The sequence below is a fragment of the Aliirhizobium wenxiniae genome, from assembly GCF_014201355.1.
GTDB classification, from domain to species: domain Bacteria; phylum Pseudomonadota; class Alphaproteobacteria; order Rhizobiales; family Rhizobiaceae; genus Neorhizobium; species Neorhizobium wenxiniae.
In genome coordinates this window covers 285,471-343,141 of the sequence record NZ_JACHEG010000003.1, presented here as the reverse complement: position 1 = coordinate 343,141, position 57,671 = coordinate 285,471, and the positions used below count along the sequence as shown (strand labels likewise).

Below are 57,671 nucleotides of genomic sequence, written 5' to 3'. Positions count from 1 at the left end.
GCGTCCGATGGCTGCGACCTCGTATCCCATACTCCGTGCGTATTGCACGGCGAGATGTCCGAGGCCACCGATCCCAACGACGGCGACGAGATCCCCGGCTTTGACGCCGGAATTCCTGAGTGCGCTGAAAGTCGTCAGGCCTGCGCATAGGAGCGGAGCGGCTTCGACGTCGGTGAGGTCGTCGGGAATGGACATCAAGCCCGACGCCTTGGCGATCATCCACTCGGCGTACCCGCCGTCGTGGTGCACGCCCGTGAATTCCTGGTTGGTGCAGTTGACGAGATGGCCGGAACGGCATTCTGCGCAATGTCCGCAGCTGCCTGCGAGGAATCCCACGCCGACGCGCTGGCCTACGCTCCAGCCCTCTACGCCTTCTCCGATCCAGTCGATCTTTCCGACAACCTCGTGACCCGGAACCCTCGGCCAGGCGATCGGGAATGCACCCTCGACCGTGGCGGCGTCGGAGTGGCAAACTCCGCAGGCTTCGACCTTGATGCGGACATAACCGGGGCGAGGGGCCTGCATCTGCTTTCTGGCGAGCTCGAGCTTTCCGGGCGACACCGCTTGCACGGCGAGATAGCTTTCGGTGTTGTCGGTCATTTCGTGTTCCGTGGCCTGGTTTGCGATCTACTGTGGCACTTTTCGCAGTTGGCTAGTGTCGGTTCTTGTAAGATCGGGTATTCGCCAATCGCCGGGTAGAGAGTAAACTCCCCGGCAGCAGCTGTTCGCTGCCGGGGCGCACGTCCAACTACGAGAGCTTGATGTCGTGCAGATCAATCGAGACGACCAGAGGCTCGGCCATCGGCTGACCGTCAGGCTGTCTTGGGAAGATACGGCGGCGTGTCGGGATCTTGATACCCTGAACATCGATGTATCCATCGATATAGTGAGTACCCGGTGTGTTGCCCGCGATCTCGACGTCGTAATCATGGCGCTTGAGGAAGCCGTCGTCGCCGAAATAGATCGTCTGAACTGTGCTGTGGGTTGCGATGTCGGCGGGGAACGTGATCTTGAGCCTGTGCCAGGTTTCGCCTTTCTCGGACCAATCCGTAAGCTCCTCGACCACCACGCCCTCGTGGGCGAGCAAGAACGGCATGTTGAGGTATGTCCACATCGCGATACCCGCGAAATAGGCCAGCTGGAGTTCGCTCCAGGATGTTTCCAGCGTATGGCCCACGAACGAGGAACGTGGATCGCGCAGTTCCTCGATAACCTTGCCCTGGGCATCGCTCAAAGCCACCCTGTCGGGTTCGAAAGTGGATATCTTTGCTTCCGGGCCGAAGGGCGAATGAGACGCCCACTCCTTCAGCAGGTTCACGGTGATTGTGGTCTCTGCGAGTGTTGCCGGGTGACCCTTTAGCGTCCACAGTGCTCCACCCTGGACTAGGCGCGCCTTGAGGAGGGAGAACTGCCTCCACCTTTCGAGGCCACCATGGGCAACAATGATCTTGCTCACGAGCGAATTCATTTCATCACCCCTTTGGTTGATGGTTCAGACTTCAAGGAAGGTCTTGACGTGCGCCACGAATGCCTCGGGCTGCTGGAAAATCGCGCCGTGGCCGGAATCCGGATAGAGAATAAGCGTTGCATCCGGCATGTTCTTGAACATCACGTACGCGTTGCTAGCCGGAAACATAGTGTCATCGCTTCCATGCACGATAAGCGTGGTCGTCTCTATGGCTTTCAGTGATTGGTGATCGGGGTCCGATCGAGCGCACCAGTCGATGATCGCCGTTGCCTGAGGGGCGCTGACGAAATTACCGTTGTCGGGGTCTCGGTCGCTGGTGCGGCTAAAAGCCCTTTTGATGAAAGCCATGCCTGCAGCCTGGCTTTTGTCCGACGGCGTGAAGAACAATGGGAGGCGGACGTCCGAGGCATTTTTCTCAAATGCTGCGCCCACGACCTCGAGGAGGTGTTCTTCTCCGCCCATCGGCGCGCTTCCCGCGATTATCATCCGGCCGATCGTGACTCGCCGCCGCACGGCCATAACCTGGGCGAGAAAGCCCCCGAGAGAAAAGCCGAGGAGATCAACTTCACCGAGGCCGAGAGCTTCAATAAATGCCTCCGCGTGGGTTGCCATCTCATCAACGTTGTCAGGCGTAGTGCCGCTTGAAGCCCCGACGCCGGCGTTATCCAGCACATACACCTCGCTGACCTCCGCGAGAGCATTCACCACAGCAGGATCCCATGCGTCCATGGTTCCGGTGAAATGCTGGAGAAGTACGAGTTTCCTTGCGGACCGATGCCCGATCCGGCGGTAGGCGAGCCGCGCCCCGGGTACGTCGATGTATTCCGTTGTCGCTGTTTCGAGGGTGGCGGTCATTACGGTTCCTAACTGATCTGTAAATCGACGGCCTTACAGAGGTTTCATCCGGGAAAGGGCCAGCGATTGTCGGGGCTGCGCATGCCCGGCGCGGTCGCTTGGTGAATGGAATTGGGGTGAGCGGCGTCTCTACGGCGAGACGCGGGTACTATTTCCCGGGTGCGGGCTGGCCGTACATCCTGCCTGAAACAAGCAGCCATATTGTCATCAGCGTGAGCCCGAGCACAAAGACGTTCGCAAGCGCAAAGGTGATCGGGGCGACCACTGAGATGGCTGAGGTATCACCGTGTCCAAGGAGCCTCAAGGGAGCCGTAGCAATGGATGTTGCTCCGAAGCTGAAAGCCCAGAAGCCCATAACAGCTCCCGCTTCGCGCAGCCACGGCGAAAGACGCAGGAGGACGACAAGTTGGAGGATGCCATATCCGATCATGGCGTGGACAAAGATGTCGGGCGCGCCACCGCTGACGGAAATATAGGCTACTGCGCCAACCGGAGCGGGGGCGAGCTGGACGCCAAGTGTTGGCCTCAACGCCGGGGGCGTCATTGGTCCGGTCAACAGGCGGTGAAGTAAAACCGACTCGATCGCAAGCCAGGAGAAAATCCCCGCCCCAAAAGCAAGCTGACCCCAGTCCTGAAATCCGAGGGAGGACGCGATCGTGGCCGTAACGAAACTTCCGGCGACAGTCGGCAGATAAAGCACGGCTGTGGTGGTAGCAGGGTCGCGTTCACCGTGCCAAAGGCCCCCCGTCCGCCAAACCGCGAAGATCGCGGTGAAAGCGAACCCGACCACGAAAAGCAAGGCACCGGCCGCATAAGAATAGGGTTCGACTGCTCCGGCGATCAACATCGTCGCCACGCCGATCAATCCGATGAAACAACACTGGACCGGATGATTGATCTCAGCCTTCAGCTTGTCGGAAGCCAGAACCGCCTTGGCCACAAACAGCAATACCAATATCGCCCAGACCGCCGCGGCGAGCGCGAGGACATACTCCGACACCGCGATACCGATATGCCACGTTTGCTCGGCAGCACGCCATGCATTTCCAAGCCCTGCTAGGCCGAGGACCATCCCGAAATACGCGGCTGGGGTTCTGGCAGCGATACCCGCGATCCAGCTCGTGTGAACCTCCTGCGGCTTAGGTTGATACCCGGTTGAGTCAATTGTCATAATACACCTGTATCGGAGAGTTGGGTAAGGCGTCCGCCGCTTGGCCTATAGCGGGGGATTCGACCGGCGGCCGTCAGCGGACGCTTCGGTCCAGTTCCTGAAATTCGTCGTCAGACAGACGGATAAGCGCGGCGGCGACATTCTGCTCGAGGTGGTCTACCTTCGATGTACCGGGGATGGGCAGCATGACCGGGCTGCGCTTGAGCATCCACGCCAAAGCGATCTGCCCGGGCGTCGCGGCGTGGCGCTTCGCGAGCGAATCGAGGACGCCGCCGGGTCGTGCGAGATCACCTGCAGCAAGCGGGAACCACGGAATGAAGCCGATCCCGTTCCGTTCGCAATATTCGAGAACGTCCTCGCTCCCGCGATCGACCAGATTGTAACGGTTCTGCACTGTCGCGACTTTGAAGTACTGCGAGGCGACTTCGATCTCGGAAATCGAGACCTCGCTCAAGCCCGCGTTGGCAATCACGCCTTCATCGAGAAGTTGGCGGATCGCGCCGAACTGATCCTGCATAGGGACACGAGGATCGATGCGATGCAGCTGCCAGAGCCCAATCTGCTCGACGCCGAGCTTCTTGAGGCTGCCCTTGGCGCGCTCGACGAGGTACTCCGGTCGACCGTGTGGCATCCATTGATCGGGACCGGGACGCCTAAGTCCAGCCTTGGTGGCGATAAGTACGTCGTGGCGGCCAGTCAGAGCCTCACCGATGAGTTCCTCAGCGACATCCGGGCCGTACGAGTCCGCGGTGTCTATGAAATTGACACCCAGTTCGGGCGCGCGGCGAAGTGTCGCCAGCGCCTGCTCGCGGTCTGCCGGCGGACCCCAGACTCCGCGCCCGGTCAACCTCATCGAGCCAAAGCCGAGGCGATTGATGACGAAATCTCCGATTTTGAATGTGCCCGATGCCGACGCGATGGCTCTCAAGTTCTTTGTCATGTCTGGCTCCGGTTTTATGGCACCGTCGGTGGCAACCGCCATTCCGTAAGGCACTCTGCCCCGGTGAAGTTTGCGTTCTGGAGCACGCTATGACGTTAGAGGATTCCGTTATTGTATCATCGCGCACGACAACGGTTTTTTGTCCGGCTCTATACCTAGAGGTAGGTGGACGGGAGGTTGCCGTCTGATAAGGTCGCATGAGTTCGTGATCCTGCGACAGGATGGATGCTTGGGGCCAGACTACCGGAATATGGCTCCGAACGTGCTGAGGTTTCGGCGAAAGCCGCGCTGGGATCAGGAGGCTTGTTTCGCTTGAATGACATTGTGAGCAAATCAGTTCTGATGAAAAAATCCGAAATGCTTTGTGTCACACCTATACCGAAGAGCCGGCATGGCTTTTCCAAGATAGGCCATCGGAGCCATATGATTTGCTGACGATCGCCATAGTGGAGGATGACGACGGGGTACGGGTTGCCTACGCGGACCTGATGTCGTCTTATGGTTACGAGGTGCGGGCTTTTGGCTCCGCAGAAGATTTCGTCGCCTCAAATTGCCAGAATGAAGTCGAGTGTCTGATATTGGATCAGCGACTGCCGGGGCTGAGTGGGCTTGAGCTTCAGGCCCAGTTAAAGCGGCAGCATTGTGCGCTTCCCATCGTTTTCGTGACGTCCCAGGACGATGACGTCACAAGGGCCAAGGCGCTCGACAGCGGAGCAGTCCATTTCCTCAACAAGCCGATAGACGCCGACGAACTCGTGCGCTGCGTGATAGATGCGCAGACCCGTGGAGCCTCGGAGGCCCCTTAGGGCTCAACGGCGACGATGGTGGTGGCCGTTGCGTTTGAAGAGGATTGTCGCGCTCCACCGAGGTGGTGAGACGATGGGCTGGGGAGAGCTGACTGTCAAAATGCTTGCTTTGACACTGGCGATATCCGACATTTCCAGGAGCCTCGGTGGGAAATGATGCGATGATGGATAGGTCAGACAATGCTATCCTCTCCCACTCTGGAGAGAATGTCGGTGAAGATTTAGTAGCCCGCCTGTCGGGTTACGACGGCCGGCACTTCGTGGCCCTACACATAGGGGACGATTACTTCCTGGCACGCGGCCTGAAGAGCGGTATCGGCTTCCCGGATGGCATCCTTCTGGCAGGTCCGAGATCCAAAGCCTATTCGAGGGATTTTGATCAGAGGGCGGCCAACGAAATGCGGATGGCCCCGTACCTCGATAGCGACTGGGCTGTCGTGCCACGGTCGATCTTGGACGAGGAAAACCTTACGGGTCTCGTGCTCGACGATGCGGATGGAATACCCCTGTCACAGCTCATAGGTCGGCGGTTCAAAACCGATGAGCTTCTCCTGACGGCTATAGCGATAGTGCGGGCCATAGAGCGCATGCATGGTATCGGCATAGTTCACAAGGACATCAAACCTGCCAACATCCTGTTCGATGTCTCCACGGGAGTGGCCCGCCTGACGGGCTTCGGTATCGCAACCCGGCTTCCCAGGGAACGCCAGGCTCCAGCACCTCCGGATTTCATTGCAGGAACCTTTGCCTACATGGCACCCGAGCAGACCGGACGGATGAACCGGTCGATCGATACGCGCAGTGATCTGTATTCACTCGGCATAACCCTATACCAAATGGCGACCGGGGAGCTTCCTTTCGTCGCTGGGGACGCGATGGAGTGGATCCATTGTCACGTTGCAAGAACTCCGACACCAGCCCACATCAGGAACGGTGAGATACCTCTGCCGTTTTGCGACATCGTGATGAAGCTTCTCTCGAAGGAAGCTGAGGATCGGTACCGAAGCGCCACCGGCTTGCGGGCTGACCTGGAAAGATGTTTTCGCGAAAGCGCCGCCCGGGGCGAGGTGTCCCAGTTCGCACTCGGAGCGGACGACGCGCCGCAGAAGCTTCTCTTCCGGGAGAAACTGTATGGCCGGGAACGGGAGTTCGGGCAACTCGTCGCTGCGTTCGACCGAGTGGCAAATACGGGCAAGACGGAAGTCGTGCTGGTTTCCGGATATTCCGGCATCGGCAAGTCGTCTGTCATCAACGAACTGCACCGTTTCCTCGTTCCACCGCGCGGGATCTTTGCCGCCGGGAAGTTCGACCAGTATAAGCGCGGAATTCCCTATGCCACGCTTGCCCAGGCCTTCGGTAGCCTGGTGAGCCACCTTCTATCCCAGGACGAAGAAAGTCTTGCCGTTTGGAGGCGTGCCATCGGAGAGGCACTCGGGATTAATGGCCAAGTGATGGTGAACCTTGTGCCAGACCTCGAACTCGTTATCGGCCCACAACCGCCGCTCGCGGAACTAACAGGCGGAGAGGCACAAAACCGCTTCCGGCAAGCCTTCCGCCAGTTTGTCAGCGTCTTTGCAAGGCCGGAACATCCGCTCGTGCTTTTCCTCGACGACCTGCAGTGGCTAGATGGTTCTACTCTGGATGTATTCGAGGACCTTGCTCTCCATGGCAACGATCTGACCCTGTTACTTGTTGGTGCTTTCCGCGACAACGAAGTTGGCCCCGACCACCCGTTGAACCGGAGGATAACGTCACTAAGTGCTGCGGGTGTGACTATCGAAGACGTCTCTCTTGGCGGTGTCCGGCGCGAAGATATTGCACTCATGATCTCGGACGCCCTTGGCGACAGGTCGCGGCGGGTACTTCCACTCAGCGAACTCGTGTACGAAAAGGCTGGTGGAAACCCCTTCTTCACAACGCAATTCGTCGCGTCTTTGGTAGATCGTGGCCTGCTTCATTACGATCCGGCGGCGCAAGGATGGCAGTGGGAATTAGAGCGGACCAACAGTGTGAATGTCAGCGACAATGTCGTTGACCTGATGATGCAACGACTAAGGCACCTTCCGGCCGCATCCGGCGAACTCGTCAAGCAGCTTGCCTGCTTTGGCAACACAGTCAAACTCGACGTCTATTCCGATATTCTCGACATATCGACCGACGAGCTCGACGGACTTCTGAGGGATGTTCTGGACAGCGGTCTGCTCTTCCAAATGGGAGGCTCCCTCTTCTTCGCGCACGACAGAGTGCACGAGGCCGCCTACCTGCTTCTCGACGATAAGGAGAGGGCGGCCTCGCATCGGTTCCTCGGAAAGCGGATGTTGCTGTCCTCGAACGAAAGCGAGAGCGAGGCAAGCCTTTTCGAGATCGCGGATCAGCTCAACCGTGGCGGTACCGAAGATCTCACCGAGAACGAACTTGAAGACCTTGCTTCCTTGAACCTGCGTGCTGCTCGCAAGGCGCGCGGTTCGGCAGCCTATGGCGCAGCGTGCAGATACCTCGCCATCGCGATGGAACAGCTTGGAGAGGACGTGTGGTCGAAGAGACCCAGCCTCGCGTTTTCAGTTGCCTTGGAAGAGGCAGAATGCGTCTTCTTGAACGGTGACTTTGCCAAGACGGGGGCGTTGATAGAGGAGCTGCTCGGTCGCGGCGGTACGAAAGTCGAGCTCGCTGCTGCCCATCGCCTCAAGGTCGAATTGTTGATCGTCCACTCAGATAACGATGCAGCCGTCGACGCAGCACTCGTTGCGTTACGGCTTTTCGGCATAGACCTCACGGCACATCCTGCACAGAACAGCGTCGATACTGAATACGCTGCTATCTGGGAAAATCTCGGTGGTAGACCGCTGACGAGCTTTGCGGACCTTCCGCTTATGACAGACGCGGAGACTTTGGCGGTGATGCGCATTCTAACGGAGATGTGGCCGCCAGCTTATTTCACCGACTTCCATCTCTGCGCGATCGTTACCTGCAAGATGGTCAATCTTAGCCTCACGCATGGAAGAGCAAGCGCCTCTACACAGGGGTTGGCATGGTTTGGCTGGCTTCTCGGCCCCCTGTTCGGCCGCTTCGAGGAGGGGCTCGAGGTCGCAAGGTTCGCTCAAAAGATAGCTATCAGCGGCGACAATCGTCTCGATCTCGCGAGGACGGGCGTGGCATTGGGCTTGACGGCGACATGGACGAGGCCTCTCGCAGAAGCCCTGGAAATATTCGAGGCAGCCGATCAGGTCGGGCGGGAATCCGGCGATATTTATTACGCCTGTTACGCGCTCTCACAGTCTGTCCAGTACCGCTTCATCGGGGGCGAGCACCTCGATAAGGTCGGCTCCTTCAGCCGACAGGCGCTGTCCTTTACGCGGGACGTGGGCTTCCAGGACGCTGTCGACCAGATCGCGGTCTTCGAGCGGGCGATAGCAGCTCTCTCCGGTCTGACGAACGGGCTGGCGACCTTGAGCGACAATTCCTTCAACGAACAGGATTTCGAGGAGCGCCTTTGGCGGTCTCCAGGTAGCGTTGCTGTTTGCTTTTACTGGACGCGCAAGACGATGCTTCGGTATCTGGCTGAGGACTTCACGGGCGCGATCACCGCCGCCTCGAACGTCTACCCGACGCCGTGGATCGAAATTGTCCAGGTCCAGCATGTCGACTATCATTTCTACGGCGCTTTGGCACTTTGCGGACGTTCGCGACAGGGGGACGCTGTACCCGGCAAGGCCGACCGCGAACAACTTGACCATCATTATCGGCAGCTTGGCGAATGGGCTGCAGGCACGGGTTCCGAGACTTTCGCGGCAAAGCATCTGCTGATTTCCGCGGAGATCGCCGACCTCGACGGACGACATATGGAGGCTCAGCAACTCTACGCTGCAAGCGTGATGCGGGCGAGGGACAACGGATTCGTGCAGGATGAGGCCGTTGCAAGCGAAGCCGCCTCCCGTTTCTATGGTCGCCTTGGGCTGGAGCAAATCTCGCGGATGTACCTCACAGAGGCCCGAACGGCGTTCCAGAAATGGGGCGCAGCCGCAAAGGTCCGGCAACTCGAGAGGCTTTATCCGTTCCTGCCAAAGACCCAGCAGCCGGCGGCGTCCGCGTTGACGACAGCGACGGTCGCCGTCGAACATTTCGATCTCTCGACGGTCATCAAGGTCGCGCAGACGGTTTCAGGCGAAATCGTCCTCGAGAAGCTCATCGATGGCCTGATGCGCACGGTCCTCGAACATGCCGGAGCGAGTCGTGCCGTGCTCGCGCTCGGAACAGACGCAATTCATGTCATCGAAGCCGTCGCAACCACCTCTGACGGAGGCGTCGTAGTCGTTCTAGGCGAGGCCGAGACGAGGCGGTTCGAATATCCCAACGAGATACTGGTTGACGCAATGCGAACAGGCGAGACGGTGATTGAGGACAACGCGTCCACCGCATCGCGTTTCGCTCATGATGCGTATGTCCACTCGCGGCGGGTCCGCTCGCTCCTTGTACTGCCCTTGGTCAACCAGGGAAAAACGATCGGCGCGCTTCATCTCGAAAATAGCCTTGCGGCGGGGGTGTTCACGCGAGAGAGGCTCTCGATACTCAAATTGATTGCGTCACACGCGGCCATTGCGCTCGAGAACACCAGGCTTTACCGGGATCTTGAGCGACGCGAGGCCAAAATCAGACGCCTTGTTGATGCCGATATCATCGGTGTCTTTATGTGGAACTACGAAGGCGACATCACCGATGCCAACAACACCCTCCTCGCGATGCTGGGGTTCAGCCGGGATGATTTTTTGACGGGAGGCCTGCGCTGGACTGATCTCACTCCGAGAGAAGATTGGGCTTCGGATTCCTTGGTCGTAGAGGAGATCAAGGCGACGGGAAGGGCGCGACCGTGGGAGAAGGTGTTCATCCATAAAGACGGTCACAGCGTGCCCGTCCTCATCGGTGCTGCAGCTTTCGACGCTTCCGAAACCGAAGGGGGCGTTGCCTACGTCCTCGATCTCACAGAGAGGAAGCGCGCCGAGGAGAACATCCGGGCGAGCGACCTGAGATATCGCATGCTCCAGTCGGAGATGGCTCACGCGAACCGGGTCGCCACAGTCGGCCAGCTGTCGGCGGCGATCTCGCACGACGTCAAGCAACCGCTTCTCAGCATCGTGACGAGTGGTGCCGCCGGCCTTCGATGGCTGGATCGTGATCCGCCAAACTTAGGAGCCGCCAGAAGTGCTCTTGAGAGGATGGTGAGCGAGGGGCATCGCGCCGGGGAAGTCTTGAACAGGACCAGAGCTTTGGTGCGAAAGTCATCACCGCAGAGCCAAGTTTTTTCGCTGTGCGACCTTGTGTCCGAGACAATAAGCTATGTCGGCGTAGAGGTGCGAGCCAACGGAATTGCGATCCGCATGGACGCGCTTGAGACCGATGTCCAGATCGCGGCGGACCGGGTTCAGATTCAGCAAGTCATCCTCAATCTCGTCATCAATGGAATGGAGGCGATAACCGGGGCAGGTATTTCAGGTGGGAACCTTCTGATCACGGTCGGACGCGGAACCGCGGGAACCGCCTATGTCGATATCCGCGACAATGGCCCCGGGGTTGCCCCGGAAATGGTTGCCTCGGTATTCGAAGCGTTCAATTCGACCAAACCCGATGGGATGGGAATGGGATTGGCGATCAGCAGGACCATCATAGAAACGCATGGCGGAAGTCTCGCGTACAGGTCCAACCTTCCTAGCGGAGCGGTTTTCAGTTTCACGATACCTGAGGCCGGGACCGCTCCTCCGGCATCACCACCAACTTGATGCGGTAGCTGTCTCAGCTATTTTGTGGCCGCGGTCGCAGGAAGTGGATTTTGCAATAAGCATCGGGAAAGGCCTCCTAACATCCCTCGGATACTTCAACGAATTCGGCCCGGCCGGGCCTAAGAATGGTTGTCCCGATGTTGCTAGAAGCCGCACTTTCCCGTCTGATCAAGATTGGCACCCTCAGCGTAAGATTTCCCGACGGAACCTCTCACACCTTCGGCACGGGCAGCGAGCCCCGAGCCGCGATCACGATCAAAACTGAGCGGGCGAAACGCCGTCTGTTGCTCAATCCGGCCCTCGCGCTCGGGGAGCTTTATATGGACGGAGAAGTGGAACCAGGGCCTCGCGGCCTGTTCCAAACACTCGATTTCCTGGCGATGAATTCCATGGAGGGCGGCAGTCATCCCCTCGACAAGTTCATGGAGAAGGTACGTTGGTTCCGTCGCAACCTGGACCAGTTGAACTTTACCGGGCGATCCAAGAGAAACGTTGCCCACCACTATGATCTCGACGGACGCCTCTATTCACTGATGCTGGACGAGGATCGCCAGTATTCCTGCGCCTATTTTCCGGAGGGTGATGAGACGCTCGAGGAAGCCCAGCTCAAGAAGAAGCGGCACATCGCCTCGAAACTCAGGCTTGACCGTCCGGGGCTTGAGGTTCTCGATATCGGGTGCGGCTGGGGAGGGATGGCGCTCTATCTCGCGAGGGAGTTCGGTGCCCGGGTGACGGGATTGACGCTTTCCGAGGAACAGCTCAAGGAAGCCCGTATTCGCGCCAAGGAGGCGAAGCTCGACGACAAGGTTACGTTCGAGCTCATGGACTACCGGAACTGGACACGTAAGGTCGATCGGGTGGTATCTGTCGGGATGTTCGAGCACGTAGGAGTCAACCACTTCCGGACCTATTTCGACAGGATCAAGTCGATACTCACCGATGACGGCGTAGCCCTGATCCATGCCATCGGCCGCGCGGATGGTCCGGGCAGTACCAATCCTTGGATCGCAAAGTACATTTTTCCTGGCGGCTACTCTCCGGCGATTTCCGAGGTCATGTCGGTGGTAGAGAAGTCAGGACTGTGGGCCACGGATATCGAGGTCCTGCGTCTGCATTACGCGAAGACGTTGGAGCAATGGCATCACCGCTTCACTGACAACAGGAGCAAGCTTGCCGAACTATACGATGAGCGCTTCTGCCGGATGTTCGAATTCTACCTGATCGGTTCCGAACTGGCATTCCGTCGGATGGGCCACATGAACTGGCAGCTGCAGCTGACAAAGAACGTATCGACCCTTCCTCTTGCCCGCGACTATACGTTCGACGCGGAACGGAACTCGGAGGCCAAGAGCAACCCCGCCGCTAAGCTTACCGCGGTTGCCTGGGACCGTCAGCGGGAGTTGTCTTGAGCGCACCTGTCCCCCCTCGATGTCAATGATGCGTGCTCGAGTACCTGAACAGCAATTTGGCGTTCGGGCTATCGAGAGTATACTCGATCACTCATCCTGACCTGGCCAGTCGTCGGCGTTGCGCTGTTCGCAAAGCCTTGAAATCTGGTGATCGACAGTATTCCGCTCCCATGCGTCGGCCCGTGTTGCCGCTGGCGAGTTGAGAATGCTGTCTCGGTTGAGGCAAATACCCGGCGGGGACGATTGAGCTTCGATCGTTCGCTTTAAGTGCGCGTGAATACGAGGACGGATGATCACGGGCGCAGGTTGCCCTCTCGGCGAGATTAACTCCCGGTCAGCTGAAATTGTCCGAATGGCACGCTGATCCGCCGCAAAGTGACTGAATGTTACAATCACGGCGCTCCGGGTGGCCCCAATCTAGTCCCCGTATCCGTCGAGATCGAAGTCCGCACCCTATAAATCGGGTGGCGAGCCCAAATCGCAGGATACTGGTTCCAGAATTCAATCAACTGCCCCGCGATCGCGAGGACGAGCGATCGTCGCCCGGCAAAACCGCCCAAAGAGGAAACCTCCATGACGGACAGAGTAATTCCGCTTGCCTACCGTGACCCTCAGAACCCCGCTCTTCCCAAAACCGACGTCGAGATCGACATCCCGCGGACGGCGCTGGTAATTACCGATCCCCAGATCGACTTCCTGAGCCCCAAGGGTGCAGGCTGGGGAGCATTCGGTGAAAGCATCACCGAACACAATACCGTCGAGAACATCGGCAAGCTCTTCGAGGCATCGAAGAAGGCCGGGATCGAGGTCGTCATCTCGCCTCACTACTACTACCCCTTCGACCACCGCTGGGATTTCGCCGCAACGGGCGAGACGCTGATGCACAAGCTGCGGATGTTCGACCGCCGCGATCCGCTGTCGCTGGAAGGGTTTGAAAACTCTGGCGCGGACTGGATGCCCGAATACAAGCAGTACATCGAAGACGGGAAGACCATCGTGTGCTCGCCGCACAAGATCGCTGGCCCCCAGACCAACGACGTGGTCTTTCAGCTACGGAAGAAGCGCATCGACAAGGTGATCCTAGCGGGCATGGCCGCAAATTTCTGCGTCGAGTCCCACCTCCGTGACTTTGTCGAGAAAGGCTTCGAGGTGGCGGTGGTCCGCGACGCGACGGCCGGAAGCAAACTGCCGGAAGGTGACGCGTATCTTGCGGCTCTCGTGAACTTCCGTTGGTTCGCGAATGCATTGTGGACGACGGAGGAGGCGGCTGATCGGCTTGCCCAGGCAGCGGCTTCGCGCGTGGTACCGCTGGCCAGCTGAAAGCCTCACGGTTCAAAGCGAGAACGAAACTTTAAAAGAGACGGTGGCTGGTATCTACCAGCCGCCGTTTTTCTGCCTAAAGCAGGCGTCCAACAAAGGAGGGCGCGCAGAACCCGGAATAATGATTACGACGGTGAGCCCGGAGCAAAGCCGGAAGGCGGGCAACAAAGATCCGATCATCCAGGTGATCATTTTGATCCGGCTCGAACCGGATAGATCGTAAGCAGCGCTATGCTACCTTGGGTCGAACCGGGGTGATTCTAATGTCGTCTGCGCCGAAACCCAGCCTGCATATTCAAGCGACTTCGCTCGGTCCTGTTGGACAACTTGACGCCGACTTGAGCAAGTTCGCCCAGAACCTCGTCTATGCCCGGAACGGGACTGGCAAGTCCTTTCTGACCCGGGCGCTGCGGTATCTTGATCTTCACGGAGAAGGCCAAGACATTCAGGATGCGCCGACGAACCTCATTGCTGAAGAATCGACCACCGGACAAGGGATGTTCGAGCTCTCTCAGGGCGACGCGTGTATCGGCAAGCTTTCCCTCGACTTGACGATCCGCAAAGCTACTCCACAGATTGGTGACCGTATCTTTCACGTGTTTTCGGAAGATTTCGTTCACTCTGAACTCAGACAGAGCAATTTCGTTGTAAACGGCAACATCGAAAGCAAGATCACGCTCGATCATACCATGATCAGCACCAAAGACGCCGAAGACAAGGTGCAGCAGTCGGAGACCCGCCTGGGCGAGTCGATAGCGGCTCTGGAACGAGAACTCGGTAAAGCCACGGACGAGCAGCTCTCGACAAAAGCGGGCGTCAACAGGCGACTTAGGGAATATATGGCCATACAGCTTGCCGAGCTGATGTCCGACCACACCGCCTTACCCGTCCAGCCAGCACGGAGTTTCGGAAACGTGCTGAGCGATCTCGACGCGTTGAAAAGCGTGCCGGCAGAGCCGGACTATCCTGCCGATATAGAACGCATAGCGTTTAACGCGTCCGTGATTGATACAGCAAACGGAAACCTTTCCCGGATGACTTCGCCATCAACCATCGCCGAGGCGATCAAGGCAAAGATAACAGCCCACCACGCTTTCATCGAAACCGGGATCGACTTGATGAAGGATGCCAGCGAAGGCACTTGTCCTTTCTGCGAACAGTCAGTCGAACATCCACCCGCCAAGGACCTCATCGCGTCCTACATCGCCTTTTTTGCTGACGCTGAAGGCGCACACAAGAAAGCTCTGAGGGAGGACTGGATTCGGATCAAGAGCCTGCGGACAGCCGTGGCCGCTTGCGAAACGTCATATTCGCGAAGTCTAACGAAATTCGACAGCCTCAAGAAGCTCGTACCTTCGCAGAAGAAAGTCGTGCTGCCCGATCTACCGACGAAAGCTGCGGCCACCGATACCCTGCTCAGTGCGTATGCCGAAGCAATACAGCTCAAAGGAAATAATCCGGGTGAAGAAGTGGCGCTCCCGGAGGTCGATATCGCATCCTCGATGTCAGCTATGCGAGAGATGGTCGGCGAGATTAACCAGGCATTTGTCGCATTGCGAGCAGCCATCAGCGCCTCGGATACGGAACGGCGTAACCTCCACCGGGAGGCCTGCGATATCTTCGCTGTCGAATTCGTGAGGTCCAACTGGTCATCATTCGAGGCGGTCCGCAGTCGGCAGGAAGACGCGCGCGTCGCCAAGATCGAACTCGCTGAACTGAAGAAATCCCAGCTTTCAGACAACGCCAAGGACCGGGTGGCGACAACATTCGAAGCCTTGATCGTCAGTTTTTTCGGGCAGAAGTATAGCTTTGACAAAGCCTCCTTCACGCTCAGGCGCGACAATCGCGAAATGACCCGGGGACCGAGCCGCACGCTGAGCGATGGCGAGAAAACCGTGATCGCGTTCTGCTATTTCATCGCCTGCGTCCACAAGAAGGTGAAGTCGACAACGGACTACGGGAAGGTGTTCCTCGTTTTCGACGATCCCATAACATCGATGTCATACGACTACGTGTTCGCCATCGCCCAAACGCTCAAGCACCTGAGCATCTCGACGACCGGTACGGTCTCGATCAATCCCGCAGACATAAGTAAGGGATTTCTGAGGCCAGAATTACTGGTCTTCACGCATAGTAGCTACTTCTACAACATCTGCGTCACCAATAAGGTCGTGAAGGAGGAAGGTGCATTCTTTCTCCACAAGGCGGGTCAGACGCACCAACTGTCCAAGCTCAAGAAGTACATTGCACCGTTCGAGGAGCATCTTCGTGAAATCGTTGGTGTGCATAGTGGGGCTGAGCCGAGCCATACGACCGGGCATGCCATCCGGTGCGTTCTCGAGGCAGTTGGCCGTTTCTGCCATCCTGACAAATGCGACAGCCTTTCGAACTACATCAGTTATCTGGCTGGCGAAGAGGGCTTCGAGATCAAGAGCGTCCTGATCAACAATCTCTCTCATGGCACTTACTACGATGAGACGCCAAGCCCGGATGAACTCAAGGATGCGTGCGACGAGACAATTCGGATTGTTGAGAAATATGCCAAGGGGCAGCTTGAGGTAGCTCGGGCCCTGCAAGGCGCTGGCTGAGCGTCGAGCCTGAGGAGACTTCTCGCGAATGCGAAGCCTGCAATTCGGCAGCCCTGCCATCCGGGACCGTTCTCGCGACAAATACCGCGATCACGAGCAGCGCCAGTCTCCATGCAAACGCCCGCAAGAGTGCTTCGGAAGCGTCCATCCATCGTTCCTCCCTAAGAAAGTTTGCGACAGCATTCTCGAACAGGCGACTTTCAACAATGCGGGAGATACAACGGGACCCTTAGGTAAATCCGAAGGGTCCAAACAGCGGGGGGAAAGATGCGCTTCGATTTGACCGACCTGCGCCTCTTCCTCCATGTCGTTGAGGCGGAGAGCATCACCCAGGGCGCTGAAAGGGCGGGAATGGCCTTGCCTTCAGCAAGCGCCAGGGTTCGGGGGATGGAGGAGACCAGCGGGGTTCTGCTTCTCGACCGGGGAGCGCGCGGAGTTCGGCCGACCGCCGCCGGAGAAGCGCTCGCCCATCATGCTCGCATCGTTCTCGGACAGATGGAGCAGATGCGGGGAGATTTGCAACTCTACGCGCGCGGACTTCGAGGCAAAGTACGAGTGTTTTCCGGTCGCGCCGCCATGGCCCATCTCCCCGAAATCCTACGCGGATATCTGGCCGACCACCCCACCATCGACATAGACTTGGAGGAGAGACAGAGCGTCGATGTAGTCGCCGCGGTCGCGGGCGGCCACGCTGACCTCGGCATAGCCGCGGACACCACCGATACCGGGACGCTGGAGACCAGACCTTTCGAAACCGATCATCTCGTGGTCGTCGTCCCAGACGGTCATCTGTTTGAGCAACGTGAACATGTCAGGTTCAGCGAAGTCCTGGACGAGCCCTTCGTCGGTCTACCCGCTGACAGCGCGCTCCAGGGGCACCTCGCGATACATGCGGCACGCGAAGGAAAGCCGTTCAAATTGCGCATTCGACTCGACAGTTTCGAGGATATCTGCGCGATGACGAGTAGCGGTATCGGGCTTTCAATCGTGCCCGAGGTCTACGCACTCAGATACCAGACCGAAATGGCATTCAAGATGGTTGCGCTTTCAGACGAGTGGGCGCTACGCCATCTCCTCGTCTGTGCTCGTAGCTTTTCCGCGCTACCAGTTCATGCTCGCGATCTTGTGCAATACCTGACGTCAAAGAACCGGAACCCGTTCTTGTCTCTCGACGAGGCCCACGGTCGAAAGTCGGGTTAGACTGATTTTCGAGGTGCGCCTATGCCCATTCGGCTAATGGATGAAGGACCTCGATAGTCTACATCCCAATGGATTGAACACCAGGACCGGTGGGCAGATCGGTTGAGTGGGATGGAAGGCGTTTCAGGTCTATCGCGTCTATGCGTCGTGTCATGTCTCGCGAAACCGGGCTTCCCGAGCACGTCGTCAAAGCCGCTTCAGGCAAAACAAGCCATTGCCTGTCGATGCCCGGAAACACACTAGGCACCCCGACGCTGGGTCGCCGCTTTTCCGGCAGCACCTCGGACTTCTCAAAAGGGCAGGGGAAAACGGAGATACCGTCGATCCGGAATGGCTCGACTACGACCGTTTCAAGACGGAAGTCATGGCCACCCCCGGGAAGGACGGCTCACGAGGATCGACGATAGGCGCGATGGAGAGCTGACGGCAGTTCGTGCGCGTCAGCTCTCGAAGTTCGAAGGCGTCCTGCCAATCAAGCGCTCGCGTTCCTCGCCATGAAAGTCGCCGGAGTGCCGTCTTCCGGATTGACGAACACGATATCGGTCGGTTCGCGTCGCGGCGTATCCACGGAAAGGAACACGACGGGTTCCTCAAGGATGTCAGGCAGAGCGTGGACCGTTCCCTTCTTGAAATACAACAGCTGGCCTGGGCCGAACTCGGCCTGTGTAGACGCGTCTTCCATCCAGAACGTTCCGCGCCCGGACAGAACGAAAAGGTACTCGTCGCAACCGACGTGGTAGTGAGGCGGCGTTCCCTTGTAGACCCGGAAGACACGTGCGCTCGCGGCTTCCGTGCTCGTCAGATACTGGTCGACAAGCAGCGTTTGCGCAGTCTCTGGGAACTGCTTGACGATTTCCAGCACGTTGAAACGTGCCGAGCGCTGTTCGGTTTCGGTCGTCATTTCTATCTCCTTTCAAGAGTGTACGGAGTGGTTATTCAGCGGCATGGTCGACGGCGAAGCCAAGAGCCCGGGCGACACCAGCTCCATATTCGCAGTCGGCCTTGGTGCAGTTCTCGATGTGACGCTCCTGAACCTTCACGGAAGTGCCCGCCATTGCGCGCGCAGTGTTCTCGAACAGAGCGCGCTTCTGCCCGGCGGACATCGCCCGGAAGAGATTGCCGGGCTGCTCGTAATGGTCCTCGTCGGCCCGGTGATCCCAGTGGGCGGCTGAACCTTCCAGTGCCAGCGGCGGCTCGCGGAAGTCCGGCTGTTCAGCCCACTGGCCTGCTGAGTTGGGCACGTAGGACGTCGTTGCGCCGTAGTTGCCGTCAATCCGCATTGCGCCGTCACGATGGTAGGAATGAAACGGACATTTCGGAGCGTTCACCGGGATCTGGTGGTGGTTTACCCCGAGACGGTAACGCGCCGCGTCACCGTACGAAAAGAGACGCGCCTGAAGCATCTTGTCCGGTGAGAAGCCGATCCCAGGCACGATGTTGGCCGGGGTGAAGGAGGCCTGTTCGACCTCGGCAAAGAAGTTCTCGGGGTTGCGGTTGAGCTCGAAATAGCCGACTTCGTGCAAAGGATAGTCAGCGTGCGGCCAGACCTTTGTCAGGTCGAACGGATTGTGCCGATGCGTCGCGGCGGCTTTCTCGGTCATCACCTGGATGAACATCCTCCAGCGCGGAAACTCGCCGCGCTGGATGCTCTCGAATAGGTCGCGCTGATGGCTTTCGCGGTCGTTCCCGATGAGTGACGTCGCTTCATCGTCTGAGAGGTTCTGGATGGACTGCTGGGTTTTGAAGGTGAACTTCACCCAGGTCCGCTCGTTTTCGGCGTTGATGAAACTGTAGGTGTGCGAGCCGAAACCGTGCATGTGCCGGAAGCTTTTCGGGATACCGCGCTCCGACATGACGATCGTGACCTGGTGGAGGGCCTCAGGGAGGAGCGTCCAGAAGTCCCAGTTGTTCTCGGCGCTGCGCATCCCGGTGCGGGGATCTCGCTTGACGGCGTGGTTAAGGTCTGGAAAGCGGAGAGGATCACGGAAGAAGAAGACCGGGGTGTTGTTTCCGACGAGGTCCCAGTTGCCCTGCTCGGTGTAGAACTTCATCGCGAAACCGCGGATGTCGCGCTCGGCGTCGGCCGCGCCGCGTTCGCCAGCGACCGTCGAGAACCTGACGAACATCGGAGTCTGCTTTCCGATCTCGGAGAAAATAGCGGCCTTTGTGTATCGAGTGATGTCGTGGGTGACGGTGAAGGTGCCGTGAGCCCCGGCACCCTTGGCATGCATCCGGCGCTCCGGAATAACCTCGCGATCGAAGTGGGCGAGTTTCTCGATCAGCCAGACGTCCTGCAATAGGGCAGGGCCACGGCGTCCCGCCGTCTCGATATTGAAGTTGTCGACTACGGGAGCTCCGGCGGCGGTCGTGAGGCTTTTCTCGGTCATGGTGTTCTCCGGTGGAGCGGTTGTGGGGCGACAACCGGATGCGGCCGTCGATTGTCGGCAAGTCCGGTGCTTCCGCTGGTGTAGGCCCCATGGAGTACTGGCTTATTGTACATCTCGACACTCGCCGTTTTGCAGCCGGGAACAAGGAGGTTCCTTGACGTATGAGGGAAAGGTCATCGGCAAGGAATATGAGGCCAAGAGCGGTAGCCAAGTCGACTAGCCCGCTATCAAAGCCAGCCGCTTCTCCGGAAGCGGACGTAGAGCAGCGTGCATAGAACGGCTACGACACCGAGTACGACATAGTAGCCGTTTTCGGTTTTCAGCTCCGGCATGTTACGGAAGTTCATCCCGTAGATACCTGCGATTGCTGTCGGCACAGCGAGTATCGCCGCCCAGGATGCCAGTTGCCGGGTTATCGCACCCTGACGCTGCTGCTCCAGCAGGCTGGATGCCTCGAAAACCGAAGTCATGATTTCTCGCAATCCGCCAACCAGCGCCTCCACACGGCGGACGTGATCATGCACGTCACCGAAGAACGGACGTGCGTTAACGTTGACGCATGGCAGATCAAGGTGGGTGAGTTTGCCGACGACTTCGCCCATAGGTCCGAGCACCCTTTGGAACTTGAGGATCTGACGCCGCATCCGGAAGATCCGCCTGATCTGTTCGGGATCGAGGAAGGACGAGAGGATGTGTTTCTCGAATTCCAGAACCCGGTCCTCGATCGTCTCCACTATTGGAAGGTAGCCATCGACCACAAAGTCTATGATGCCGTGCAGTACATAGTCTGGGCCCAGCGACAGAAGCTGTGGCGACCGTTCGAGGTGTTCCCTTAGCGATCGATGGGGTCGCGCCGGTCCGTGGCGGACAGAAATCAGGTGGCCTTTTCCCACGAAAATACACGTCTCGCCATAGGCGATCTTGTCTCCTTCAAGGTGCGCAGTTCTGACCACGACGAAAAGCTGGTCGTCGTACACGTCGATTTTGGGGACCTGTCGTCCGGTAAGGGCGTCCTCCACGGCAAGGGGATGCAGCCCGAACATCTCCTTGAGGGAAGCAAGCTCACCCTGAGTCGGGGCCGACAAACCGATCCATGCGAACTCGCCAGGACGGGCTTCATACCGGATCTGAGATAATGGAACCTGCTCAACGCGGTTGCCGTCACGGTAGAGATGCGATGCTACAACGCCCATGTCCGCCCTTATAGAGATTGGAAAGCCAGATCCAGAGCGGGACGTCATCGGTCCCCTCATCATCGGTAAGGCCCACATTTTGGAGTCTTGACCCTATCCCGGCGTCGGACCATGGTCTTTGACGATCCTGCGGCCAGTCGCGTGCGTCGCGCGGGCCTCGTCACCTCTTTACCGGTCCGGTCTCTCGATGCCGCTGATGGGAATCGCTGGTGGGGGCAGGCGAAGGTCCTGTCGCCCGGAATTGCATCAACCGACTGTAGCCATTGAAACCTTGCGGCTATTTTCGACGAGATGCTCACGTGCTGTTTTCAATTGGCCCCGGAGATGCGAAAAGACTAACATTGGAAGAATGCCTATAGGGCGAGATCACAGAGTTAATGGATGTCATCCGAACAGGGAATTAGTCAGCAGCTGAACAATCCTGCGGCATCCAACGCCAATACTACGGGCGGTAAAAGCTTCACCAAAGCCCTCCACGCTGCGAAGGCGAGCATGTCCTCCGCCAACCTCTCCTTGACAGAGGGGCACATCACCAATCTCTGGAAACTGGCGGAGAACCGGATCGACAGAGCGGCCGCCTGCTGCCTGCAGATCGAGCTGCACCTTCGTCGATCGGAGGTACCCGAAAGCATTGCCGTCGCGCTTACCTGCCTAAGGGAATTCGGGATCGTCATACCAGAGCGCCCGGACCAACTTGAACTCGAGGCCCAGGCGATCGCAGTCTGGGCAAAGCTTGACGGACGTCCGGTTGAAAACCTCATTGACCTTCCGATGATGGAGGACGTTGAGACGAGAGCGATCATGAGCGTCCTCGGGGCGATGAGCAATTCGGCGTTTCTAACGGACGAAAAGCTTCTCGGCGTAACCCTGTGTCACATGACGAACCTGACGCTCCAATACGGGGTAACGGAACAGGCCGTTCTTACGTTCGCGCTCTTCGGCTTCTTCATCAGCCATCATTTCGGCCGCTACAAGGACGGCTTGAAGTTCTGCGAACTCGCACGCGGCCTTGTGAGCCGTTATGGATTTTGGGAGCACGAGGCCAAGGCGATCACCTCGCTGGAAATGGTGGCTATTTGGACCCGCCCGATTGGTGAGGTCATCGAGCTGACCAGGCAATGTATCGCTGCACGCAACCGCAGCCATGATATTCCATATCTCTGCTACGCATATGTCAGGATCGTCACGCATCGACTGGCGCGTGGTGACCGTATTGAGGAAATCTCCGCCGAGATCGATCAATCCACCGAATTTGTCGTCAAGGCCGATTTCGTAGCTAATCTGCTACCGCTCACCGGACAAAGAAGGTTTGTGGAGACATTGCGGTGCGGCCGCGGCGTCGATGATATCTTGGACGGCGATGGTTTCGTCGCCAAGGACTTCGAAGGCAAGTTCGTTCCGGCGCAAACTCCAACCTACATTTGCTACTACTGGATACTCAAGGCGCAAGCCTATTTCATCTATGGCGACTTCGAGAACGCCGTGCTCGCGATGGAGCAGGCCTCGGGATTAACCTGGGCCTGTATAGGCCACATCCAAGTCGCGGACTTCCATTTCATCTCAGCACTGGCGTCCGCGGCCATCTGCGAAAGCCGCACCGACAAGGGCTACGTGACAATCGTCGGCAATGTGGACTGGCTCGCTCGATGGGCCGCCACATGCCCCGAGACGTTTCAAGGCAAATATTTGCTGGGGTTGGCCGAAGTAGCTCGCATCGACGGTCAGTTCAAGAAGGCCGAGCGGCTTTACGAGCAGGCCATTGAACTCTCCGCGAGATACGGTCTCCTCGCTGACGGGGCCCTGGCTTGCGAGATCGCCGGCCGTTTCTATCACAGGCGCGGCGCGTTTCAGTCCGCAAAAGACCATCTAACGAGCGCGCGCGATTGTTATCTCCGGTGGGGTGCGACAGGCAAAGTCACCCAGTTGGAGGGAGCATATCCAGAATATTTCAATCCGACGGCTACCACTGGGTCGGAAGCATCTCTGCCACAAGCGAGCGGATCATGGATGGCCGCCGTTCTTGAAATATCGCAGTCTCTCTCAGCCACGATCGACATAGGACATCTCGCGGAAACGCTCCTCAAGAACGCGTTGGATATTTCGGGAGCACATGAGGCTCTTCTTCTCGAACTTCTGGACGGAGAGGTTTGGATAGGGGCGAGGGCGAGTCGGATCGCAAAAGTTACGACAGTCGATCTGACACGAACCAGAGCGCAGGAAAGTTACCTGTCGAACACCACCGTGGTCGAAGTAGCGCGAACTCTCAAAGCCATATGGACCGACGGGGCGGGGAAACAACAAGTCGGACCTGAGGGCGGCGTGTCGACGTCGGTGGCCACAGCGCTCTATCTTCCGCTGGTCAAGAGATCGCGGCTCACTGGAGTGCTATTCCTTCATCGGCCCGCTGATAGTCCGTCGTTCGACGCCGAGGCTATCGCGATTCTGCAGGCCGTCGCGCCACAGGCAGCGATCGCGCTCGAAAATGCCCGGTCATTCGCCGAATTGAACGATGCAAAGGCGCTCCTCGCCGAAAGCGAGCAAGAGTTCAGGATGGCGAACGATACTATGCCGTCAATGAACTGGAGCGCTGACGCCAATGGCGGCGACGAGTGGTTTAACAAGGAATGGTACGAATACACGGGCCTCACGCCACAAGAAGCCTGCAATGGCGGCTGGAAGTACGTTTTCCACCCGGATGACCGGGCTGAGTCCGCGGCGACCTGGTACCGTATCGTCACGACGAGGGAGATGAGCGGCCTCGAGGCCCGCCTTAGGCGACACGACGGTGAGTACCGCTGGTTCATGGTTCGCGCCAAGCCGCTGTGCGATTCCACCGGGCGCATCGTTCGCTGCTACGGCTCTGAGAGCGACATCGACGACCTCAAGCGGGCGGAAATCCTTCTCGCCGGGGAAAAGAGGTCTTTCGAGATGATCGCATCCGGTGAGCCGCTCGGCACGATCCTTGACTCTCTTTGCCAGACGCTCACCGTTCTCAGCGACGGTGCCTTCGTCTCCATCATGCTCATGGACGAAGACGGCGGGACGCTGCGGCCCGCGGGAGGGCACAGGTTGCCCGAAGGATTCAATGAGGCGGTAGGCGGAATTCCGCTTGGTCCGCAAGCGGGTTCTTGCGGCACCGCGGCCTATCGCCAGCAGCCCGTGCTGGTGGATGATGTCGAGACCGACCCGCTCTGGGTGGATGTCCGGCACATCGCCGCGAGGTTCAAGATCAAGACCTGCTGGTCTACGCCGATCATGTCGGCGCGGGGAACCGTCTTTGGCACCATCGCGGTCTATTCCGACAGGCGCAGGACGATGGGCGAACGAGAGCGACAGGCTATAGACCGCTTCACACAGCTCGCCAGCTTTGTCATGGAACGGAAGAACTCCGAGGAAGCGCTCATGAAGAGCGAGGCGCTCTTGGCGGAGGGGCAGCGGATCAGCCACACCGGCAGTTGGGTGTGGCATATTCAGAGCGACCGCCTGGAGTGGTCTGCGGAGCATGACAATATCTTCGGCTATCGCGTTGCGGATGTCGGCGGAAGGCTCCGTGACATGTTCGATCGGATGCAGCCGGACGAACGGGCCTTTGTTGAGGACGCAATGAAAATTGCGCTCGAAGAAAAAAAGGATTTGCAGTTCGAATACCAGGCCACCCTGCCAGACGGTTCAGTCAAGCAGCTGCTTTCCACCGCTCGTCCGGTATTGGGCGATAGTGGCGAGTTGCTGCAGTATGTCGGCATCACAATGGATGTGACGGAGCGCAAACGGGTGGAGGGCGAGCTGCTGCGCAGTGCTGCCCACCTTAGGGAGGTTCAGGCTGAACTGGAGCATGTAGCCCGGGCGACCAGCATGGGCGAGCTCGCCGCCTCGATTGCACATGAAGTGAACCAGCCGCTTACGGGGATCGTCGCAAGCGGTGGGGCGGCACTCCGATGGCTTTCTAGGCCTATTCCCGACGTCAGTCGGGCTATGGTCAGCCTTAAAAACGTAATCGACGACGGGCGGCGCGCCAGCGATATCGTCACCAGAATTCGGAAGATGTTCCGAAAGGATATGACGACGGTAGAGCCGATTGCCATGAGAGAGCTCATTTCGGACGTCACCATCCTTACCCGCGGAGAACTCCAAAAAACCAAGGTCGCGTTCAAGCTCGACATACCTGACGGCCTTCCTCCTGTCCCTGTTGACCGCGTTCAGCTCCAACAGGTGTTCGTCAATCTCATATTGAATGCCATCGAAGCGCTGAGGGAAACTACCGACCGCGACAGAACGCTTGCGATCGATATCGATCATGACGAGGAGTTCATCACGGTCGGGGTCACCGACAACGGCCCCGGTATCGCCGAGGAGCGTGTCGAGAACATCTTCCGCCCGTTCGAGACCTCCAAGGAGAATGGAATGGGAATGGGCCTTTCGATCTGCCGCACGATCGTCGAAAACCACGGAGGGCAGATGCGGCTCGTTATGGGTGTATCGCCGGGATGCCGCTTCGAGTTCACTCTGCCACTTGAAGCTCCCGAGTTTTGACGCGTGGAGGCTTCCGGATCCGCGCCAATGCCACGACCCGAGATCACCGAGAGCAGCCGTCTGGTCTCTACACGGCTCTTGGGGCGGCGCGTTTAAGTCGTGCAGCCAGGAAGTCGACGCAGAGCCTAACTTTGGCGGCGGCCAATCTATTGTGCGGGAATACAGCGTGTATTGGGGCGGCGGGCAGCCTTTGATCTGGCAGGACAATCTCCAGCTTTCCTGAAGCGACATCGTCCTCGACGTCCCATATGGATTTCAGGATAAGACCACGTCCCTGTAACGCCCAGCGATGGGCGAGCTCGCCATTGTTCGAGCCAAGACGGCTCCGGACATTGACCGAGCGGCCGTCTTCGAAAGTCCAGTGCGTGTTCGCAGGGTCGCCGAAGGACACCACGTCGTAATTGACGAGGTCTTCGATCGACGACGGGCGGCCACTTCGATCAAGATAAGCGGGGGCGGCACATATAACCCGCCTGTTGGGCGCGAGCTGTCGTGCGATGAGGCTAGAATCGGCAAGGTCACCAAACCTGATCGCGAGATCATAGCCATCTTCCACGATGTTGATCAGGCCGTCCGTCGTATCCAGGCGGACATTCAGCATTGGATGGGATTGCTGGAATTCGGCGAGTAGTGGCGCTAGCCATCGTACCCCAAAGGCGAAAGTTGCGGTCACCTTCAACGTTCCAATAGCGGAGTCCTTTCCGCTCGCTGCTTCCGTTTCTGCATCCTCTATTTCCGCGAGTATTCGTACGCTTCTGTCATAGAACCGGGAGCCTTCTTCCGTCAGGGTGAGTGACCGCGTCGTTCGGTTGATGAGACGGACTCCCAACCGTTCCTCGAGGCGGGACAGCTTGCGGCTGACAACGGTAAGCGAAAAGCCGAGTTCGCGGGCGGCGCGAGAAAGGCTCCCGGCTTCCGTGACCCGAACGAAGACAAGCATGTCGAGGAAACCATCACTCATATTCTTGCGAATATCGCATGAGACAGTCGACGACAATGTCCATTCTTGCGACTGTCGCAAGCAGCTATCTACTCGTTGTGCCGATCACTGCGGCACACGGTTAGTACAAGGAGAACAGCAATGCCATCTCTCAGCAATCAACGTGTACTCGTCGTAGGCGGCAGTTCGGGGATCGGATTTGCCGTCGCGCAGTCCGCCGTACTGGCGGGGGCGGAGGTAACGATCGCTTCGCGTTCGGCTGAAAAACTTGCCGCGGCCTCCCAGTCCCTCGGGACGGTCAAATCGGCGATCATCGACACCGCCGACGAGATCGGTATCGAGGCCTTTTTCCAGGAAAATGACCCGTGGGACCACATCGTCATCTCGGCCGCGCAGACACCGAGCGGCCCTGTCCGCAAGCTATCGCTTGATGACGCGAAAAAAGCGATGGAGAGCAAGTTCTGGGGAGCCTACCGGGTCGCACGCGCCGCCCGTCTCAGTGAGCGTGGATCGCTCACCTTCATTTCGGGCTTCCTCAGCGAACGTCCATCTGCGTCGTCGGTCCTTCAGGGCGCGATCAACGCCGCCCTCGAGTCCCTTGGCCGTGGCCTAGCCCTCGAATTGTCGCCTGTAAGGGTCAACTCGGTTTCGCCGGGTCTTATAGACACTCCGTTGTGGTCGAAGATGGAGGACGAAAGCCGCAAATCGATGTTCGAACGTGTGGCTGCGAGCCTTCCGGCCAAGACTATCGGACAACCAGGCGATATTGCGAACGCAGTGCTCTTTCTAATGACGACGCCTTTTGCGACGGGGTCGAACGTTCGGGTCGATGGCGGCGGCGTGATAGGTTGAACTGATGCAGCTCGATCACGTAACCCTAAGGACATCCGACCTTGAAGGGACGAGGGAATTTCTGGAAGGCATTCTAGGCCTCAAGATTGGATATCGCCCCTCATTCGGGTTTCCAGGATATTGGCTTTACAACGGCGATCAGCCAATCGTACATCTCATTCCGGGCGACGGCAGTACTGCCGTCCGGAACGCAGAAGGCATCGACCATGTCGCGTTTCGTCTTGATGGGTACCTCAAGTTCCGTGAGGGGCTGGAGTTGAAAGGCATACCATATTCGACGATGGATCTGCCAGAATTAGGTGAACGTCGCCTATTCGTCCGAACTCCGAGTGGGATTCTTATGGAGCTTGTATTCCGCGAAGTCGCTGGGCTGCTGCCATCGTAGAGATGTAGCAGGCTCCGCAGTTTGGACGGTCGCCGCAGACAGAGCGATTGTGCCGTTCACCTTAACCCTTCATGTTCGAGCGGAGCGGACGGCCCAGCATGCCAAGTCTGCCTAAGCGGCACTGTCAATGGCAGGTCGTCGGCGACCGCCAGCTGCGAACAGTACAATTCCGGTCTACGGTAACTTGTCCACGAGGTCGGAAGGCCTAAAGAAAATGGAGTTTGGTCCGACCCTTATCCATCGACGCCTATCTGTGATCTGGCCTGATCCTCATAACGCTTGAGCATTCGCTGCAGAGAACGTCGGTCGAGATGGAGTTTACGGGCGGCAGCCGAGATGTTCGAACTGGTGATCCTCATGATCTGTTCGATATGCTGCTGCCGTACCCAGCCGGCCGACCGTATTTTGCACTCGGCGGGAACCCGATCGGTATCGGACAGCAAGATGTTGAGCAGGAATTCCTCGTCTGTAGGTTTCGGCACCAAATCGTACGCCCCAGCCTTGGCGGCGGCTACCGCGGTCGGGATATCGGCAAACCAGGTATGAACGACGGTTCTCGTTGAAGGGAGGTGAGCCGTTATCAAACGGACCAGATCCATACCGCAGCCATCTGAGAATGGCAGCTCGGTGAGCACGTGAGATGGTCGTGCCTCGAGACACGCCGACATCGAGGCGTTAAGCGTGGAACATCTGACAATTTCGTAGCCGAGCGCTGCCAGATTCGAGGCGAGTGATGCCGATCGCTCAACAAATGGATCTGCGATCAACACGGCCATGGCGGACGGTTCTCGTGTAACCTTGAGGTTCTGGCAATAGTCCATCGGCGTGCCTCGTCCTGTTGTGGGCGAGGAAAGGATATCGGCCGCGTGGGATATCTCTTGTAGAATCTGGCATCGACGAGCGAGCTCAGGATTTGAAGCAGAAGCGGTTTCCTGTGTCGCCGTCCCTGCTGATGATCGTCTTGCTTCCGGTGCGTATGGTCTCCTCTGAGGACCTTGCCCCCTTGGACTCAGCTGTGCCGATCTTCCGCAGCCGCGAAAACTTTATCGCCAGGGGCAATGTCGTGAAACAAGTCCAACTAACGAAGTCGGTTCTGCGCCTGGACATAGCTCAGGCTACGTGACGGTGAGCGCAAGGCCGGGTCGAATGGATTGATCCGGCGCCCGAGCTCGCGAGCCTCGGCCGAGAGAATATCCACCATCGCCTGCAATCTCTCGCCTTCGGCACGTTCGGCAAGCGTGCCGACGCTCAAGGCCGCGACCGCCGTACCGTTCGCATCGCAGACGGCAACGGCGACGCCGGCCATGCCCGGAATGAGACCCGCATTAAAGCTGACGAAACCCTGCTCGCGAGCGTTGGCGAGAAGAAGTCGGAAGCTTGCCTCGTCGAGATGGCTGCGATCGAGCAGGCGTGGCATGTTGAACCGGATAACGGCTTCCCTCTCCGCTTCCGGCAGGTTGGCGAGGATGGCGGTGCTGCCTTGGCCGATACCGAGCGGAACCTTGCCGCCGATGTCGCCGGTGAAGGAACGGATCGGGAAGGGGCCTTCGACACGGTCGAGGCAGACCGCATCATAACCGCTTCGCACAAGCAGGAAGATCGTGTCCGTCAGGGTTGACGATAGGCGAAGAAGTGCCGGCCTGGCCAGCTCGCGCAAACCGTCGGAGCGTCCGGCACGGGCTGCCATCACGAAAAATTCGAGACTGAGGCGGTAGCGTTTCCCGCCGGAAACCTGTTCGACAAACCCCTCGGCGACCAGATCCTGCATGGCGCGATGGGCTGTCGGCTGGTTGCAGCCCACTTCCTTTGCCACATCGATCAGCCGCATGCCGGCAGCATCTGCCGCGCCAAGCGTCTTGAGGATGATCAGCGTGCGCCTTGCACTTGATATCTGGCGAGTATCTTCATCCATTAAATGTAATCCGGATCGAGTTATTCTCACATAAATTTCATATAATGAAATATTTCAATCATAATTTTTCTAATTGGAATTTTTCATTGACCATAGGCAGTTTTCTACTGTCTCTTTCTCCTCGGGAACGAAATTAGAAAAAAGCGCGAAAATTGGCGCAACTGGAGTGGACATGAGCTTTCTGACGCTCAATTCGCTATCGAAAATCTATGGCAATTTCACCGCAGTCGATGCGGTCGATCTGGAGGTCAGCAAGGGCGAATTCGTTTCGCTTCTGGGGCCTTCAGGCTGCGGCAAGACCACGACACTGCAGATGATTGCGGGCCTCGCCGAACCATCGGCCGGCACGGTCACGCTCGACGGCCGCGAAATCACCCGTGAGAAACCGAACCGCCGCGGGCTCGGCATCGTATTCCAGACCTATGCGCTCTTCCCGCATATGACGGTGGCACAGAATGTCAGCTTTGGTCTGGAAATGCGCAAGGTCGGCAGGGCCGAGCGCGATCGGCGGGTGGCCGAAGCGCTGGCGCTGGTCAAGCTCGACCGCTTTGCCGATCGTTATCCGCGCCAGCTTTCCGGCGGCCAACGGCAGCGCGTCGCAATCGCCCGTGCCCTCGTCATCGAACCGCCGGTGCTGCTGCTCGATGAGCCGCTCTCCAATCTGGATGCCAAGCTGCGTGAGGAAATGCAGTTCGAGCTTCGACGCATCCAGCAGACGGTCGGCACGACGACAATCATGGTTACTCACGACCAGGGTGAGGCGCTGTCGATCAGCGACCGGGTGGTCGTCATGGAACACGGAAGGATGACGCAGGCCGATGTGCCGGCGGCGGTCTACGATCATCCGGCGACGGAGTTCATCTCTTCCTTCATCGGCAAAATGAACAACATTCCCGGTATCGCGCTCAAGCTCGGCATCCGGGCGCACGGTGTGATCCTGCCGGCAACCGACTGTCCCGCCACAGAGGGCGAGTCGGCCGTCCTGTCGCTTCGCCCCGAGCGAATTACCATCGTGCCGGCGGGCCAGGGGCATCTGCACGGAGTGGTCAGTGCAAGGTTCTTTTTCGGCAGCCACTGGCTGTTCAACGTGGATACGGCGGTCGGCCAGATCATCGTCTCCTGGCCGAATACGGACGGGTCATTGCCTGCATCCCAGGGGCAGCCCGTCGGACTCTCTTGGTTGCCGGAAAGCGCACGTGTCTCGGCCAGGACGCAGGAGACTTCGAGGATTGACGCATGACGGCGCGGACATCTTCGACGCCGTGGTTTCTGTCTCTCCCCGGCCTGATTTTCTTCCTCGGCATGGTGGTTCTGCCGCTGACGCTGACCGCAGTGCTTTCCTTTCATGCTTATGACTTCAATATAGGTGTGCTCGACAGTTACACGCTGTCGAACTACACGACGGTTCTCTCCGACCCCTATTTTCTTTCGATCTTCTGGCGAACGTTGAGGATCGCCTTTATCACCACGGTTCTGTGCGTCGTTATCGGCGTGCCGGAAGCCTATATTCTGTCTCGGATGTGGAACCCGTGGCGGTCGATCTTCCTTCTCGTCATCATCGGTCCGCTGCTCGTTTCGGTCGTCGTACGTTCCTTCGGCTGGAGCATGCTGCTCGGCTCGACTGGACTGATCTCCAAGGCCAGCATCATGCTCGGTCTCGGCCCGGTCCGCATCCTCTACAGCGAGGCGGCGATCGTGATCGCGCTGGTGCATGTGATGCTGCCGTTCATGATCATACCGGTCTGGACGGCAATCCAGAAGCTCGACCCGGGGCTTGAGCCGGCCGCATGGTCGCTCGGCGCCTCACGCTTCACCGCAGTGCGGCGAATCATCCTGCCGCAGATCTCGCTCGGCGTTCTTTCCGGCAGCCTGATCGTTTTCGGCCTTTCGGCAAGCTCTTTCGCCATTCCCGGCCTTCTCGGCGGGCGGCGGCTGAAGATGGCCGCGACTGTCGTCTATGACGAATACATGCACGAGTTGAACTGGCCGCTCGGCGCTGCCATCGCTTTTATCGTTCTTGTCGCCAACCTCCTGATCATGCTGGCCTATAACCGGATGATCGAGGCCAAGGCGCGCAAGGTTCTGGGCTGAAGGGGGTAGGACATGGATCGCAACGGACCAATCGCCCTCGTCTTTCACACGCTCGTCGTCTGCTTCATGCTGGCGCCCCTGGTGATCATCTGTCTGGTGGCGTTCACGCCAGATAGCACGCTCACCATCCCGACGACCGAGTTCTCGCTGCGCTGGTTCAAGGCCGTGTTCGTCCATCCGGACTTCATGGCATCCTTCTACAACAGCCTGTGGCTGGCGACGCTTGCGGCAACGATTGCCGTGCTGATCTCGCTTCCGGCCGGCATTGCGATCTCGCGCTACGAGTTTCCGGGTCGCGGTTTTCTCAATGGCTTGTTCCTGTCGCCGCTGATCATCCCGCATCTGGTTCTCGGCGTCGCTCTTCTGAGGCTGTTCACGCTGATCGGCGCAACAGGCAGCTTCGGATGGCTGGTGGCAAGCCACGTCGTTGTCGTCACGCCCTATGTGCTGCGGCTCGTGATGGCGGCCTTGACCGGCATCGATCGCAATGCCGAACAGGCGGCACTAACGCTCGGTGCGGGGCCGCTTACCGTATTTCGGCGGATTACCGTGCCGATGATCCTGCCCGGCATTACCGGCGGCTGGCTGCTCGCCTTCATCAACAGTTTCGACGAATTGACCATGTCGATCTTCGTTACCTCACCCCAGACCGTCACGCTGCCGGTCAGGATGTACATGTACGCGACGGAATCCATCGATCCGATGATGGCGGCCGTTTCCGCGTTGATGATCGCCCTGACCGGTATCGCCATGCTCGTGCTCGACCGGGCGTTCGGACTGGACCGTATTCTTGTCGGGCAGAAGTGAACGAAAATGCCACTCCTGCATCGCGTTGCGCGACAGAATGAAGTTCCGATCGGTTTCTCGCTGAACGGCAAACCCTGCGAGGGACGCCGCGGCGACACGCTGCTCAGCGCCATCCTCACCATCGACGAACGGCTCAGGCCCAGCGATTTCTCCCATGAACCACGGGCCGGCTTCTGCCAGATGTCGGCCTGTCAGGATTGCTGGGTGACACTCATAAGCGGCGAGCGGGTCCGTGCCTGTTCGACCCCCCTTGCCGAGGGCATGCAGGTGATTACTCGGGCGGCCAACAGTGCGGGAGAGCCTGCATGAGTGACGCCGCAAAAGATCGGGCTCAGCCTCTCATCGTCGGAGCCGGCCCGGCCGGAATCCGTGCCGCCGCCACGCTTGTTGCAGCCGGGCTTCGGCCGATCGTCGTCGACGAGGCGCCGGCATGCGGCGGGCAGATCTATCGTCAGCCTCTCGTGCCGGATGGCCGCGATGCCAGGGTGCGCTATGGTTCGGAAGCGCCCAAGGCCGAACGGCTTCATAGAGAGTTTGCAGGGCTGCAAGGCAAGCTCGACTATCTGCCCAATACGCTGGTCTGGAACTTGTCGGATGGCGTTGCCGACGTGGCGACGAATGGCGGGCATCGAAGGCTTGCCCATGATGGACTGATCCTCGCCACCGGAGCGATGGACCGCATTCTACCCGTTCCGGGCTGGACCTTGCCCGGCGTATTTTCACTTGGCGGTTCGCAAATAGTCCTGAAGGCACAGGGCTGTGTCATCGGTTCGCGCATCGTCTTTGCCGGCACAGGGCCTCTGCTTTATCTCGTCGCCTGGCAATATATGAAGGCCGGTGTGAAGGTGGCAGCTGTTTTGGATGCTGCACCACTCACCGCCCAAATGGCGATGATGAAGGCCTTGCCGGGCTTTCCCGCCATTGTCCTGCGCGGTACACGTTTCATTGCCGAGATGATGATGAAGGGCGTCGCCTTCCATTACGGGATCAACAAGCTTCGCTTCGAGGGAACGAGCCGGATCGAGGGCGTGTCCTTCGAAGTGCGCGGCAAACGCCGGCATCTGGCCTGTGACGGCGCGGGCTTCGGGCTCGGGCTGAAGCCGGAAACACAGCTTGCCGATCTCGCCGGCTGCCAGTTCGCCTTCAATGAGCGGGATCGCGTTTTCCTGCCGCAGACGGATACCGCTCGCCGGTCCAGTGTCCCCGGTGTCTACCTTGCCGGAGACGGATCCGGCATTGCCGGCGCCGATGCGGCGGAAATGTCCGGTGAAAGAGCTGCCCTGTCGCTGATCGAGGATCGCGGCCTTGCCGTCGATCCGGGTCGGGCAGGCAAGCTTGAAAAAGAACTTCGCAAGATTTTCGCCTTCCGCAATGTCCTCGAACAGTCCTTTCCTTTCCCGTCACAATGGATCGCCGACCTGCCGGGCGACACGATGGTCTGTCGTTGCGAGGAGATCGATGTCTCGGGCATTCGTGACGCCGCCGATCATTTCGGCATTGTAGAGATGAACCGGCTGAAGGCGGTGAGCCGGATTGGCATGGGCCGTTGCCAGGGGCGTGTCTGCGGCTCGGCCGCAGCCGAACTGCTCGCCGCCTCGACCGGCCGGCCGATTTCGGCCGTCGGTCGCCTGCGCGGACAGGCGCCAGTAAAGCCGCTGCCCATGTCTTACGCCGCGATCGCGCCCGCCGTCACCGGGGAGGCTGCGGAATGAAGGTCGATGTCGCGATCATCGGTGGCGGTCTGGTCGGGTGTTCTGCAGCGCTGGCCTTGAGGCAGAGGGGCCTGTCGGTAGCATTGCTGGAACGCGGCTTCTGCGGCGCGCAAGCGAGCGGCGTCAACTACGGCGGCGTGCGCCGCCAGGGCCGGCCGATCGAGCAGTTGCCGCTGGCGCAGCGCGCCCATGCTATATGGCCGAAGCTCAGGCAGTTGATCGGCATCGATGGCGAGTTTCGCCGCACCGGGCAGCTGAAACTTGCCCGCAACGAGACGGAGATGGCCTCGCTCGAAGCCTATGCCAGGGGCGCTGCATCGACCGACCTGAAGCTTGAACTGCTTGGCGCCAATGCGCTTGCCGAGCGCTTCCCGTGGATTGATCGCGAAATCGCGGTCGGTGCCTCCTTCTCTGCCGATGACGGGCAGGCCAATCCGCGTCTCGTGTCTGCTGGTTTTGCCGCCGCCGCGAGGCGGGCGGGTGTCGAGATTTACGAGCAGACGCCGGTGCTTGGCGTCTCGAAGGAAGCCGAAGGGTTTCTCGTTGACGCGCAGGGTGTGCCGGCGATCCGCGCCGCACATCTGGTCAATGCCGCCGGCGCTTGGGCTGGGCCGTTTGCAGATGCTTTTCGCGAGGGCGTGCCCCTCGGCCGCATCTATCCGTCGATGATCGTCACCGAGCCGATGAAAGTGTTCATGACGGTCAATACCGGCGTCGAAGGCGGCGAGGTCTATGCCCGGCAGGTGGAGCGCGGCAATTGCATCATCGGCGGCCAGCGCGGTGCTGCGCGCGCAGACGATGCCGATTTCTCGCGGCCGACGGATGTCGGCGTCACGACAGTGATGCAACGCGCAGTGCGGCTTTTTCCGTCGCTGAAAAATGCCCACGCAATCCGTTTCTGGTCGGGAACGGAGGGGGCGATGCCGGACAAGAACCCGGTGATCGGTCAAAGCAGCACCACATCCGGCCTGATCCATGCATTCGGCTTTTCAGGCGCTGGTTTCCAGATCGCGCCGGGAGTTGGAGAGGTCATCGCCGAGCTGATCACCACGGGTGAGACCACTACACCGATCGATGCCTTCTCGATCGCTCGCTTCTTCGTCGACGCCGCCAAGGGCTCGGGCGCCGGCGCTCCACCGCAGAGCCCTCAATCAAGGGGAACGTGAATGATGAAATCCATCCATGCGGCACTCGCCGCCAGCATCGCATGCCTGACCGTTGCCGGTTCGGCCCATGCCGAAACCAAAACCCTTTATGTCGGGATGAACGGCGGCAATCTGGAACGCACCTTCACCCAAGCAGTCTTCCCGGCCTTCGAAAAGGCAAACGACGTGAAGATCGTCGTCGTGCCGGGCACATCCAGCGATATTCTCGCCAAGGCGACCGCTGCAAAGGATGCGCCGCAGATGAACCTGATGTTCCTCGACGATGGCATCATGTATCGCGCCATCGGCCTCGGCCTTTGCGAAAAACTCAAGGACAGCCCCGAACTTGCCGAAGTCGATAAGGCAGCCCGGATGAAGGACGACATGGCCGTCGGCGTTAACATGGGCATGACGGGTATCGCCTATAACACCAAGCTGTTTGCTGATAACGGCTGGGCCGCCCCGACCTCCTGGATGGATTTCGCCGATCCTAAATTTGCCGACAAGGTGGTCTTTCAGTCAGCCTCCGCCTCGTCCTTCGGCCTGCATGCCTTCCTGATGTTCAACCGCATCCAGGGCGGTGACGAAACCAATGTCGAGCCGGGCTTCACGAAGTTCGGCTCGACGATCGGCAAGAACGTGCTCGAATATATTCCGAGCTCGGCAAAGATCTCCGAGATGACCCAGGCAGGCGAAGCAGCAATTTTCCCGCTGACCCCGACTGCTGTCAGCACGCTCAAGGCGCAGAACATCCCGGTTGAATACGCACAGCCAAAGGAAGGCTCCGTGGTGCTGATGTACACGGCCTGCACGATCGCCAAGAACAGCGAGCCGGAACTGACGCAGAAGCTCGCAGCCTATCTGCTGTCGGCCGATGCGCAGTCCGCGGCGCTGGATGCGGGCGATGTCTACCCGTCCAACCCGAAGGCGGTTGCTTCTACGCCGGAAGGCAAGGTGAAACTTGACGCATTCCAGACCTACATGAAGACCGCCGTTGTTCTCGACTGGGATGCGATCAATGCCAAGCGCGCCGAATGGAACAGCCGCTGGAACAAGATGATCGAACAATAAGCCGTTCGCCCTGACCTTCATGTCGCCGGAAAGCTTTACGGGAGCTTTACATCCCGATGGCGCTTTCCGGCGTCTTCCTTGAATGCGCTTGTGGAGTGCCGCGTGAGCCTCGTCATCATCAGAAAAAACGCCCCGACGGCTCCCTGGCAGCAGGCATTTGCCAGTCAGGCACCCGATCTTGCCGTCCATGCCTGGCCAGAAACGGGGCCGCTGGAAGAGGTTGACTATGTGCTCTGCTGGGCACCGGGCGCCGGGGAGATTGCGCGTTACCCCAATCTAAAGGCGGTGTTCTCGCTGGGGGCAGGCGTCGATCATCTCCTGAGCGACGACACGATCCCGCTACATCTGCCGATCGTACGCATGGTCGACAAGTCGATCACAGATGGCATGGTGCAATACGTCGTCATGTCGGTGCTTAACCATCATCGCCGCATGAATGAGATGCGCGCGAACCAGGCTGAAAAGATCTGGCAGAAACTCGATCTCTCAAATCCGCAGATCGGCATCATGGGCATGGGCGGCCTCGGCAAGGCTAGCGCTCGGGCGCTGGCGGCGATGGGATACAGGGTTCGCGGCTGGAACCGAAGCGGGCGGCCGGTCGAAGGCCTAGAAGTTTTTGGCGGGGCGGGGTGTCTAAAGCCCTTCCTGGCTGAGACCGATATCCTGATCAGTCTTCTTCCACATACCGAAGAAACGATTGGCATTCTCAATCGGGAAACATTCGCAGCGTTGAGGCAAGGTGCCTACATCATAAATGCCGGGCGTGGCGAACAATTGGTCGAGGAGGACCTGCTGAGAGCGTTGCGCAGCGGCCAGATCTGTGGCGCCATGCTCGACGTCTTCTGCAAGGAGCCATTGGCTGCAGACCACCCTTTTTGGGGCGAAGAGAGGGTTACTGTGACGCCGCACATTGCCAGTTGGGTCGATCCCGTCGCCGGTACGGCGCATGTTCTGCGCGCGATCGAAGCTATCAAGCACTGCGAGATTCCGGAAGGTCAAGTTGATCGGACCGCTGGTTACTAATCCCTCTCAACGAATACGGATAAGGGTATCATAGAAGCAGAACGGAACCCACGTGGCCCGTATCGACAGATAATTTTACAGAATCCGACCTTCTATGTGAGGTACCGAAAGTGGTACCTGATGATTGATACTTTTTTACCATAAACAGCTCACGAGAGAGTAAGGCACTCACGCCATCTGTTCATGAATATCATGCCGTCAACGCTTGAATAATCGATGAAGTATAGACGCCTCGCGCTTTCCCGAACTAACCTTTTTCGACGCATGGAAATTAAAGTGTAGATTATTTTTTTATTTCCTTTATTAGTGTCTTTGGGGAGAAGAAATATGCGCGTTTCAGTATTTCTTGTGAGTGACAGTACGATCGTTGCTTGTGCCATGGCGCAAGCCATAAGAACTGAATTTACGCAGGTCTCACACTCTCCTTCCTTCTCAAGCGTGGCAGAGCTGGTAATCGACTGGGACGATACTGTCGTCATCATCGATGCAGTCAATCCCAAAGAGCTAGTTGCGCAACTCAATCGTAACAACGATGCCGTAGACACATCGCACATTATCGTCTTGATGCGGGCAAACCAAAGTGTCGACGAGTATCGATCAATTATCGGAAAAGTGGGCGCGTTGCTGCCTGATGGTGCCTCGTTGCAGGAAATAGCGCTTGCTGCGCGCATCGTTCGCCATGGGATCACGCTATTGCCGACGGTTGCCGTTGCGGGCCTGGGACATTCCGGCGTTAACGACGACATGAATGCTCGGGCTCTTGAGGGATGCTCTTTTACAGATCGCGAACATGCTGTGCTCGGACTGATTTCGAAGGGGGCAAGCAACAAAGTTATCGGCCGAAAACTGGATATTACAGAGAGCACCGTTCGTGTCCATGTTCGGGCCATCCTGAAAAAGCTCGGAATGCAGAACCGCACCCAGGCGGCGCTTTATGCCGTGGGTCACAAGGGCATGCAGGTCGGCTCGGATTTCTTCCGGCCGGCAACAACCGTGATGTCGGCTATTTGCGGCTTTGTTGCAGTCAATCTACGAACATTCATGCCCGAATTCACCGAAACGTTCCTGCTCCAGGCTTCGATTATCGCCTGAGCATGCTTTTCCTGCGCCACTCGGCTTGATTACGGGACAACCATCCCGTCTGTCTTATCCCTTTTGGATTATCGCCGTTCGAATTTAAGACGTGAACAGGATCTTGCTCTTGCAGTCCGCTTCCGTTCCGCGCCTGCGGCATCTCAAGAGTCGACCCTCGATAGCTCCAGCCTCGGCGAGCCTGCCGCCTCCACTCCATAAAGCTCTCTTCCGCCCCGCTGCGACTGCCAGTGGCGCTTTGCCGGGTTTCATTCAGAAACTGGCGTTTCGTGTAGAGCGATGTGCGTTTTGTTTAGTCGTTAACTATTCGTTTACCTCAATTGACCAAGCGCTTCGGCCTTTTGGGAGGTTTGTGATCGCAATCGCTTCAAGCACACTGCGGGGTGGGGACAAGCCCGGAAAATCACGGGCTGTCGGAGCACTTCGAGCGCGAGATCAGCGCTCTTCCTTTTGGGAGCGATCATGGATAACGAAAGCAAATCCGGCAAAATCATCGTGACTTCTGTCGCCGAATTGACATCCCCCTTGGGTGGTGTGGTCGGTAAGGTGGCTGGCGCCAAAGGCTTCCTTCTCGAAGTGTCTGTCGGTGGGTTACAGGAAATCCTGATTGCCTTTTCCAACGGTCGCAACGAGCCTCTTCGATCGACTTTGTCCATTGGTAGTCAGGTGCCGGAAGTCGTCGAGTTTGAGCCGACCGGCTCTTGGACGACCTTCTCCAACAGGGTCCTTCATATCGATCTTGCGGAGGGGATGCATGTCCTGACCTTCTCGTCACTCAACGATGCCGGTGCGGAAATTGCCAGCGTTAGCAATCTCGGTCCTGCCAGTGGCGGCAAGTCCGGCCGTTCGCTCCTGACGTCGGCTGCCCTTGCCGGGTTGAACATTGCCGCCGTCGGCGCGGTTGCGCTGGCGCTGAGCCCCAGTGTCCAGCACGCGACGGAAGAAAAGCCGAGGGCTGCTGCGACCCCTGACGATACGCCGCCTGCTCCGCGGGCCGAAGAGGTTGCAAGTCTTGCAGCGACACCTTTGTCTACCACCGCCAACTCATCGAACGAAGCTCAGGAAGAGGCGTTTGCGATACCGGATGGCAAGGCGGACCTGACGACCGGCACCGTACCGCAAGATGCACCGGTTGATATGGCTTCCGCTGCAATACCGGAAACGAGCGGACGCGATTTCCGCTTTATCGGCGCCGGTGATATCTCGCCTTCCGGCCGCGAAGGCGGTCCCGTTTCTTATTCTACGCCGACCGAGATCGGAGGACAGGCTGCAACCCGCTCCATAGCTGTGCTGGCCACTGTCGAGTCTTCGGTAGACAGCCCGGTTTTGGTTGCAGAAGAACCTTCGGTGGATGAGGCTGAGGAAGCGATGGAGCCGCCAGTCGAACCGGTGGCCGAGCCGCCAGCCGTCACCGCCATGCCCTTGCGCATTCAGGCCGAAGTCGCCACGCTCGGCAATTCCGGTGGCAACGTGACGACTAATCCGAATGTCGTTCATAAGGACACCGCCGGCACAGGCGACATCCCCAATGCGGATGCGGCCGATGGCGACGCCTATGTGGATTTTGCCGGCGTCGGGACCAATAACAATATCGGCAACGGCCAGTATATCGAATGGACATTCTCGGTAGGTCAGGCGGGTTTCTACGACATTGGTTTCGGTTATGCGTTTTCCTCGACCGTTACCACTCGTCCGATGCGTCTCGACGTGAACGGCCAGCTCTGGGATCGCGTCTTCGACTTCAACGGCACTGCCAATAACGCCACCTATTCGGAAAGCGGCACCCGTGTTCTGCTGCAGGCCGGAGAAAACACGATCCGCCTGACGGCAAACGGCTTTTCGGGGCCGAATATCGACTATCTGGAAATCCGCAATGCCGATCCGAACATGATCGTCATCCAGGCGGAAAGCCTTGTCGCCCAGGTCGGCAACAATTCCAACGGCGCTATAAATCGGCCGATCAATCTGTCGAACACGCCTGCGAGCGAAATTTTCCGATTTGGTGCCGAAGGCGAATCTTATCTCGACTGGGCGCAGAGTGCCGCGGCACAGGTTTCGATGACATTCGACGTTCCGGTTTCCGGCACCTATTCTTTCATGGTCACCTATGCCAATGGCGGCACTACAAACCGGCCGTTGAAACTTTATAGTGACGCGGTCGCAGGCGATCCGCTGCACACGCTCAACTTCGCCTCCACACAGGCCAATGCGGTAAGGGCGCGCCCGACCGATCTTCCCACCAATGTCCAGACAGCCCCGGTCGGCGCTACCGGTATCGGTCAGGGCTGGGAAGGCTGGTCAGTCGAAACCGTGACTGTGCATCTTGAGGCCGGCTCCAATACACTGATCCTCAGCGGCGCCGGTGTCACGACCGGTCCCAACATCGACAAGTTCGTCATCAAGCTCCTGGAAGCGGATCCGACGCCTGTCGAAAATACGGCTCCTATCGCGCTCGACCTGACGGTCGAGGGGGTAGAGGACAATCAGATCACGATCGACGTCGCCGAATTGATTTCCGACGCCGAAGACGATGCACTCACCATCACCGCAACTGTGCCGGCAGGGCAGGGCACAGTCTCCGTTCTCGGCACCGTCATCACCTTCACCCCTGCCGCGGATTTCCACGGTATCGCATCGATCAGCTACACGGTGACCGATCAGGACGGCCTGAGCGATACATCAACCATCACCGTCACTGTCGAATCGGTCAATGACGCGCCGTTGCTGTTTGGCAGCGTCGGTCCACAGAATGTCGTTGCAGGCAGCGCACATGCCATCGACTTGCCACTGACCACCGATGATGTGGACGGTGACGATGTCCTGCTCATCATCGCCAATGCCGAAGACCTGCCGGACGGCTTTTCAATCGTTGCGGGCAAACTCGCGATTGCGGCAAATGTCGATCCGGGCTCTTACTCGGTGGAGATTGCCGGTTCTGACGGGACGCTCAGTTCTGCCCCGATTACGGTCACCATCACCGTCACTGCCGAGCCGGTCGACCCGATCGACCCTGTCGATCCCACCAATGCGGCGCCTGAAATCTCCAGCGAACCGGGCTTTGTCATCAACGAGAACAGTTTGGCTGTGGGCCAGATCATCGCCTCTGACGACGATGGAGACCTGCTGCAATATGCTCTCTCCGGAGCTGATGCGAACAGGTTCACCATCGATACCAATGGCAACCTGTCGCTGATCGCAGCGCCCGATTTCGAAAGCCCGAACGATGCGGATGGCGATGGAGTCTATTCCGCGACCGTGACCGTCAGCGACGGACAGACCAGTACGGCGCAGGCCATCGCCGTCACGATCGCCGATATCAACGAAGCGCCGACAAGCATTTCGTTTACGGGCGCAAACACATTTGCGGAAAACGTGGCTCAGGGCACCGTGCTGGGCGCGGTCGTCGGCTCCGACCCGGATGGCGACGTGCTGTCCTATGTGGTCAGCGACGCCCGTTTCTCGATCAATGCCGGCCAGCTGGTCGTCGCACCGGGCGCCAGCTTCGACTTTGTCGCAGAACCGTCTGTCCAGATCGTCGTCAGCGCCACGGATGGTGTGCTCACGACCACACAGGCCTTTACCTTCGGCGTGACCGAGGTGCCGGATACGCCGGTCGAACCGGTCGATCCGCAGTTGATCGTCTTCAGCCAAGCCGGCCTGACGCCTTACAGCACTCAAGACAGCGGTCCCGGCGGAGTCATTGCCGATGGCGGCAACACGCTCACCCTTAACGGCAATTTCTGGAAACGCGCTTCGCTTGGGGAAAGCTATACGATCACCGAAAACACCCAGTTGACCTTGAAGGTCACAATCGGGAGTTCCCTGTCGGAAATCATAGCCATCGGCTTCGACGACGACGAACTGCCTTTCGAAGCAAGCGACAAGTCGATCTATCAGATCGCCGGCAACCACAGCCAGTCTTCCTTTATTGACCTGCGCAACGGCTCGGCCGGAACACCTGGCCAGGTGATGACCGTCACCATCGATCTTTCGGCCCATGCCGGCAAAACGATCAGTTCGCTAGTCTTCATCGCCGACGATGATCAGGCCAGCAACGGCCTCGGCTCGGTCAGCTTCTCCAACGTGCAGCTTGCCGAGATCGAGCCGGAAAACACGGCACCCGGCGTGGTCGGCGGCGGCTTCACCGACATGAGTGTCAACGAACGCGGCATGCTCGAAGTCGATCTGCCCTTCGTCGATGCCGATGGCGATACGCTGACCTATACGCTGGATGTGAAGACTGCGCAGGGCAATCCCGCCCAGGGTTTTGCCGGCCTTGTCTTCGAAGATGGAGTTCTCTCGGGTCCTATCTCTGCATTGCCGGGAAGCTATACGGTTACCGTCGTCGCGACCGACGGCCGCGGCGGTTCCACCAGCAGTGACTTCGTCCTGACGGTTGCCGACATCAACGATGCTCCGGTCGCCGACACATCCATCCAGTTCGAGCCGATGGAGGCAATGACAGGAGATGAGGTCTCAATCGACATCTCGTCCTTCAGCGATGCATTTTCCGATATCGACGGCGATCAACTGACCTTCTCGGTCGAAGACCTGCCGGCTGGCCTCAGCCTCAATGCGGAAGGTGTTATCGTCGGTACGCCGACGCAACCGGGCGAGGGCTTCTTTACCGTTGTCGCGACTGATCCTTCCGGACTTCGGGCGGAAATTCAGGTTCCGTTCCTTATCGGCGGTGAGCCTACGGGCGAGGCGAGCTTCGTTGTCGAAGCGGAGGCATTTACCGGTCTCGGCTCGGCAACCGGCTTCTATCTTTCGGCGGCACCTGCCGCTTCCGGCGGCCAGTTGATCCGCACCAATGCCAACCAGTCGGCCAATGTCACGACTGTTCTATCACAGAACGGCGTAACCGAAGGCTGGTATACGGTGACCATCAGCGTCTTCGACGAGACCGACGGCAGCGCCACATTCTCCCTGAAGATCGGTGACACGGTTCTGGCCACCAATCTGAGCTTCGACAACAACGGCACTTTCGACAATCCGTCGGCGACGCGTGGAAACGCTGCGCAGGCCGGCAACCTGAAGACGATCACTTTCACCAGCCCGGTCTTCATCAATGGCGCAACCATTGCGCAGCTTTCCGGCCAGTCGGATAGCGGCGAGCACCTGCGCATCGACAAACTGACCTTCACCCCGACGACAGGACCGCTGCAGCAGGCGCCGGGCGCTGTGACCCTGACGGGCGGCTCGATCAACGAAAATGTCGTGGCAGGCATCATCGGTACGCTTTCGGCTACCGATCCGGACGGTAGTAGCGCCGCGATCGTCTACACAACGACGGACGCGCGGTTCACCATCGAAGGCAACACGATCCGCCTGGCCGACGGCGTGAGCCTCGATCACGAGACGCAGGAGACCATTACCGTCTCCGTCAAGGCAACCGACACGCAGGGTCTTTCGACCACGACGAACCTGACGATCAATGTCGGTGACGTTAACGAAGCCCCGAAGCTCCAACCGGGCGCCGATATTGCCGATGTCGTGCTGGATGCCGGCGAGGGGACAACGATCAATCTCGCCACGGCGCTCGGTGCTACCGATCCGGATGCGGGCGACAGCGTCAGTTATGTCGCGACACTTGCCAACGGTTCGGCGCTGCCGACCGGTATCAGCATTGCCGGTGGCGTGCTGACCGTCGCGGCGAACGTGGCCGCCGGTACCTATGCCATTTCGGTTGCCGCTACCGATGGTGAACTGTCGAGTACACCGGTGACCTTCTCGGTCACTGTCGGCGAGCCGGTGATCCTCGTGCCGTTCTCGACCACGATCCAGGCGGAAACCGGCACGATCACCTCATTCGACAACGGTGCGAACACGACGATCACGACCATCCGCGACCCTAGCAACCAGGAATCCTCCGGTACCGTGGGCCTCGTCAATGGCTTGCGTCCAGGCTTTTCCGGCACCGGCTATGTCGATTACGGCGACACGGCGGGCGATCGCCTCAACTACAGTGTCGATGTGCCGGCAGCCGGCACCTACACGTTCAGCATCCGCTACGCCAGCAACAGCGCCCGCCCGCTTAATCTCATCGTGAATGGCGGCACGGCGCAATCACTGCCCTTCGTCGCCACAGGCACCAACACGTCCGGCCCGGCGGAAGGCTTCAACAACTGGTCTTTCCAGACGGTGACCGTGAGCCTGCAGGCAGGCGCGAACACGTTCTCGCTTGCCATCCCGCCGGGTGCGACGACCGGCCCGAACATCGACTCCATCCAGATATCGGGCAATGTACCCTCGACCGGTGACACGTCTGCCGATGCCGACGAGGTCCCGTTGTTCCTCTCCGGCCCGCAGGGACCTCTGAGTGGTGCGGGTGCCGACTCCATCAACTTCAATCTTGCCGGTATCGACGACGACATCGTCAAGGTGGAGATGAGCTTCAATGGCGGCGCAACCCGTGTCCTAGTCAATCCGGACGCCGACGGTGACTATGCGGTCGATGGTTCGGCGCTTGCGGCGGGCAATTATGCGGCGATCGCCTATGTCACCGACGCCGCCGGAAACGTGGCGCAGTCGCAGATGAACATCACGATTGCCGGTCCGGTTGTCGTTGCCCCGTTCACCATCCAAGCGGAAGACGAAACGAAGGTAACAGTCAACGATACCGGAACAGGCGATAGCGATACGTCTCTCACCCGTGAGGTCAATGCCACCCGTCCTGATGCAACGGGCAACTACCGTGCCGGCGCGAATGGCGATGCCTATATCGACTTCGGCTCAAATCCGGGCGATGCGATCACTTTCAACGTGAATGCGCCGGCGGCAGGCACCTACCTCGTCACCTTCCGCTATGCCAACGGAGCCACGACGGATCGTCCGCTTGTTATGGCTGTCAACGGTGCAAGCGAAGGGTCTGTTTCCTTCGTTCCAGGCCCGATCACCGGCACCGGCGCGAGCGCAACGGGCTGGACGTCCTGGATCGAGAAGAGCGTCGAGGTGACGCTGACGGCAGGGGCGAATACTATTCGCCTTGAAATTCCGGCCGGTGCGGTCGGCGGCCCCAATATCGACCAGGCAACTTTTGAATATCTGGATGGCGAAGGCCCGCAGAACCCGACCGAGCCGTTCTCGGTCACTATCGAGGGCGAAACGTTCACGATCACGGATATCGAGGCGAATGCCTCGACGCCGGCCGACACCGTTTATCGCACGCCCACCAACAAGGAAGGTGGGGCCAATGTCGGCAATAGCGGGCCCGGCCTGACCTATGACAGCAACGGCCTGCGCCCCGGTTACGAGGGCACCGGTTATCTCGATATGGGTGGTGAAGTTGGCGACAAGGCCGGCTTCAACGTCACCGTCGATCAGGCGGGCACCTACCAGCTGACGATCCGCTACGCCAATGGCGGCACGACGGATCGACCGATGTCGCTTTCCGTCAATGGCGAGAACCAGACGATCTCGATGAACTCGACCATCCCGACGGGCGGCACCGCCGACCAAGGCTGGGCGAATTGGGTAGAAGTGACGTTCGATGTCGAACTGACCGCCGGCTCCAACGCCATTTCGCTGGCCAATACGACCACTAACGGTCCGAACATCGACAATGTCACGATCAGCCGCGAGGGGGACGAGGGGCCAGGCGAAACCCGCGATCTCATCCGTTTCGAGCCGGTGGTGAAGATCAACTTTGAACCTGCGCCGGGTCAGACAACGCAGGGCTTGCCGACAGGCTACCAGACCCCGACGGGTTATCTTGCCGATACCGGTGCCGCATACGGTAACCGAGGCAATGGCTTCTCTTATGGTTGGGTGACGGAAGCGAGTGTTGCCGACGGAACCGCCAATGGCACGATCGCTTCCGCCCAGCCGGCAAATGCGCATTGGTACAAGGATACCGTTTCCGGTGCATCCAACCTGCAGAAGACCTACGCGCATTTCGAATATCCGGGTGCGGGAGCTGCCGGTGCGCGGGCCTGGGAAATGGCGCTCGAAAACGGCACCTATCAGGTGACGATGTCGGTTGGCGACACGGCGGGAGCCTTCGATTCCAACTACATCATCAACCTCGAGGGCGTGAACGTCATGCCCGAGTGGACACCGGCAAACCCGATCAACGGCAGCCAGAACGGCGGCGGTTTCCGCTCGACGCTGGTCACGGCGGTTGTGACGGTGACGGACGGAAAGTTGACGATGGACTCCATCGGCGGCGTCAACACCGAAATCCAGTATCTCGAAGTGGAGCGCATTCCCGACCTGACGCCCGGCGACGGCCGCAGCGCCGACCAGGACTTCTCCTTCTTCGTCGCACCCGTGGCTGCCTCGCTGGAGGACGGCCAGGTGTCTATCGCGATCGGCCCGGATGGCGAATTGCCTACCGGCATCGACCCGACCTCGACCTTCGTCGTCGGCATCAACCTTCAGGCCGAAGGTAACCGTGGCCCGAATATCGCCTATACCGACAATATCAAGCTGATCGAGACGCTGACCGGCATCGAAGTACCGGTTGCGATCCAGATCAGTGGTGGCGCCGATACGCTCAACATCCGCCCGCTTCAGGACCTGAAGGAGAATACCAGCTATACGCTGAAGGTTCAGGACGTGATGGACCTCGGTTCGATCACCGATCCGAACGGTGCGCTACGCCAGTTCCAGGACCTGACGACGACTTTCGTCACTGGCACGGCGCCCGAAGATGTTCCGCGCGAGGTCGCTTTCTCGACCGATGTCATTCTCAACGGCTTTGCCGATGGCGCCTTTGGTTATACCACAATCGAATTCGGCCCGGACGGCAAGCTCTATGTCGCCACTATCACCGGTGAAATCCATCGCTGGGATGTTAACGCCAACGGCACGATCGACAAGGCCTCGCAGGAAACGCTGTCACTCAGCTATCTGGAAGCACCGGGCGGCGAACGCCGCGGCATTGTCGGCTTCGTCTTCGATCCGGAAGATTCGAACACGATCTGGATTTCCGATAACGCACCGATCCCCCGTGAATCCAAGGCTTTCGACACACCGGAATTTTCCGGTCGGGTCAGCAAGGTCACGCTCAGCGAAGTCTTCGAGAATTCGACGGCGGAGACATATATCACCGGCCTGCCGCGGTCCGGCGGCGACCATCTGACCAACAGCCTCGAATTCCGTCGCAACCCCGATTACACCGCGGCGAACGGTGAGCCGGAATATCTCCTTTATCTCAGCCAGGGATCCAACTCCGCTGCCGGTGCTGCCGACGGCGCATGGGGGAACCGTCCAGAACGCCTGCTCAATGCGGCAATTCTCGAGATAGATCCAACGCGCGATGCGCCGACGGGCGGGTTCAACGTACAGACCGAGCCCAGTGTCGCCGGGAACCCGAGCTATCAGTCACCGGCTGCGAGCTTCAATGCGAACGGCACTCATTCGACATTCTACAATCCGTTCGCCCCTGATGCAGTTCTGAGCATCTATGCTACCGGCGTGCGCAATGCCTACGACCTTGTCTGGCATTCGAACGGCAATCTCTACGTGCCGACCAACGGCACGGCCTCTGGCGGCAAGACGCCGACCGATCCGACCCAGCCGGGTCTCGATACGACGATCGCCAACTCACCGAAACAGTACGACTATTTCTTCACTATCGATGAGGGCGGTTATTACGGCCATCCCAACGTGCTGCGCGATCAATATATCCTCAATGGTGGCAACCCGACGGGTGGCCGGGACCCAAACGAGGTTGTCGGCGGCAATGACGGCAACAGCAATACGGATGGATACCAGACCGGCGTTCAGCCGGATCCGGACTACGATCTCGATGGTGTCTACAATCTCGGCTACAACCAATCGCCGAACGGTGCGATTGAATATACCGGCGGGGCCTTCGGCTCCAACCTCAAGGGTGCCGTCCTCTTCGCCCAGTTCTCGACCGGCGACAACGTTCGCTACATTCGTGTCGACGCACAGGGCAACATCATCGATGATGATGTTCTGCGCCGCCCAGATGGTTCCGTCATCGATGACTATATCGATCCGCTCGACATCATAGAAAACCCCGTTACCGGCCAGCTTTACCTGATGACGCTGAACCGCAGCACGGGTGCGAGCCAGCTGATCCTGCTTACCCCGGCGCCCGGTGGCGTTACGCAGGATCTGACGGCCGACGAGGGCAACAATCTCGCCCTCGTCGCCGTCGACGTCAGCGATCCTGAAACTGCGGTTTTCCGCATCGACGGTCTCGATGATGACATTACGGCGATCCGCATTTCCTTCAATGGCGGGCCGAAGCAGACGATCACCGTCAATGCGCAGAAACAGTTCACCATCGATCTCGGAACAACCTCCGGGCCGGTGACCGCCAGCCTGGAAGTTACGGACGATGCACTGAACAGCAAGACTGTGAGCCTGAATTTCGTGCCTGGTGAGGAACCTTCCGGTGAGGACTTCGTGCTTCTCACCACCATCCAGGCGGAAGACAAGACGCCGAATGATGGCACCTCCGTTGTCGTGCCGACCGGGACAGCGCCGCAGATTCAGATCCGCGATGCTTCCAATATCGAGCCCGGCAATGTTGCCGGCACGGTGAACGGGCTGCGCCCGGGTGCTTACGGCACGGACGGGAATACAAACAGCAATGATGGAATTCCGGGTGGTTATGCAGATTTCGGCTCCACAAATGCCGATTTCATCAGCTTCAACTTCTCTGTTCCGTCGGATCAGGCCGGCAATGCCATCCTGCGCTTCCGCTACGCCAATGGCGGCACGACGGACAGGCCGTTGCAGCTCGAAATCAACGGCACGATCATCAAGGTCCAGTCCTTTACGCCAACCTCGGTTACCGATGGTTCCGACCCCTGGAACAACTGGCAGACGATCGAGATCCCGGTCGTGCTGACGGCAGGCGCCAATACGGTGACCCTGCGTTCAGTCTCCAACACCGGCCCAAATATCGACCAGCTGGAAGTGCTGGTGGCGAGCGAAGGCAATTCCGTTCCCAACGATGGCGAAATAGTCGTCGATGGCACGACCTACGTCAAATACGAGGCGGAAAAGGCCGATCTCGGCGGGGCGGCGATCATCACCGAAAATCGCAATCAGTCCGGCGGCGCCTTCGTCGACTATGTCGGCACGGCCGACCAGTCGGTAAGCTGGACGATCTCAACAGGCGCCAGCGGAAGTTACGGCCTCGATATCCTCTATGCGCTCGGTTCCGGCAAGGCAGCGCGCCCGATGACCATCTCGGTCAATGGCGTGGCCGTGCAGGTCCTGCCATTCGCTTCGAACTCGAATGCCGGGGAAACTGTCTGGGGTCCGCAGTCAGTTACACTCGACCTGTCAGCCGGCACTAACGTCATCACCCTGACGGCACCCGGCGGCAATGGTCCCAATATCGACTATATCCGCGTTACCAAGAATGCGATCGCGGTCTTTGAGCCGGATTACGCCGAGATCGACGGGGCAGGACGCATCGAGCTTGAAGCAACCGATGGCTCTGCTCATACGGTTAATGGCAGCACCGTCGACTTCTACTTCACTGTCGATGCGGATGGCACATACAAGCTGGACGTTGCGGCCAATGCCAACGCCGCCAATGGTCAGTCGCTGAAGTGGTTCCTCAACGGCGTCGAGGTTGATATCAGCGCCTTTCCGGGTGCCGGAACGGCAGGGGAGGAGTCCGTCTATCTGACGCTCGAAGCCGGTGAGAACTATCAGTTGCGCATCGTCTCGAACGCTCCGGGTGCCAATGGTCTCGACTATCTCGATATCCAGCCGGCACCGGGTAATCCCAATGCCGATATCGCAGTGCAGAGCCTTGATGCCGCCTATTTCGACGACCGGCTGCATTTCTCCTATATCGAGAACCCGGATGCAGTCGAACCTGGTGCGCCGCGCGACTTCAAAGACACTGGTACGGTGCGCCTCACCAATACCGGCACCGAGCCACTGACGATCAGCACCTACCAACTCACCGGCCCGTTCGTGTTGCAGAACCCGAATGCGCTGAATGGCGCTACGATCGCGCCCGGTTCCTTCCTTGACGTCACGGTCGTCTTCAATCGTGCGGCCTATACGCCGCCGACAACCAACGTCGATGCGACCTCGACCGTCTTCGAAGGCCAGTTGAAGCTCATCACCAACGACCAGGACAGCCCGGTCGCAAACATAAAACTTGCCGGCTTCTGGCAGGCACGCGACGAGGGCGGTCAGGAGCCTAATGTCAACGAGATCTGGAAGATCTTCGGCTTCGGCAACGTCATCGAAGGCTTGAGATTGCAGGGCGGCGGCGAGAACTCGGTTCTCTCCACCAACGACGTTTTCGCCAAGACGGACGAAACGGAAGTGCTGTCTCCTTACTGGAAGCTTGCCGATGGGGTGACATCCGCGAAGATCACCCAGATCGCGGCATTCCACGGCCCCGGCGGCGCCACGATCGGCATCCACAATCCTGGCAATAAAGGGCAGGGCACCACCTTCTGGAACCACGAAGGCAACGACAACCAGCGCCTTCTGCCGAATGCCGGCAATGACAACACCTTTGCCACCCGCAACTTCACCAACAATGATATCTCTGACGGATGGGCGGGCAACGAAATCTTCGGCATTACCGTGGCCGGCCTTTCTACCGACCCGCGCCTTAACCCGACCGGCGGCGTCATCGTCCCCGGTGCGCAGCAGGGGCATACGGTGAAGATGTTCCAGGCGCTCGATGCCAACGGCAACGTGATCCCGAACGTCTATCTCGGTATCATGGACTATACCGGCATCAACTACGATTATAACGACAACCTCTTCGTCATCGAAGGTGTCCAGCCGGTCGGTTTCGGTGCGGATATGGTCATTTCCGGTCTCGACGATGCTGCGGCAGACGACCGTCTAGTGTTCACCAATATCGATCAGCCGGTGAATGCCGCGCAAACCTTCCGCAACGAAGCGACATTCACCATTACCAATGATGGCTTTACCTCGCTGACGCTGACGAGCCTGGTTCTTTCCGATACCTCGGCCTTCGAGTTTGTCGGCACTGTTCCTACGAGCGTTGCCGCCGGCGCCTCGGTTCAGGTCACCGTCCGCTTCAAGGGTACCCATGCCGGCAATACTGCCGGTGCTGATATCTACAAGGCAACGCTGACGATCAACTCCAACGACTACGATGGAGCCCAGATCATCCAGCTTGCCGGTCTGGCGCAGGAATTCTCCGAAAACAATTCGGAGCCGACCGTCGAACAGATCGTCGAAGCCTTCGGTTATTCGACTGATATGGCGCAGGGCCAGCTTGCCAATGGCGGCGAGGTGGAAACCGTCGGCGACGAAGTCCTGATGCCTTATCTGGAAAAGCTCGATCCGTCGAAGGGCGTCGAAATCATCCAGATGGCTGCCTTCCTGCAGCAGGGCAATGTCGCTCGTCTTGGCTATCATCAGGTCGGCACGAGTGCGGTTACCAATCTCTTCGCCAATGACGATCAGCAGGGCCAGACGGTTCTGCCCGATCAGTTGGTGACGGGAACGGGGGCAGGTGCCTCGGTCGCCCGCGGCGTCATCAACCAGAACACGCCGTTCGGCCTGTTCATCTCGGTTGATGGTCGCCCGACCTACTCGTCCTGGACCGATCCGGAAGCCAACAAGATAGATCCCAATTTCGGTCAGCTTGTCGGCGAGGACCAGGGTCACCTGATCCGCTTCTTCGAGGCTCTCGATGCAGACGGCAACGTCATTCCCGGCACCTATATCGCCATCCAGGATTATCCCGGTGCCGGCAACTACGACTACAACGACCACATGTTCATCATCAAGAACGTCAAGCCTCATGTCTTGACGGCAGCCAACGATGCCAATGGCGACGGCATCAACGATGCGCTGCGGCTCGACGCGGATAATGACGGCACGGTCAACTTCTTCGATACGACCACGCCGCCGACCGGGCCGCAGACTCCCTATGGCGGAACGGCTCCGACCTTCACCAACGGTGTTCTGACCGTCGACGCGACGAACTTTGACAATGGCGGCCAGGGTATTTCGTGGAACGACAATGCCGGCCTCGACAACCCGACAAGCAACCCGACCTTCCGGCCGGGCCGCGATGTCGAACTGGTCGGCTCGGGCCTCGATATCGGCCATGTGAAACCGGGCGAATGGGTGGAATACACGATCAACGTGCCGACCGCCGGGACCTACACGTTCTCGGCCAATGCCAAGACACCGGTGACCGGCGCCACCATCTCGGTCTCGCTCAACGGCCAGACGCAACTCGGTGTCGTCACGCTGGCGGATGGCCATGCTGGCGGATCAAACTTCGGCAATGCGGCTTTTGCCGACAGCGCGCCGATTTCGCTCAACCTTGGTGCAGGCGTCCAGACGCTGCGACTGACCTTCAACGGTCCGCTCGCATCGAACGGTTATGTCCTGGATCTGGCGTCCTTCAAGCTGACGGCGCCAGTCAACCAGCAGACACCATATCCGGGTGCCGCCCCGACCTTCACCAACGGTGTGCTCAACGTCGATGCGACGAACTTCGACAATGGCGGCCAGGGCATTTCCTGGAACGACAATGCGGGTCTCGACAACCCGACGAGCAACCCGACCTTCCGGCCGGGGCGCGGTGTCGAACTGGTCGGCTCGGGTCTCGATATCGGCCATGTTAAGCCGGGTGAGTGGGTGGAATACACGATCAACGTGCCGACTGCCGGAACCTACACATTCTCGGCCAACGCCAAGACGCCGGTGGCCGGTGCTACGATCGGGGTGTCTCTCAACGGCCAGACCCAACTCGGCACGGTTACCCTTGCCGACGGCCATGCGGGCGGGTCCAATTTCGACAGCGCCGCATTTGCTCAGAGTGCGCCGATCTCGATCAATCTCGGGGCCGGCGTCCAAACGCTGCGGTTGACCTTCAACGGCCCGCTTGCCTCTAACGGCTATGTGCTGGATCTCGCATCCTTCACACTGACGGCTCCGGCCGGCCAGCAACCTTTCGGCGGTGTTGCCCCGGCGCTTGGTGATGCGGGTCTCGTTATCGACGGTATCGACTATGACACTGGTGGTCAGGGTGTCGCTTACAACGATGCCGCCGGCCTTCAGGGTGGTACCAATGGTGGTCGTGCGGGTTCGTCGGTCGAGATAACGGGCAGCGGCGACGTCGGCTGGATCGCCAATGGCGAATGGCTGGAATACACGATCAATGTCACTGAGGCAGGCACCTACGATTTCAACCTGTTGATGTCGCTTGGCGAAACCGGCGGACCTAACCGCAGCGTCACGGCTACGTTCACCAACGGCTCGGCAGTTGATACCGTGACGGTCGCGACACCGAGAACCGGAACCTGGTCGAACTTCCAGGATACGGAAACGGTGAGCGTCACGCTCGACGCCGGCACGACAGTCGTGCGCCTGACCTTCAATGGCGGCTCGCAGGACTTCTCGTCCTTCACGCTCGAACCGGCCGGTGCATCCGCGATGACGCTGGCGAGCCTCGGGCTGGATACAGAAACCTCGGCCATCGACGAGACGCCGCCAGCGCCAGAGATCGCCGATCTCGGCACGACGCCGCTCGATGAGCAGGAACAGAACCACCTGCAGGGCTACGACATCGTCATCTGACGCGACTGGATGGCGGCGCCTGCCAAAGGGCGCCGCCGCCAATCAAGGGGAATGGCCGGCATCAAAGACCGGCCGGATACAGGGGCGAGTTCATGTTGAAACGTAATCGCAATCTATCGGTCGCCGACGCCATCCGGACCTGCCGTTCGGCATTCTGGGGCATTTTCATCATCAGCGCTGTGCTCAACATCCTGATGCTGACCGGGCCGATCTTCATGCTGCAGGTCTATGATCGGGTTCTGTCGAGCAGCAGTGTGCCGACGCTGGTCGTTCTGTCTGTAATCACGCTATCGCTTTATCTCTTCAGCGGCATGCTCGACATCCTGCGTTCCAAGGCGCTGCTCAGGATCAGCATGCGGGTCTATACGCGGCTCTGCAATCCATCGCTGCGTGCCAATATCAGGCTTCCGGTGCTGCTCGGCTCGAAGGGTTCGGGCGTTCATCCCGGGCGTGATCTCGATACGATCCGCCGCTTCCTCGGCTCGCAAGGACCTGCCTCGATCTTCGACCTTCCCTTCATGCCGCTCTATTTCGCGCTTGTCTTCATCATGCACAGCGCGCTCGGCTATCTCGCGCTTGCCGGCGGCGCTCTCATCTTCGTGCTGGTCATCTGCAACGAATTCGCCTCTCGCAGCCCGACCAAGGAAGTGGGTATGCGCACCGCCGCGCAATCGAAAATCATGGACAGCGCAAGGCGTAATTCAGAAGTCGTCAACGCCATGGGCATGCTGGGGCGGCTGTCAGACCGGTTTTCGGAAATGGTCGAGCCCTACTATTTCTCTCAGCAGATGGCGACCGACCGAAGCAATTTCTACTCGTCGGTCATCAAGCTCCTGCGCATGATCCTGCAATCGGCCATGCTGGCGCTTGGCGCCTATCTTGCGATCAAGCAGGAAATCTCCGGCGGGGTGATGATCGCCTCGTCGATCATCATGGCCCGCGCCATCGCGCCGATTGAACAGGCTGTCGGTCAATGGCCATCCTTCATCGCCTGCCGGCAGGCAGCCGGACGTCTCAACCAGGTTCTGCTTCAATGCGATGTCGACAAGGGGCTGGAAGGTCTGCCGCTGCCAAAGCAGGAACTGACCGTTCAGGATACCGCGACGAGTGCGCCCGGCGAACCTATCGTGCTCCTCCAGGGTGTCGAGTTTTCTCTTCAGGCTGGTGACGGGCTCGGCATCATCGGCGGCTCAGGATCCGGCAAGACGAGCTTTGCCCGTGCATTGGTCGGCGTGTGGCCCGTGCTCAAAGGGGCCATTCGCCTCGACGGTTCGACGATCGACCAGTGGAGCGATCAGGATCGCGGCCGCTTTATCGGTTACCTGCCGCAGGATGTTGAACTGTTCGAGGGAACGGTTGCGGAAAACATCGCTCGCTTCGACAAGGACGCCGATGTCGTGGCGATCGTCGCTGCCGCCAAGATGGCCGGGATCCACAATCTGATCGCTGGCTTGCCGGAAGGCTATAACACGATGATCGGTGAGGGCGGCGCGCGCCTTTCTGCCGGCCAGCGGCAACGTGTCGGCCTCGCCCGCGCCCTGTTCGGCAACCCGTTTCTTGTCGTTCTCGATGAACCCAATTCCAACCTCGATGTGGAGGGTGAACAGGCGCTTTCCCGCGCAATGATGGATATCCGAGAACGTGGCGGCATCGTCGTGGTGGTCGCGCATCGCGCAAGCGCACTGGCTGCCGTTAACAAGGTCCTTATCATCCAGAACGGCCAGCAGGTCGCCTTTGGCGACAAGGAACAGATTCTCTCCAATGTCTCGATGCTCAGCAGCTCGCAGCAGCCCGGAAAGGTGGTCGCCAATGCGCTATGACACACTCGACAAAACCATCACCGGTGCCATTCGCAAGCAACTGTTCCTGGCAATCGGTGTCGGAGGGCTTTTCCTCGGAGGCGTGTGCACCGCTGCGGCCTATGCCGAAATCAGTGGCGCCGTGATGGCCGCCGGCAAGATCATTGTTCTTGGCCGCGCCAAGCAAGTCGAACATGCCGATGGCGGCATCATCTCGGAAATCGTCGTCAACGAGGGAGATCGCGTCGAGGCCGGCGCCTTGCTTTTCCGCCTTGACGGGACGACCGCTCGCGCCAATCTCGGCATCATCGAAGGCCAGCTTGCGCAGCTCATGGTGCAGGAAGCACGTCTTCTTGCAGAACAGGCGGGGCGCACAGGCATTGATCTTCCGGCCGAACTCTCCTTCGTGCCGGCCGACCGGCGTACCCTGCTGACCGAAGCGCAGATCATGCTCAAACTGGCCCGCCAGATGACGAGGAGCAGCCAGAAGGCGCAGCTGGAGAAACAGGTAGGGCAGTTTGCGGAACAGATCTCGGCTCTCGAGGCGCAGCGTAAAGCAGTGGACGCCAATATGGCGTTGGTCGATGATCAATTGCGCCGTTATGACAGCCTGAATGCTCGTGGCCTGATCACTCAGTCGCAGCTGATCGCGATGCAGCGCGAAAAGGCTTCGCTGACCGGTAGCCAGTCGGCGCTGACGGCTGAAATCATCGAGACGCAACAGGCCAAGACCCAGGCGGAACTGAAGCTCATCCAGGTGGACGAAGCTTTCTATGAGAGCGTGCTGACCGAACTCGACCAGAAGCGTCCAGAGATCGCCAAGCTGAGTGAGGAACGCGTGGCCGCCCTCGACAGATTGCGAAAGCTCGAAATCCGCGCGCCGATTGCCGGATCCCTGCATCAGCTCAATGTTCATACGATCGGCAGCGTTGCTGGTCCGGGCGAGACGTTGGTGAACATCATTCCCCAAGACGACGAACTGATCGTCGAGGCGATGATTTTGCCAGCCGATGTCGATCAGGTTTTTGGCGGTCAGGATGCCCGCGTTCGCCTGAGCGGGCTCAACCAACGGGTGACGCCGGAACTCGGCGCGCTTGTCATAGACATCTCGCCGGATCTGACCACCGACGAAAAGACCGGTGCGAGCTATTACTTGACAAGGCTGCGCATCCCGGAAGCCGAGATCGCCAAGGTAGGAGATACGTTGCTGAAGCCCGGCATGCCGGCGGAAGTCTTCATGCAGACCGAGAACCGCACGATCCTGTCCTACATGATCAAGCCGCTCTCCGATCAACTGCGTCACGCGATGCGTGAAAGCTGATCGTGACCGGACCGTTCCTATCGAGAATGCCTCACGGAGTATTGGGGGACTAACATGGAAAACAGACTTTCGGACGTACACTCAATCGCCGGCGAACTGCTGCGTCGTGGAGACATCGGGCAGGACAATACCTCGCTGGAAGGCTCGCGTATCGTGCGTGTGGAGCGCCAAACAGTTGCTCGTAGCCCGGCGATGATGCCGGCAGCCGCAACGCCCGGGCTCGATGAGGAAATACGCAAGCTCAGTACTTCCATCGAGGCGATACGTCACTCGGTCGAATTTACCGAAGCGCATATCGCGATCATTGCAGGTCCGGCGAAAGCGTTGGAAGGCGATATCGAACCTGTAGTCT

General features: G+C 59.0%; 33 protein-coding genes (2 of these 33 cut by a window edge). 22 read left to right on the top strand and 11 right to left on the bottom strand.

Annotated features, from left to right (window positions below; all coding sequences use genetic code 11):
• From HNQ72_RS17015 to HNQ72_RS16995, 5 genes are all read right to left on the bottom strand, one after another.
• Positions 1-600 carry the 5' portion of an alcohol dehydrogenase catalytic domain-containing protein gene (locus tag HNQ72_RS17015; protein WP_183993487.1) on the bottom strand. Its footprint begins 420 nt before the window's first position, so 600 of the gene's 1,020 nt are visible here — the first part of the coding sequence; the start codon lies at positions 598-600; its stop codon lies off the left edge, out of view.
• 148 nt (positions 601-748) lie between these two features.
• Positions 749-1,468: a hypothetical protein gene (locus HNQ72_RS17010; protein ID WP_183993485.1), complete on the bottom strand. Its 720-nt coding sequence runs from the start codon at positions 1,466-1,468 to the stop codon at positions 749-751.
• 24 nt (positions 1,469-1,492) lie between these two features.
• Positions 1,493-2,323, bottom strand: a complete 831-nt coding sequence (locus tag HNQ72_RS17005; RefSeq protein ID WP_183993483.1) for an alpha/beta fold hydrolase — start codon at positions 2,321-2,323, stop codon at positions 1,493-1,495.
• A gap of 148 nt (positions 2,324-2,471) precedes the next feature.
• Positions 2,472-3,494: a dicarboxylate transporter/tellurite-resistance protein TehA gene (gene tehA, locus HNQ72_RS17000; RefSeq protein WP_183993481.1), complete on the bottom strand. Its 1,023-nt coding sequence runs from the start codon at positions 3,492-3,494 to the stop codon at positions 2,472-2,474.
• A gap of 73 nt (positions 3,495-3,567) precedes the next feature.
• Positions 3,568-4,434 carry an aldo/keto reductase gene (locus HNQ72_RS16995; RefSeq protein ID WP_183993479.1) on the bottom strand — a complete coding sequence of 289 codons (867 nt, stop codon included), beginning with the start codon at positions 4,432-4,434 and terminating at the stop codon, positions 3,568-3,570.
• Positions 4,435-4,862: 428 nt separating this feature from the next.
• Here HNQ72_RS16995 and HNQ72_RS16990 point away from each other — a divergent pair, with 428 nt between their 5' ends.
• The 6 genes from HNQ72_RS16990 to HNQ72_RS16965 all read left to right on the top strand — a co-directional run bounded on the left by HNQ72_RS16990 (position 4,863) and on the right by HNQ72_RS16965 (position 17,528).
• Positions 4,863-5,240 carry a response regulator transcription factor gene (locus HNQ72_RS16990; protein WP_183993477.1) on the top strand — a complete coding sequence of 126 codons (378 nt, stop codon included), beginning with the start codon at positions 4,863-4,865 and terminating at the stop codon, positions 5,238-5,240.
• Positions 5,241-5,401: 161 nt separating this feature from the next.
• Positions 5,402-11,011: a trifunctional serine/threonine-protein kinase/ATP-binding protein/sensor histidine kinase gene (locus HNQ72_RS16985; protein WP_183993475.1), complete on the top strand. Its 5,610-nt coding sequence runs from the start codon at positions 5,402-5,404 to the stop codon at positions 11,009-11,011.
• A gap of 137 nt (positions 11,012-11,148) precedes the next feature.
• The gene (locus HNQ72_RS16980; protein ID WP_183993726.1) at positions 11,149-12,420 is read left to right on the top strand and encodes an SAM-dependent methyltransferase; all 1,272 of its coding nucleotides are present in this window, start codon (positions 11,149-11,151) and stop codon (positions 12,418-12,420) included.
• A gap of 573 nt (positions 12,421-12,993) precedes the next feature.
• The gene (locus HNQ72_RS16975) at positions 12,994-13,740 is read left to right on the top strand and encodes a cysteine hydrolase family protein (protein WP_183993473.1); all 747 of its coding nucleotides are present in this window, start codon (positions 12,994-12,996) and stop codon (positions 13,738-13,740) included.
• 263 nt (positions 13,741-14,003) lie between these two features.
• Entirely contained in the window at positions 14,004-16,328 is a 2,325-nt protein-coding gene (locus HNQ72_RS16970) for an AAA family ATPase (protein WP_183993471.1), read from the top strand.
• Between the two features lie 267 nt (positions 16,329-16,595).
• Entirely contained in the window at positions 16,596-17,528 is a 933-nt protein-coding gene (locus HNQ72_RS16965; protein WP_183993469.1) for a LysR substrate-binding domain-containing protein, read from the top strand.
• A gap of 472 nt (positions 17,529-18,000) precedes the next feature.
• On the opposite strand, the gene HNQ72_RS16960 is transcribed toward HNQ72_RS16965, so the two are convergent.
• The 3 genes from HNQ72_RS16960 to HNQ72_RS16950 form a co-directional block, all read right to left on the bottom strand.
• On the bottom strand, positions 18,001-18,429 hold the full coding sequence (locus HNQ72_RS16960) for a cupin domain-containing protein (protein ID WP_183993467.1): 429 nt from the start codon (positions 18,427-18,429) through the stop codon (positions 18,001-18,003).
• 31 nt (positions 18,430-18,460) lie between these two features.
• Positions 18,461-19,915 carry a catalase gene (locus tag HNQ72_RS16955; protein WP_183993465.1) on the bottom strand — a complete coding sequence of 485 codons (1,455 nt, stop codon included), beginning with the start codon at positions 19,913-19,915 and terminating at the stop codon, positions 18,461-18,463.
• Between the two features lie 227 nt (positions 19,916-20,142).
• Positions 20,143-21,108 (bottom strand): magnesium and cobalt transport protein CorA, encoded by a 966-nt coding sequence (locus HNQ72_RS16950; RefSeq protein WP_183993464.1) that lies wholly within the window; start codon positions 21,106-21,108, stop codon positions 20,143-20,145.
• Positions 21,109-21,489: 381 nt separating this feature from the next.
• Here HNQ72_RS16950 and HNQ72_RS16945 point away from each other — a divergent pair, with 381 nt between their 5' ends.
• On the top strand, positions 21,490-25,638 hold the full coding sequence (locus HNQ72_RS16945) for a PAS domain-containing protein (RefSeq protein WP_183993462.1): 4,149 nt from the start codon (positions 21,490-21,492) through the stop codon (positions 25,636-25,638).
• Positions 25,639-25,705: 67 nt separating this feature from the next.
• On the opposite strand, the gene HNQ72_RS16940 is transcribed toward HNQ72_RS16945, so the two are convergent.
• Positions 25,706-26,599: a LysR family transcriptional regulator gene (locus HNQ72_RS16940; RefSeq protein ID WP_183993460.1), complete on the bottom strand. Its 894-nt coding sequence runs from the start codon at positions 26,597-26,599 to the stop codon at positions 25,706-25,708.
• Between the two features lie 120 nt (positions 26,600-26,719).
• Between HNQ72_RS16940 and HNQ72_RS16935 the strand changes: the two genes are divergently transcribed.
• Both HNQ72_RS16935 and HNQ72_RS16930 read left to right on the top strand, forming a co-directional pair.
• Positions 26,720-27,430, top strand: a complete 711-nt coding sequence (locus HNQ72_RS16935; RefSeq protein ID WP_183993458.1) for an SDR family oxidoreductase — start codon at positions 26,720-26,722, stop codon at positions 27,428-27,430.
• A 4-nt stretch (positions 27,431-27,434) separates the two neighbouring features.
• Positions 27,435-27,815 (top strand): VOC family protein, encoded by a 381-nt coding sequence (locus HNQ72_RS16930; protein WP_183993456.1) that lies wholly within the window; start codon positions 27,435-27,437, stop codon positions 27,813-27,815.
• Positions 27,816-28,048: 233 nt separating this feature from the next.
• Here HNQ72_RS16930 and HNQ72_RS16925 read toward each other — a convergent pair whose 3' ends face one another.
• Positions 28,049-28,591 (bottom strand): response regulator, encoded by a 543-nt coding sequence (locus HNQ72_RS16925; RefSeq protein WP_183993454.1) that lies wholly within the window; start codon positions 28,589-28,591, stop codon positions 28,049-28,051.
• Positions 28,592-28,893: 302 nt separating this feature from the next.
• Positions 28,894-29,727: an IclR family transcriptional regulator gene (locus HNQ72_RS16920; protein ID WP_183993452.1), complete on the bottom strand. Its 834-nt coding sequence runs from the start codon at positions 29,725-29,727 to the stop codon at positions 28,894-28,896.
• Positions 29,728-29,899: 172 nt separating this feature from the next.
• Here HNQ72_RS16920 and HNQ72_RS16915 point away from each other — a divergent pair, with 172 nt between their 5' ends.
• The 13 genes from HNQ72_RS16915 to HNQ72_RS16855 all read left to right on the top strand — a co-directional run.
• Entirely contained in the window at positions 29,900-30,967 is a 1,068-nt protein-coding gene (locus HNQ72_RS16915; protein WP_183993450.1) for an ABC transporter ATP-binding protein, read from the top strand.
• A complete protein-coding gene (locus tag HNQ72_RS16910) occupies positions 30,964-31,818 on the top strand; it encodes an ABC transporter permease (protein WP_183993448.1) in 855 nt (284 codons plus the stop codon). Before HNQ72_RS16915 ends, HNQ72_RS16910 begins: the two co-directional genes overlap by 4 nt.
• A gap of 12 nt (positions 31,819-31,830) precedes the next feature.
• Positions 31,831-32,625, top strand: a complete 795-nt coding sequence (locus HNQ72_RS16905) for an ABC transporter permease (protein ID WP_183993446.1) — start codon at positions 31,831-31,833, stop codon at positions 32,623-32,625.
• A gap of 6 nt (positions 32,626-32,631) precedes the next feature.
• Positions 32,632-32,934 carry a (2Fe-2S)-binding protein gene (locus HNQ72_RS16900; RefSeq protein WP_183993444.1) on the top strand — a complete coding sequence of 101 codons (303 nt, stop codon included), beginning with the start codon at positions 32,632-32,634 and terminating at the stop codon, positions 32,932-32,934.
• Positions 32,931-34,337: an FAD-dependent oxidoreductase gene (locus tag HNQ72_RS16895; protein ID WP_183993442.1), complete on the top strand. Its 1,407-nt coding sequence runs from the start codon at positions 32,931-32,933 to the stop codon at positions 34,335-34,337. Before HNQ72_RS16900 ends, HNQ72_RS16895 begins: the two co-directional genes overlap by 4 nt.
• Positions 34,334-35,503: an NAD(P)/FAD-dependent oxidoreductase gene (locus HNQ72_RS16890; RefSeq protein WP_183993440.1), complete on the top strand. Its 1,170-nt coding sequence runs from the start codon at positions 34,334-34,336 to the stop codon at positions 35,501-35,503. Before HNQ72_RS16895 ends, HNQ72_RS16890 begins: the two co-directional genes overlap by 4 nt.
• A gap of 3 nt (positions 35,504-35,506) precedes the next feature.
• A complete protein-coding gene (locus HNQ72_RS16885; RefSeq protein WP_183993724.1) occupies positions 35,507-36,553 on the top strand; it encodes an ABC transporter substrate-binding protein in 1,047 nt (348 codons plus the stop codon).
• Positions 36,554-36,655: 102 nt separating this feature from the next.
• Positions 36,656-37,576: a 2-hydroxyacid dehydrogenase gene (locus HNQ72_RS30555; RefSeq protein ID WP_183993438.1), complete on the top strand. Its 921-nt coding sequence runs from the start codon at positions 36,656-36,658 to the stop codon at positions 37,574-37,576.
• A gap of 327 nt (positions 37,577-37,903) precedes the next feature.
• The gene (locus tag HNQ72_RS16875) at positions 37,904-38,668 is read left to right on the top strand and encodes a LuxR C-terminal-related transcriptional regulator (protein ID WP_183993436.1); all 765 of its coding nucleotides are present in this window, start codon (positions 37,904-37,906) and stop codon (positions 38,666-38,668) included.
• 462 nt (positions 38,669-39,130) lie between these two features.
• Positions 39,131-54,199, top strand: a complete 15,069-nt coding sequence (locus HNQ72_RS16870) for a carbohydrate-binding protein (protein ID WP_183993434.1) — start codon at positions 39,131-39,133, stop codon at positions 54,197-54,199.
• A 92-nt stretch (positions 54,200-54,291) separates the two neighbouring features.
• A complete protein-coding gene (locus HNQ72_RS16865) occupies positions 54,292-56,019 on the top strand; it encodes a type I secretion system permease/ATPase (protein WP_183993432.1) in 1,728 nt (575 codons plus the stop codon).
• Positions 56,009-57,319 carry an HlyD family type I secretion periplasmic adaptor subunit gene (locus HNQ72_RS16860; protein ID WP_183993430.1) on the top strand — a complete coding sequence of 437 codons (1,311 nt, stop codon included), beginning with the start codon at positions 56,009-56,011 and terminating at the stop codon, positions 57,317-57,319. The genes HNQ72_RS16865 and HNQ72_RS16860 overlap by 11 nt, the downstream gene beginning before the upstream one ends.
• Before the next feature lie 54 nt (positions 57,320-57,373).
• Positions 57,374-57,671 carry the 5' portion of a hypothetical protein gene (locus HNQ72_RS16855; protein ID WP_183993428.1) on the top strand. It continues 146 nt past the right edge of the window, so only the first 298 of its 444 coding nucleotides appear in the window; its start codon is at positions 57,374-57,376; its stop codon lies beyond the right edge, outside the window.

Coding starts and splice junctions, on each gene's coding strand:
- HNQ72_RS16915 (WP_183993450.1), top strand. CDS start 29,900: ATGAGCTTTCTGACGCTCAATTCGCTATCGAAAATCTATGGCAATTTC.
- HNQ72_RS16865 (WP_183993432.1), top strand. CDS start 54,292: ATGTTGAAACGTAATCGCAATCTATCGGTCGCCGACGCCATCCGGACC.
- tehA (WP_183993481.1), bottom strand. CDS start 3,494: ATGACAATTGACTCAACCGGGTATCAACCTAAGCCGCAGGAGGTTCAC.
- HNQ72_RS16925 (WP_183993454.1), bottom strand. CDS start 28,591: ATGGCCGTGTTGATCGCAGATCCATTTGTTGAGCGATCGGCATCACTC.
- HNQ72_RS16995 (WP_183993479.1), bottom strand. CDS start 4,434: ATGACAAAGAACTTGAGAGCCATCGCGTCGGCATCGGGCACATTCAAA.
- HNQ72_RS17005 (WP_183993483.1), bottom strand. CDS start 2,323: ATGACCGCCACCCTCGAAACAGCGACAACGGAATACATCGACGTACCC.
- HNQ72_RS16900 (WP_183993444.1), top strand. CDS start 32,632: ATGCCACTCCTGCATCGCGTTGCGCGACAGAATGAAGTTCCGATCGGT.
- HNQ72_RS16860 (WP_183993430.1), top strand. CDS start 56,009: ATGCGCTATGACACACTCGACAAAACCATCACCGGTGCCATTCGCAAG.
- HNQ72_RS16870 (WP_183993434.1), top strand. CDS start 39,131: ATGGATAACGAAAGCAAATCCGGCAAAATCATCGTGACTTCTGTCGCC.
- HNQ72_RS16910 (WP_183993448.1), top strand. CDS start 30,964: ATGACGGCGCGGACATCTTCGACGCCGTGGTTTCTGTCTCTCCCCGGC.
- HNQ72_RS16955 (WP_183993465.1), bottom strand. CDS start 19,915: ATGACCGAGAAAAGCCTCACGACCGCCGCCGGAGCTCCCGTAGTCGAC.
- HNQ72_RS16930 (WP_183993456.1), top strand. CDS start 27,435: ATGCAGCTCGATCACGTAACCCTAAGGACATCCGACCTTGAAGGGACG.
- HNQ72_RS16965 (WP_183993469.1), top strand. CDS start 16,596: ATGCGCTTCGATTTGACCGACCTGCGCCTCTTCCTCCATGTCGTTGAG.
- HNQ72_RS16945 (WP_183993462.1), top strand. CDS start 21,490: ATGTCATCCGAACAGGGAATTAGTCAGCAGCTGAACAATCCTGCGGCA.
- HNQ72_RS16890 (WP_183993440.1), top strand. CDS start 34,334: ATGAAGGTCGATGTCGCGATCATCGGTGGCGGTCTGGTCGGGTGTTCT.
- HNQ72_RS16905 (WP_183993446.1), top strand. CDS start 31,831: ATGGATCGCAACGGACCAATCGCCCTCGTCTTTCACACGCTCGTCGTC.
- HNQ72_RS16895 (WP_183993442.1), top strand. CDS start 32,931: ATGAGTGACGCCGCAAAAGATCGGGCTCAGCCTCTCATCGTCGGAGCC.
- HNQ72_RS16885 (WP_183993724.1), top strand. CDS start 35,507: ATGAAATCCATCCATGCGGCACTCGCCGCCAGCATCGCATGCCTGACC.
- HNQ72_RS16985 (WP_183993475.1), top strand. CDS start 5,402: ATGATGGATAGGTCAGACAATGCTATCCTCTCCCACTCTGGAGAGAAT.
- HNQ72_RS16980 (WP_183993726.1), top strand. CDS start 11,149: ATGTTGCTAGAAGCCGCACTTTCCCGTCTGATCAAGATTGGCACCCTC.
- HNQ72_RS16970 (WP_183993471.1), top strand. CDS start 14,004: ATGTCGTCTGCGCCGAAACCCAGCCTGCATATTCAAGCGACTTCGCTC.
- HNQ72_RS16960 (WP_183993467.1), bottom strand. CDS start 18,429: ATGACGACCGAAACCGAACAGCGCTCGGCACGTTTCAACGTGCTGGAA.
- HNQ72_RS16935 (WP_183993458.1), top strand. CDS start 26,720: ATGCCATCTCTCAGCAATCAACGTGTACTCGTCGTAGGCGGCAGTTCG.
- HNQ72_RS16920 (WP_183993452.1), bottom strand. CDS start 29,727: ATGGATGAAGATACTCGCCAGATATCAAGTGCAAGGCGCACGCTGATC.
- HNQ72_RS16950 (WP_183993464.1), bottom strand. CDS start 21,108: ATGGGCGTTGTAGCATCGCATCTCTACCGTGACGGCAACCGCGTTGAG.
- HNQ72_RS16975 (WP_183993473.1), top strand. CDS start 12,994: ATGACGGACAGAGTAATTCCGCTTGCCTACCGTGACCCTCAGAACCCC.
- HNQ72_RS17010 (WP_183993485.1), bottom strand. CDS start 1,468: ATGAATTCGCTCGTGAGCAAGATCATTGTTGCCCATGGTGGCCTCGAA.
- HNQ72_RS16875 (WP_183993436.1), top strand. CDS start 37,904: ATGCGCGTTTCAGTATTTCTTGTGAGTGACAGTACGATCGTTGCTTGT.
- HNQ72_RS16940 (WP_183993460.1), bottom strand. CDS start 26,599: ATGAGTGATGGTTTCCTCGACATGCTTGTCTTCGTTCGGGTCACGGAA.